The 55,890-nt window shown below is 63.2% G+C and carries 52 protein-coding genes and 1 pseudogene (1 of these 53 only partly in view); 29 read left to right on the top strand and 24 right to left on the bottom strand.

The genetic code is table 11. From position 1 onward, the window contains the following. From IF10I1_RS06245 to IF10I1_RS06230, 4 genes are all read right to left on the bottom strand, one after another. A protein-coding gene (locus IF10I1_RS06245; protein ID WP_186391122.1) for an FAD-binding oxidoreductase crosses the window boundary here: on the bottom strand, positions 1-395 show its start. It extends 706 nt beyond the left edge of the window; the window shows 395 of its 1,101 coding nt (coding positions 1-395); it begins with the start codon at positions 393-395; its stop codon lies beyond the left edge, outside the window. 63 nt (positions 396-458) lie between these two features. Continuing rightward, positions 459-875, bottom strand: a complete 417-nt coding sequence (locus tag IF10I1_RS06240) for a ketosteroid isomerase-related protein (protein ID WP_050474932.1) — start codon at positions 873-875, stop codon at positions 459-461. A 131-nt stretch (positions 876-1,006) separates the two neighbouring features. Beyond that, complete coding sequence (locus tag IF10I1_RS06235) at positions 1,007-1,396, bottom strand: DoxX family protein (RefSeq protein WP_050474894.1); 390 nt, start codon at positions 1,394-1,396, stop codon at positions 1,007-1,009. Between the two features lie 123 nt (positions 1,397-1,519). Continuing rightward, entirely contained in the window at positions 1,520-2,422 is a 903-nt protein-coding gene (locus tag IF10I1_RS06230; protein WP_186391123.1) for a LysR family transcriptional regulator ArgP, read from the bottom strand. A gap of 83 nt (positions 2,423-2,505) precedes the next feature. Here IF10I1_RS06230 and IF10I1_RS06225 point away from each other — a divergent pair, with 83 nt between their 5' ends. Further along, positions 2,506-3,120, top strand: a complete 615-nt coding sequence (locus tag IF10I1_RS06225) for a LysE/ArgO family amino acid transporter (RefSeq protein WP_371328542.1) — start codon at positions 2,506-2,508, stop codon at positions 3,118-3,120. Between the two features lie 29 nt (positions 3,121-3,149). On the opposite strand, the gene IF10I1_RS06220 is transcribed toward IF10I1_RS06225, so the two are convergent. Both IF10I1_RS06220 and IF10I1_RS06215 read right to left on the bottom strand, forming a co-directional pair. After that, on the bottom strand, positions 3,150-4,418 hold the full coding sequence (locus IF10I1_RS06220; protein WP_186391125.1) for a DUF930 domain-containing protein: 1,269 nt from the start codon (positions 4,416-4,418) through the stop codon (positions 3,150-3,152). A gap of 231 nt (positions 4,419-4,649) precedes the next feature. Then, positions 4,650-6,332, bottom strand: coding sequence for a hypothetical protein (locus IF10I1_RS06215; RefSeq protein WP_186415110.1), 1,683 nt, complete (start codon positions 6,330-6,332; stop codon positions 4,650-4,652). 576 nt (positions 6,333-6,908) lie between these two features. Between IF10I1_RS06215 and IF10I1_RS06210 the strand changes: the two genes are divergently transcribed. Next, positions 6,909-7,148: a DUF2798 domain-containing protein gene (locus IF10I1_RS06210; RefSeq protein WP_186415111.1), complete on the top strand. Its 240-nt coding sequence runs from the start codon at positions 6,909-6,911 to the stop codon at positions 7,146-7,148. A 62-nt stretch (positions 7,149-7,210) separates the two neighbouring features. Here IF10I1_RS06210 and rpoD read toward each other — a convergent pair whose 3' ends face one another. From rpoD to IF10I1_RS06195, 3 genes are all read right to left on the bottom strand, one after another. Then, positions 7,211-9,220 carry an RNA polymerase sigma factor RpoD gene (gene rpoD / locus IF10I1_RS06205; protein ID WP_058900719.1) on the bottom strand — a complete coding sequence of 670 codons (2,010 nt, stop codon included), beginning with the start codon at positions 9,218-9,220 and terminating at the stop codon, positions 7,211-7,213. Between the two features lie 468 nt (positions 9,221-9,688). Continuing rightward, positions 9,689-11,716: a DNA primase gene (gene dnaG / locus IF10I1_RS06200; RefSeq protein ID WP_186424403.1), complete on the bottom strand. Its 2,028-nt coding sequence runs from the start codon at positions 11,714-11,716 to the stop codon at positions 9,689-9,691. A gap of 197 nt (positions 11,717-11,913) precedes the next feature. Then, positions 11,914-12,381 (bottom strand): GatB/YqeY domain-containing protein, encoded by a 468-nt coding sequence (locus IF10I1_RS06195; RefSeq protein WP_050474889.1) that lies wholly within the window; start codon positions 12,379-12,381, stop codon positions 11,914-11,916. Positions 12,382-12,634: 253 nt separating this feature from the next. Here IF10I1_RS06195 and carA point away from each other — a divergent pair, with 253 nt between their 5' ends. Beyond that, positions 12,635-13,828 (top strand): glutamine-hydrolyzing carbamoyl-phosphate synthase small subunit, encoded by a 1,194-nt coding sequence (gene carA / locus IF10I1_RS06190; RefSeq protein WP_094463204.1) that lies wholly within the window; start codon positions 12,635-12,637, stop codon positions 13,826-13,828. A 178-nt stretch (positions 13,829-14,006) separates the two neighbouring features. Here the strand turns inward: carA and IF10I1_RS06185 are convergent, their stop codons facing one another. Further along, entirely contained in the window at positions 14,007-14,450 is a 444-nt protein-coding gene (locus IF10I1_RS06185) for a MerR family transcriptional regulator (protein ID WP_050474887.1), read from the bottom strand. Positions 14,451-15,269: 819 nt separating this feature from the next. Then, entirely contained in the window at positions 15,270-16,316 is a 1,047-nt protein-coding gene (locus IF10I1_RS06180) for an AraC family transcriptional regulator (RefSeq protein ID WP_082206129.1), read from the bottom strand. Between the two features lie 416 nt (positions 16,317-16,732). On the opposite strand from IF10I1_RS06180, the gene IF10I1_RS06175 reads away from it, so the two are divergent. From IF10I1_RS06175 to IF10I1_RS06160, 4 genes are all read left to right on the top strand, one after another. Further along, positions 16,733-17,023 (top strand): helix-turn-helix transcriptional regulator, encoded by a 291-nt coding sequence (locus IF10I1_RS06175; RefSeq protein WP_186415112.1) that lies wholly within the window; start codon positions 16,733-16,735, stop codon positions 17,021-17,023. A gap of 128 nt (positions 17,024-17,151) precedes the next feature. Then, the gene (carB, locus tag IF10I1_RS06170; RefSeq protein ID WP_186415113.1) at positions 17,152-20,514 is read left to right on the top strand and encodes a carbamoyl-phosphate synthase large subunit; all 3,363 of its coding nucleotides are present in this window, start codon (positions 17,152-17,154) and stop codon (positions 20,512-20,514) included. A gap of 222 nt (positions 20,515-20,736) precedes the next feature. After that, positions 20,737-21,210, top strand: a complete 474-nt coding sequence (gene greA, locus IF10I1_RS06165; RefSeq protein WP_050474884.1) for a transcription elongation factor GreA — start codon at positions 20,737-20,739, stop codon at positions 21,208-21,210. A 921-nt stretch (positions 21,211-22,131) separates the two neighbouring features. Beyond that, positions 22,132-22,926, top strand: coding sequence for an SDR family oxidoreductase (locus IF10I1_RS06160; protein ID WP_186391128.1), 795 nt, complete (start codon positions 22,132-22,134; stop codon positions 22,924-22,926). Between the two features lie 35 nt (positions 22,927-22,961). On the opposite strand, the gene IF10I1_RS06155 is transcribed toward IF10I1_RS06160, so the two are convergent. After that, positions 22,962-23,432, bottom strand: coding sequence for an Lrp/AsnC family transcriptional regulator (locus IF10I1_RS06155; RefSeq protein WP_019964018.1), 471 nt, complete (start codon positions 23,430-23,432; stop codon positions 22,962-22,964). A 191-nt stretch (positions 23,433-23,623) separates the two neighbouring features. Between IF10I1_RS06155 and IF10I1_RS06150 the strand changes: the two genes are divergently transcribed. From IF10I1_RS06150 to IF10I1_RS06140, 3 genes are all read left to right on the top strand, one after another. Further along, a complete protein-coding gene (locus tag IF10I1_RS06150; RefSeq protein ID WP_186391129.1) occupies positions 23,624-24,616 on the top strand; it encodes a mitochondrial fission ELM1 family protein in 993 nt (330 codons plus the stop codon). 17 nt (positions 24,617-24,633) lie between these two features. Then, a complete protein-coding gene (gene trxB, locus IF10I1_RS06145) occupies positions 24,634-25,596 on the top strand; it encodes a thioredoxin-disulfide reductase (RefSeq protein WP_186391130.1) in 963 nt (320 codons plus the stop codon). Between the two features lie 62 nt (positions 25,597-25,658). After that, positions 25,659-26,555 (top strand): LysR family transcriptional regulator, encoded by an 897-nt coding sequence (locus tag IF10I1_RS06140; RefSeq protein ID WP_186391344.1) that lies wholly within the window; start codon positions 25,659-25,661, stop codon positions 26,553-26,555. An 854-nt stretch (positions 26,556-27,409) separates the two neighbouring features. Here IF10I1_RS06140 and msrP read toward each other — a convergent pair. Together msrP and IF10I1_RS06130 are read right to left on the bottom strand one after the other, a co-directional pair. Beyond that, positions 27,410-28,381, bottom strand: a complete 972-nt coding sequence (gene msrP, locus IF10I1_RS06135; RefSeq protein WP_186391131.1) for a protein-methionine-sulfoxide reductase catalytic subunit MsrP — start codon at positions 28,379-28,381, stop codon at positions 27,410-27,412. Between the two features lie 237 nt (positions 28,382-28,618). Then, complete coding sequence (locus IF10I1_RS06130) at positions 28,619-30,679, bottom strand: elongation factor G (RefSeq protein WP_186391132.1); 2,061 nt, start codon at positions 30,677-30,679, stop codon at positions 28,619-28,621. 333 nt (positions 30,680-31,012) lie between these two features. Between IF10I1_RS06130 and IF10I1_RS06125 the strand changes: the two genes are divergently transcribed. Then, positions 31,013-31,354, top strand: coding sequence for a hypothetical protein (locus IF10I1_RS06125; protein WP_186391133.1), 342 nt, complete (start codon positions 31,013-31,015; stop codon positions 31,352-31,354). A 178-nt stretch (positions 31,355-31,532) separates the two neighbouring features. Here IF10I1_RS06125 and IF10I1_RS06120 read toward each other — a convergent pair whose 3' ends face one another. Continuing rightward, entirely contained in the window at positions 31,533-32,732 is a 1,200-nt protein-coding gene (locus tag IF10I1_RS06120; protein ID WP_186424402.1) for a pyridoxal phosphate-dependent aminotransferase, read from the bottom strand. A 329-nt stretch (positions 32,733-33,061) separates the two neighbouring features. Between IF10I1_RS06120 and IF10I1_RS06115 the strand changes: the two genes are divergently transcribed. Continuing rightward, positions 33,062-34,537, top strand: a complete 1,476-nt coding sequence (locus IF10I1_RS06115; RefSeq protein WP_186391135.1) for a methyl-accepting chemotaxis protein — start codon at positions 33,062-33,064, stop codon at positions 34,535-34,537. A gap of 25 nt (positions 34,538-34,562) precedes the next feature. Here IF10I1_RS06115 and IF10I1_RS06110 read toward each other — a convergent pair whose 3' ends face one another. Further along, positions 34,563-35,702: a PAS domain-containing protein gene (locus IF10I1_RS06110; RefSeq protein WP_208977239.1), complete on the bottom strand. Its 1,140-nt coding sequence runs from the start codon at positions 35,700-35,702 to the stop codon at positions 34,563-34,565. A 244-nt stretch (positions 35,703-35,946) separates the two neighbouring features. On the opposite strand from IF10I1_RS06110, the gene IF10I1_RS06105 reads away from it, so the two are divergent. The 6 genes from IF10I1_RS06105 (at position 35,947) to IF10I1_RS06085 (ending at position 38,828) form a co-directional block, all read left to right on the top strand. After that, positions 35,947-36,213, top strand: coding sequence for a hypothetical protein (locus IF10I1_RS06105; RefSeq protein WP_186391136.1), 267 nt, complete (start codon positions 35,947-35,949; stop codon positions 36,211-36,213). Between the two features lie 4 nt (positions 36,214-36,217). Continuing rightward, positions 36,218-36,514: a hypothetical protein gene (locus IF10I1_RS06100; RefSeq protein ID WP_186391137.1), complete on the top strand. Its 297-nt coding sequence runs from the start codon at positions 36,218-36,220 to the stop codon at positions 36,512-36,514. A gap of 208 nt (positions 36,515-36,722) precedes the next feature. Further along, complete coding sequence (locus IF10I1_RS06095; RefSeq protein WP_186391138.1) at positions 36,723-36,998, top strand: hypothetical protein; 276 nt, start codon at positions 36,723-36,725, stop codon at positions 36,996-36,998. 64 nt (positions 36,999-37,062) lie between these two features. Next, entirely contained in the window at positions 37,063-37,473 is a 411-nt protein-coding gene (locus IF10I1_RS06090) for a DUF3775 domain-containing protein (RefSeq protein WP_186391139.1), read from the top strand. A 140-nt stretch (positions 37,474-37,613) separates the two neighbouring features. Beyond that, entirely contained in the window at positions 37,614-37,742 is a 129-nt protein-coding gene (locus IF10I1_RS23075; protein WP_256387629.1) for a hypothetical protein, read from the top strand. 87 nt (positions 37,743-37,829) lie between these two features. After that, positions 37,830-38,828, top strand: a complete 999-nt coding sequence (locus tag IF10I1_RS06085; protein ID WP_186391140.1) for a DUF1624 domain-containing protein — start codon at positions 37,830-37,832, stop codon at positions 38,826-38,828. Between the two features lie 27 nt (positions 38,829-38,855). Here the strand turns inward: IF10I1_RS06085 and IF10I1_RS06080 are convergent, their stop codons facing one another. Next, complete coding sequence (locus IF10I1_RS06080; RefSeq protein ID WP_186391141.1) at positions 38,856-39,770, bottom strand: choline/ethanolamine kinase family protein; 915 nt, start codon at positions 39,768-39,770, stop codon at positions 38,856-38,858. A gap of 139 nt (positions 39,771-39,909) precedes the next feature. Here IF10I1_RS06080 and IF10I1_RS06075 point away from each other — a divergent pair, with 139 nt between their 5' ends. Then, positions 39,910-40,203, top strand: a complete 294-nt coding sequence (locus IF10I1_RS06075; RefSeq protein ID WP_186391346.1) for a SelT/SelW/SelH family protein — start codon at positions 39,910-39,912, stop codon at positions 40,201-40,203. On the opposite strand, the gene IF10I1_RS06070 is transcribed toward IF10I1_RS06075, so the two are convergent. Beyond that, positions 40,200-40,646, bottom strand: coding sequence for a MarR family transcriptional regulator (locus IF10I1_RS06070; RefSeq protein ID WP_186391142.1), 447 nt, complete (start codon positions 40,644-40,646; stop codon positions 40,200-40,202). The two genes, IF10I1_RS06075 and IF10I1_RS06070, sit on opposite strands and share 4 nt — an antisense overlap. 128 nt (positions 40,647-40,774) lie before the next feature. Here IF10I1_RS06070 and IF10I1_RS06065 point away from each other — a divergent pair, with 128 nt between their 5' ends. Then, the gene (locus tag IF10I1_RS06065) at positions 40,775-41,260 is read left to right on the top strand and encodes a DUF1579 domain-containing protein (protein ID WP_186391143.1); all 486 of its coding nucleotides are present in this window, start codon (positions 40,775-40,777) and stop codon (positions 41,258-41,260) included. A gap of 38 nt (positions 41,261-41,298) precedes the next feature. After that, a complete protein-coding gene (locus IF10I1_RS06060; RefSeq protein ID WP_186391144.1) occupies positions 41,299-42,075 on the top strand; it encodes a VOC family protein in 777 nt (258 codons plus the stop codon). A gap of 57 nt (positions 42,076-42,132) precedes the next feature. Here IF10I1_RS06060 and IF10I1_RS06055 read toward each other — a convergent pair whose 3' ends face one another. From IF10I1_RS06055 to IF10I1_RS06035, 5 genes are all read right to left on the bottom strand, one after another. Next, positions 42,133-42,516 carry a carboxymuconolactone decarboxylase family protein gene (locus IF10I1_RS06055; protein ID WP_186391145.1) on the bottom strand — a complete coding sequence of 128 codons (384 nt, stop codon included), beginning with the start codon at positions 42,514-42,516 and terminating at the stop codon, positions 42,133-42,135. Then, complete coding sequence (locus tag IF10I1_RS06050; protein WP_186391146.1) at positions 42,516-42,947, bottom strand: MerR family transcriptional regulator; 432 nt, start codon at positions 42,945-42,947, stop codon at positions 42,516-42,518. The genes IF10I1_RS06055 and IF10I1_RS06050 overlap by 1 nt, the downstream gene beginning before the upstream one ends. Before the next feature lie 183 nt (positions 42,948-43,130). After that, positions 43,131-43,547 (bottom strand): very short patch repair endonuclease, encoded by a 417-nt coding sequence (locus tag IF10I1_RS06045; protein ID WP_186391147.1) that lies wholly within the window; start codon positions 43,545-43,547, stop codon positions 43,131-43,133. Positions 43,548-43,622: 75 nt separating this feature from the next. Continuing rightward, complete coding sequence (locus IF10I1_RS06040; protein ID WP_186391148.1) at positions 43,623-44,510, bottom strand: NaeI family type II restriction endonuclease; 888 nt, start codon at positions 44,508-44,510, stop codon at positions 43,623-43,625. Next, complete coding sequence (locus tag IF10I1_RS06035) at positions 44,507-45,484, bottom strand: DNA cytosine methyltransferase (RefSeq protein WP_186391149.1); 978 nt, start codon at positions 45,482-45,484, stop codon at positions 44,507-44,509. Before IF10I1_RS06035 ends, IF10I1_RS06040 begins: the two co-directional genes overlap by 4 nt. 210 nt (positions 45,485-45,694) lie before the next feature. Between IF10I1_RS06035 and uvrB the strand changes: the two genes are divergently transcribed. The 7 genes from uvrB (at position 45,695) to IF10I1_RS06000 (ending at position 54,142) form a co-directional block, all read left to right on the top strand. After that, positions 45,695-48,616, top strand: a complete 2,922-nt coding sequence (gene uvrB / locus IF10I1_RS06030) for an excinuclease ABC subunit UvrB (RefSeq protein ID WP_186391150.1) — start codon at positions 45,695-45,697, stop codon at positions 48,614-48,616. Then, positions 48,613-48,954, top strand: coding sequence for a hypothetical protein (locus IF10I1_RS06025; protein ID WP_186391151.1), 342 nt, complete (start codon positions 48,613-48,615; stop codon positions 48,952-48,954). Before uvrB ends, IF10I1_RS06025 begins: the two co-directional genes overlap by 4 nt. A gap of 652 nt (positions 48,955-49,606) precedes the next feature. After that, entirely contained in the window at positions 49,607-50,242 is a 636-nt protein-coding gene (locus IF10I1_RS06020) for an ABC transporter substrate-binding protein (RefSeq protein ID WP_208977687.1), read from the top strand. A 210-nt stretch (positions 50,243-50,452) separates the two neighbouring features. Continuing rightward, positions 50,453-51,094, top strand: a complete 642-nt coding sequence (locus IF10I1_RS06015; protein WP_186391153.1) for a chalcone isomerase family protein — start codon at positions 50,453-50,455, stop codon at positions 51,092-51,094. Next, complete coding sequence (locus IF10I1_RS06010) at positions 51,094-52,416, top strand: MFS transporter (RefSeq protein ID WP_186391154.1); 1,323 nt, start codon at positions 51,094-51,096, stop codon at positions 52,414-52,416. The genes IF10I1_RS06015 and IF10I1_RS06010 overlap by 1 nt, the downstream gene beginning before the upstream one ends. A gap of 35 nt (positions 52,417-52,451) precedes the next feature. Next, positions 52,452-52,805: a DUF6665 family protein gene (locus tag IF10I1_RS06005; RefSeq protein WP_186391155.1), complete on the top strand. Its 354-nt coding sequence runs from the start codon at positions 52,452-52,454 to the stop codon at positions 52,803-52,805. Between the two features lie 338 nt (positions 52,806-53,143). Then, positions 53,144-54,142, top strand: coding sequence for a DUF1402 family protein (locus IF10I1_RS06000; RefSeq protein WP_244284552.1), 999 nt, complete (start codon positions 53,144-53,146; stop codon positions 54,140-54,142). Between the two features lie 206 nt (positions 54,143-54,348). Here the strand turns inward: IF10I1_RS06000 and IF10I1_RS05995 are convergent, their stop codons facing one another. Further along, complete coding sequence (locus IF10I1_RS05995) at positions 54,349-55,023, bottom strand: MBL fold metallo-hydrolase (RefSeq protein ID WP_305790720.1); 675 nt, start codon at positions 55,021-55,023, stop codon at positions 54,349-54,351. Between the two features lie 454 nt (positions 55,024-55,477). On the opposite strand from IF10I1_RS05995, the pseudogene IF10I1_RS05990 reads away from it, so the two are divergent. Beyond that, positions 55,478-55,890: pseudogene (locus IF10I1_RS05990) on the top strand (cold-shock protein); the annotation flags it as partial.

Genomic DNA, 55,890 nt, shown 5'->3' with positions numbered 1-55,890 from the left:
CGCAGCCCCTCGGGCGACAGGAAGGGATAGCGGGCGCAAGCCTCGGCAGGGCTCATCTGGTCGAGGCTGTAACCGGCCTCCACCATGCCGCGCCAGTAGTCTTCGCCCTCATCGCCCTCTTCCTGCGAGATGACCATGAAGCCGGTGTCCACGAGATGACGGGCGCCGAAGTCGTCCCACATCTCGTCCCAGGCGGCATAGGCATCGCTGATGCGGCGCTGATAGCCGCCCTGCCCGCCATAGGCGCGGCGGATGATGCGGTGCTGGTCACCGGAGGCAGACAGCGGATTGGGGATGGGCCCCTGCTCGATCAGCGTCACCTCCACTCCGCGCTTGATCAGCGCCCAGGCGGTGGAAAGACCGGTGACACCGGCGCCAACGATGATGACATGCATGGTCCCGCTCTCCTGCGGGCCCCTGCCCGCACGTCTGTGTGTGGGATGAGGCTCCGGCGCGGATCAGGCGCCGACCTGGGCGATCCAGTCTTCCAGATTGTAATAGGTGGTGATGCGGGCGATCTTGCCGCCCTTCACATCGAAGAAGGTGCCGGCCGGCAGGCGGTAGGTCTGTCCGGCAGCTTCCGGCAGGCCCTCATCGGTGCTGAGATAGGTGCCGTTGACGATGAACTCGGCCGCGGCACGCGTGCCGTCCTCACTGGCGAAGATGACGATGTCCGTCAACTCTTCCCGGTAGCAGCGGGTCATGTGGGCGTTGAACTCGGCGAAGAGCTTCTTGCCCGTGCGGCGGGAGCCCTGATTGACGTCATGGGCCACATCCTCGCTCACCATATCCAGCATGGCGTCCGTCTCCCCCCGGTTGAAGGCGGCATAATAGGCGTTGATCAGGGCTTCGGTCTGGAGGCGGGCAGAGGTCATGGCAAAACTCACGAGGACAGGATTCGACTGACGCATCTGAGCGCATCGGCCGGAGTTGCGCAAGATGGGGGCAAACGCAAACGCCGCAGCGCGGGGCTGCGGCGTTGCCGAATGCCGTTTGCGTGAGAGGCTCAGCGCGCGCCGCGCATGGCGTCGATGCTCCAGCGCCCGCCACCGGCCGCAGCCAGATAGAGGAAGACGAAGCAGTAAAGCGCGGCGAGTTCACCGCCATTGACGATCGGATAAAAGCCCTTGGGATGATGCACGAGGAAATAGGCCACCGCCATGGTGCCGGAGGCAAGGAAGGCAACCGGGCGGGTGAAGAGGCCGAGCACCAGCAAGGCGCCGCCCACCAGTTCGATCACGCCGGCCATGCCCGGCAGGGTGGTGACGGAGACGCCGCTCATCTGCGTTGCCGGAATGCTGAGAAACTTGGTGGTGCCGTGCTGCAGAAACAGCAGGCCGGACATGATGCGCAAGGCGCTCAGAAGGTCAGGCGAAAAGCTGGTGAGAAAACGCATGGGTGCCTCGCATGTATCTGACGAATGGCTACCGGCCATTCTTCTGGAATCACGCATAACCGTTTCATATTCGGCATGCAATTTCATTCCTGAATAGCACTCTGTTCATGTTTTGGAGAGGCTTCATTTGACAGGGGCAAGAAGCTGATCTGCCGCTGCGGCACGCACGGCTTGCGTCAGCCGCTGCAAGCCCGGCGCGGCGGAGCGGCTGATGTGCCAGTAGAGCGGCACGGTGAGCGGCGTGCCGGGCACCAGTTCCTCAAGGCGCCCGTCCATGAGATGCGCCCTGACCAGCGGCTCCGGATTCATGCCCCAGCCAATGCCAGCCGCCGCCGCATCGACAAAGGCATGGGTGGAGGCGATGTAGTGGGCGGGCAGCACCACATCCTGATCGAAGCTCTGGCGCACCCATGCGGCCTGCAGCCCGTCCTTCAGATTGTAGATCATGGCAGGGGCGCGGGCGAGGCTCTCAATGTCCACACCTCCGGCAAACCAGCGCCGCATGAAGGCCGGGCTTGCGGTTGCCCGGTAGGCCAGCGCGCCCAGCGGCACCACATCGCAGCCCTGCACCGGTGCCGGATCGGCGCTGACGGCTGCCCGCACCTCGCCCCGGCGCAGCCAGCCGGCGCTGTGGTCCTGATCATCGATCTGCAGATCGAACAGCAGATCCCCGGCGCCCTGCATGGCCGCCACGAACCAGGTGGCGAGGCTGTCGGCGTTGATGGCCACCCGCACGCCCGGCATGGAGCCACCGCCCGCATCCGGCAGGCTGCTGCCGATGTCCTGCCACAGGTCCTGCTCCAGCAGCGCCACGTCCTCCGCATGGCGGGCAAGGCGCTGACCGGCGGGCGTCGGCAGGCAGGGCTGGCCGCGCACCACCAGCACCGTGCCCAGCCGCTCTTCCAGTGCACGGATGCGCTGCGACACGGCGGAAGGCGTCAGATTGAGCTGACGCGCCGCCTTTTCAAAACTGCCGAGCCGCAGCACGGCGGCCAGCGCCTGCAGATGGCTTGCCTCAAGACGCATTAGAAGTCCTTCATCAGGATCAGAAACTTTAAATTTTCTAATCCCGCGCAAACCGCTAGTCAAACAGCAGCACACGCCCTCGCATCCCGGAGCCTCCCTTGTTCACTGCTGCCCTTGCCGGTTTCTTTCTCTGCCTCGGCCTCATCGTCGCCATTGGCGCGCAGAATGCCTTCATCCTGCGGCAGGGGCTGAGGGGGGAGCATGTGTTCTGGGTGTGCCTCACCTGCGCCATCTGCGACGCCTTTCTGATCACGCTGGGCGTCACCAGCCTCAAGGCCATCTCCGCCGTGCTGCCGGGCATCGAGCCGGTGCTGCGTTATGGCGGGGCGGCGTTTCTGCTGGCCTATGGGCTGCGGTCCATGCGCTCGGCCTGGCGCGGCGGCAATGCACTGGATGCAGGCACCGGGCAAGGCGCCTCGTTGAAGGCGACGCTTGCCACGCTGCTCGCCATCACCTTCCTCAACCCGCATGTCTATCTGGACACGGTGATCCTGATCGGCTCCATCGCCACCAACTACCCCGGCCATGAAATGGCCTTTGCGGCAGGGGCAAGCCTTGGCTCCGTCGTGTTCTTCTTTACGCTGGGCTATGGCGCAAGGCTGCTGCGGCCGCTCTTTGCCAAGCCCGCCTCCTGGCAGGTGCTGGACGGGCTGATCGCCATGGTGATGACCGGGCTGGCGGTGAAGCTGGTGGTGTAACCCGCGCGCCCCGCCTCAGTTCCCCCGCCTCAATTCACCGGCAGGCGGCGCTTGGCCCAGTCGGCGCGCGGAACAGGCCCGCCCACTTCAAAGGCGAAGCTGACAACCCGCGTGATGCCGGCGTCGAGCTCGCAGCGCAGGGCGAGATTGTACCACTGGCCGCGCTCGCGGAAGGCCGTCTGCGGGGTCTGCAGCACAGTGCCGGCGGCCAGCCGGAACGAGGGCAGCAGTTCGGGAACGCGCGGCGGATTGGAAAACAGCAGCTGGGCGCGCAATTCGGTCATGCACAGCACATCCGCCCGCTCCTCCCGCGGCATGCCGCGCATGGCCGTCTGGGCCCGGACACCGCCATTGCTGCGCGTCGAAAAAAGCTGCCGCGCCATGTTGAGCGGCACACCGCCCGCAACCGCCTGCCCGGCGCCCCTGCCTGCCCCAACGGGCGGCTTGGGCTGGGGCGCGGCAAGCGCCACGATCGGGCCAACGGTGCCGAAATCCTCCGGCGCCGCTTCTGCCTCACCCGGTGCAGGGGAAGCCAGTTCCCCATCGGCAGCCACCGGCGCCTCCACGGCAGGGCCTGGCTCCAGCCCCGCTTCATCGGCAGCGGCTTCCGCCAGCGCGGCCAGCTCCGCCAGTGCATCAGCCTCCGCTGCCTGAGTCTCTGCTTCCGGCGCCGCCTCTGCCTCTTCCGTGGCCTCTCCGGTCCTCTGGCTTTCAGCCTCCGGCCCGGACTCTGGCCCAGACTCTGGCACTTCCTGCGGCTCAGCCTCACCCTGCCGCTCCGGCTCGGTTTCGGGTGCCTCAGCCGCAGAGCCATCCAGCGACACTTCGGGGCCGGTATCTTCCTCGCCAAACTCCGTCACCGGCTGCAAGACCGGATAGGGCTGCTGCGGCACCACAGGCAAAGGCGCCTCGGCCACCTGCGGCTGTTCAGGTTCCGGTTCAGGCTCGGGCTCAGCCGCTTCCGGTTCAGGGGCGGGCTCAGATTCCGGTGCGGCCTCTGGTTCGGGCGCTGCCTCAGGTTCAGGTTCTGGCGTTGCTTCCGGCTCGGGCTGCACCTCCTCCTGCGGCGGCGGCACCAGCGCCAGCTCCACCACCTCGGGCTCAGGCGTCATGTCCGGAAACGGCTCGCTGACATTGGTGAAAAGCACCAGCGCCAGCAGCCCGTGCAGGGCAAGCGACAGCATCAGCGCCAGCGCCGGACCATCCCGGTCCTCACGCCCGCCCGCCCTGCGCTCCGTGCCCCTGCCGGCCCTGACCTTGTCTGCCGCGAGCTTGTCTGCCCTGACCTCTTGCTCCATGCCCCCTTCCTACCCGCTCCCGCAGGCAAAAGGGAGGCATGGCGTGATGGGATGGATCATCTTTTTGGGAAGAAGAAGTGGGTGTCTGCATCAGGATAAGGATACGAACAAAGCCAACCCCTCGCGCCGTCCCGGCCTCCGTGCCGGGACCTGTGATGGACGCAGGGCTTTCAACATCGCGCAGGCCAGTTCTCGCGCAACAAAGCAGCAGTCCGGAACTATAAGGCGTTGCTAATCCTGATCGTTCTCCGACCTCTGACCGTCAGACTTCAGCCGGTCCACGACGTCCTTTGCATCCTTCAAGCTTTTGAACTGACCAGCCAAAAGGATAATCAGAACGCCAAGCGGACCTGTGAAATAAAACGCCAGAAAAGCTGCAGGCGCACTACCCGCCAACCTTTTAACGCCCTCAACGGAGCCAGAGATGGCGCCGTCATAGTGCAGTTTTCCAACGCGCAACGCTTCCCGGCCAGCGGGAGACAATACCTTGCGATAGACGGCACTGAGAAAGTTCCGCTTGATCAGGAGCGATCTCGCCAGCAGATCCCGCTTGACCTCTAAGTCAGCAGCATCGGCAATGTCTGCATCCAGCGCGGCAACAGCCTCTGCGGCAGCTTCGGTCATCACATGAGGATATTGCGCACTCAGTTCACGCGCCGAAGCGGAAATGACCGACAGTTCAGGCTGGACCTTGTCCTCCCGGCCCGCAATATCGATTGCCGCAATGTTACGTTCCACCTCCGCAATCGCAGGAAAGCAGCCCTGCAGATCGTTGAGGGTTCCCACAACGTCAAGCAGTTCGGAAACCGCATCGGGGAAAAGCTCCGCCTCCGCCCCAGCAGCACCATATGCTACCGCATCAGCTTCCAGAGAGCGGCTGCGCGAGCGCAGCAAGGCCGGATTAAGATCGCCGAGTTGCTCCGGCAAAGCATCCAGAAGACGCGTCACAGACCGTACCACTCGGCCCGGCGCGTTGGCACGCTTCAGCCGGTCTGCAAGTTCCTGCGCCTTCTCCCGCGCTTCGGATAATGTGGTTCCGGCAAAGCCCGGATCACGCGCCAGCTCCGAAAAAGGAAGCGCATCGATTGCGCCTTTTTCATTCTCGGAAAACCGGAAATCGGCGGCAACCTGAGTGAGATTTTCCTGAACCGCATCTATCTCGCCGTCGCTGACAGAAGACGTAATGTTTCCACCCAACCGCTCCGCAAGATCGCGCATGACCGTGCTGGGATGGCGTTCCCAGAAACCATCCCCCTCTTTGGCGAGGGCCAGAAGCACATCTTCGGCTTGGCTGCCAAGGTGACTAAATGGCATGAGTCCGTCGCGAAGGGACTCATAGAATTCATAAACTAAATTCCATTCAGGGCCGAATATCCTAATCACCTGACGAAAATTCGTCTCCCAGTCGGCATACCAGCGAGGTTCAGCCCCCTTCCTCCATAGCGGAGTAGTTAGGCTGTCTATGCCTGAAGTTTTTCTAATGCGAGAAACATCATCACGAACAACCTGGCGCATGCCAGCAATACCAGCGAAGGAGGCTACGACAACAGCAGCATGAGCAATCGTATTAGTGGAAGCAGAGGTCGAAAAGGCAAACGTTATGACGCCTGCTGAATAGATACGAGGATCGCTTGAATCAGGATCTGTATAAACATTCTCAGACGCTAAACGAAAATCCCTCTGACGAGCACGATAAACGTGAGCGCAATGAGAGAAGAGCGCAGATTTAAAAACAAATAGTAAACCTCTTCTCGATTTCGTAATTTTCTGCTGCGACCTCACGGCCAATGGCATGACACGTAAAGCAGATCTAAAGGTCAACACTTGCGATTCGGCAACTGGCCGTGTCGTTAGATAGGCCTCCAGCGTTTCGCGATCTTTGATCGCCTCAATTTCCGGTACGCTGCCAACCATTCCGTTCTGCCCCGCATTTGCTCCGCCGTGCCACCGCCTGCCAGTGGCAACACGCAGGATCATTGCTGATCAGGTTGCACACCCCCGTGGACGAGCGCAAGCGGCAAGGGCTTGCAAGGGTTGTGGATTTCACGCCCTGCAGCAGTTCCTCCCCTCCGCCTCTCCATAGTCATCCCGGCCTTGAGCCGGGACCGGTGAGCCACGGCCTGCCGGTTCAAAGGCCCAAGCGCAAACAACATGTGCCACGGCTTGTTTTTCTCAAAAGCAAACAACACCCACCCCGGCTCACCGGTCCCGGCTCGCGCTGCGCTTGGCCGGGATGACGATGGTGAGGTGTGGTGCCGGGGGAGAGGTGCGGGAGAGGTGCAGAGAGCAGATGGAGCGGCGCCGGGCGGCGGGGGCTTGCGTGGTGCGGCCTGGGGTCCTATCAAGGGGTGCCGTCATTGCGGCCGTAAGCGTTTACGTGAGGCAACGCATCCAGACCTGAAGCCGTCCGCAAGGGCGTTCCCGCACAAGGTTAGTGATGCAATTGTGTATCTGCCCTCACGGCGGCTTTTCCCTGCAAAGGAAATTCGAATGCAGCTCAGGCGCTTTCCCGCCCGCTATGCGGGCATCCTCATGCCGTTTATCCTGTCGATCCTCATGACCATGGTCGTATCGGCCGTGGCCACGGCGAAGAACCTCGGCCTTGGACCTGAGTTCCTGGCGAACTGGCCTTCCGCATGGGCCATGTCCTGGGTCATCGCCTTCCCGGTTCTGCTCATTGCCCTGCCGCTCACACGCCGCCTCGTCCGCCTTCTGGTCGAACCGGCATAAACAGCAAAAGGCCGGAGCGTTACCGCTCCGGCCTTTTGTGATTGCGTTGAACCGCCGCGTCCTCAGCTGTCGAGGAAGGAGCGGAGCTTGCGGCTGCGGCTCGGGTGCTTGAGCTTGCGCAGGGCCTTGGCTTCGATCTGGCGGATACGCTCGCGCGTCACCGAGAACTGCTGGCCGACTTCTTCCAGAGTGTGGTCGGTGTTCATGCCGATGCCGAAGCGCATGCGCAGCACGCGCTCTTCACGCGGGGTGAGCGAGGCGAGCACGCGGGTCGTGGTTTCGCGCAGGTTCGACTGGATAGCCGCATCGATGGGCAGAACCGCGTTCTTGTCCTCGATGAAGTCGCCGAGGTGGGAATCCTCCTCGTCGCCGATCGGGGTTTCCAGCGAGATCGGCTCCTTGGCGATCTTCAGGACCTTGCGGACCTTTTCCAGCGGCATCTGCAGCTTTTCGGCCAGCTCCTCCGGGGTCGGCTCGCGGCCGATCTCGTGCAGCATCTGGCGCGAGGTGCGCACGATCTTGTTGATCGTCTCGATCATGTGCACCGGAATACGGATGGTGCGGGCCTGGTCGGCGATCGAACGGGTGATCGCCTGCCGGATCCACCATGTCGCATAGGTGGAGAACTTGTAGCCGCGCCGGTACTCGAACTTGTCCACCGCCTTCATCAGGCCGATGTTGCCTTCCTGGATGAGGTCGAGGAACTGCAAGCCGCGGTTGGTGTATTTCTTGGCGATGGAGATCACGAGGCGCAGGTTGGCCTCCACCATCTCCTTCTTGGCGATGCGTGCCTCACGCTCGCCCTTCTGCACCATGGACACGATCTTGCGGAACTCGGTGATTTCGAGGCCCGTTTCCGTTGCCAGCGTCTGGATATCCTGACGCAGCTCGCGGATCATGTCCTTTTCCTTGGCGACGAAGTTCTTCCAGCCGCGCGTGGCAAGGTTGGCCACCTTGCGCAGCCAGTTCGGGTCCAGCTCCGCGCCCTGATACTGCTTGAGGAAGTCCGTGCGGTCGACGCCATGGCTGTCGGCAAGGCGCAGCAGGCGGCCCTCGTAGCCCATCAGGCGCTTGTTGATGTCATAGAGCTGCTCGACCAGCGCATCGATGCGGTTCTGGTTGAGCGACAGGCTCTTCACATCGGCGACCAGCTCTTCCTGGATCTTCTTGTAGCGGCGCTCCTGGCTCGGCGACAGGGTCTTGTTGGAGAGCTTGTTCTCCACCAGCTGATCCTGCAGGCGGCGCAGCTTCTTGTAGCTGTCGGCGATGCTGTCGAAGGTTTCCAGAACCTTCGGCTTCAGCTCGGCCTCCATGGCGGACAGGGAGACGTTGGACTCGAATTCGTCCTCTTCCTCCTCGCCTTCCTCGGGCAGGCCCTCGGGCGCGCCATCCTCACGCGGGGCGCTGCCGGCAGCCGGGCTGCGCGGCTCGCCGTCCACATCCTCTTCCTCTTCGCCCTCGCCCGCCACCGGGCCGCCACGGGCATCCGGGCCGGCATAGGTCGCTTCAAGGTCGATGATGTCGCGCAGCAGAACCTTGCCTTCGTTCAGCTCGTCGCGCCAGATGATGATGGCCTGGAAGGTCAGCGGGCTTTCGCAAAGCCCGGCGATCATGGCCTCGCGGCCAGCCTCGATGCGCTTGGCGATGGCGATTTCGCCCTCGCGGGAGAGAAGCTCGACCGAGCCCATCTCGCGCAGATACATGCGCACGGGGTCGTCGGTGCGGTCGGTCGGCTCGCGGCCGGAACTTGCCTTGGCAAGCGCCGTCGGGCTGGCAACGGCGATCTCGCCGCCCTCTTCCGCATCGTCGGTCTGGGCTTCTTCCACCTCGTCGCTGTCGATCACATTGATGCCCATGTCCGAAAGCATGGCCATCGTGTCTTCGATCTGCTCGGAAGACACGTGCTCGGAGGGCATCACCTCATTCAGCTCGTCATAGGTCACATAACCGCGCTTCTTGGCGGCCTTGATCATTCGCTTGACGGCAGCATCAGAAAGATCGAGCAGCGGGCCATCCTGACCTTCTGCTGCCGCTTCCTGGGTTTCTTCCGTCTGCGTCGCTTTCGCTACCATATTCTGCTCCAGAACCGCCGCATGTCTGCGGCGCCGTGCCCGGCTGTTCGCCCACATCCGAACCATCAGACTGCCTTCCGGCGCGCGGGGAACGCGCAGCTCTCGAAGACCTTGCGATGATTCGGCTTTTAAATCGGTGTCCCTTAAGTCCTACTTAACCGTACCGGAAAGCCCTGCAGCCGCAGGGTGGAAACCGGACAAGTAACGCCACACCGCCCCGGCAAAGCCAGACCGGCAGACAATTCCTCAGGATATGCAGCGCGACTGAATGTTCCGCTCGTGGCTCTTGCCATCATGAACGCTGTGGGCTGCCTGAATTCCCCTATTTAGCTCGACGCCACCGATTCGCAAGTGTGATTCGCGAATCGTCAATGTGATTCGCGAAATAGCCACAGTCAGAACGCAGTCTGGGCCGTGAATGCGGTCCTTTGCCGGGTTAACAGCCCATCCCGAGGACTTGCCTCGCGGCTAATGTGGGGACGAGGCCGCCTGATTGCCATGGCCAGGCACCATGGCCGGGCCTGCATGGCGCAGTTTTTTCGCCCGTTCAGCCAGTTCCCCCTCTTCACGGGCGCATTCCTCTCGCCGGCGGGAAAGGTCCTGCGTCAGACCGCGGATGCGGTTCCAGGCCAGTTCGTCAAAGGCGTGCTCGGCCGCCGCCAGTTCCTGCTTCAGTTCCTGCTCCAGCGCCATCAGCTCGATCTGGTCGAGGAAATGCAGGAAAGCCGCTTCGATGAAGTCCTCCGGCGGCGTCGCCTTCAGCAAGGGGAAGCGCTGGTAGAGGCCGGAGAAGTCACCGTGCTTCTGCGCGCCCGCCTCGTCCGCCGTCATCACCTCATGCAGGATCTTGTAGAAGCTGTCATCGACGCCTTCGGCCAGCTGCGCCGCCGTCAGGCTGTTGAAGTCCCGCGCCACGCGGCAGAGCGCATTGCGGAAGCCCGCATGCAGCGGATCGGCAAAGGGAAGGCTGGCGACGCGCTCGATGTGCTTGTCCAGCAGATCGGGGAATTTCACGCACATGCCGCAGACCAGCCGCTCGGTGCCGAACAGCGGCCCCTGCGGCGCGGTGATGGCCTCACCGCCCGGCCCGCGCGTCAGAAGCTGCAAGGCAACTGCCGCATCCCCCGGCCGCCCGCGCCCGCGTTCTCCGCCCTGCCCCCAACTCTGTCTCTGGCCCTGCCCCTGCGCAGCGCTGCGCTGGCGGCGCGAATGCTCGTAGAAGAGGTTGGACAGACGCAGACGGAAATCCAGCTGATAGCGCTTGCGCACCCGCTCGTCGGCAATGGTGCCGATCAGGTCCTCGAAGCGCTTTTCCAGCGCGGCCTTGCGCTCGGGCGTGTCCAGATTGGCGGCGCTGATCTCCCGGTCCCATACGGCCTCGAACAAGGGCTGCGCCTTGGCGGCCTCCTCATGAAACCCGGCGATCCCGCGCGCCTTGATCAGGTCGTCCGGGTCCTGCCCGTCCGGCAGGAAGCAGAACTGGAAGGAATGGCCGCTGCGCAGCACCGGCAGGATGCGGTCAATCGCCCGGTGCGCCGCAGAAATACCCGCCGCATCGCCGTCGAAACACACAACAGGCTCCGCCGCCAGCTTCCACAGCCGCAGCACCTGATCTTCGGTGAAAGCCGTGCCAAGCGTCGCCACCACATGGCGCAGTCCCGCCTGCCACAAGGCGATGGCATCGAGATAGCCTTCCACGACAAAGGCCTGCCCGCTCTTGAACGCAGGCTCGCGTGCCCGGTGGGCGTTGAACAGCATGACGCCCTTGTGGAAGAGCGGCGTTTCCGGCGAGTTGAGGTATTTCGGCTGGCCATCGGGGTCGAGCGTGCGCCCGCCGAAGGCGACGACCCGGCCGCGCTCGTCGTGGATCGGGATCATCAGCCGCCCGCGGAACCGGTCATATGAGGGGCGGCCATCATCCGGCTTGATCACCAGACCGGCCTCCACCATCACCGGCTCCTCGACGCCCTTCTCCGCCAGAAAGCGTTTCAGGCTGTCACGGGTGTCGGGCGCAAAGCCGAAGCGGAACTCGTTCAGCGTCTCGGCACTCAGCTGGCGGCGCTGCACATAGGCGCGGGCCGTCTGGCCGCGCGGGCCGCCGAACTCCATCTGGAAGAATTTCGCCGCCATCTCGCAGACCTCGGCAAGGCCGGCCTTCTTGCGCTCCTGCCGGGCAATCTTCGGATCCGCCACGGGAAGGGCAACGCCGGCCTGCTCCGCCAGCCGCTCCACCGCTTCGGGAAAGCTCAGGCCCTCAGTGTCCGTCAGGAAACGGAAATGATCGCCGGATGCACCGCAGCCGAAGCACTTGTAGCGCCCGCGCCGGTCATCCACGTGAAAGCTCGGGGATTTTTCCTGATGGAAGGGGCAGCAGGCCCAAAAGTCCCCCCGCCCCGGCTGCGTCTTGCGCCGGTCCCAGCTCACGCGCCGGCCCACGATGTCCGAAAGGCTCAGCCGTGCCTTGATCTCGTCCAGTAGCCGGTTGTCGAAACGCATGAAACCTGTCCGGAAGCCGGGAATGGCCCGCAGGGCCGGAGGCATCCGGCCATGGCGGCAAGTGGATTACATTAGCCTTGAGTGCCCCTTTGAGGGAAGCAGTGACTTAAGGCGCGGGGGCGCCGCCTGCAAGGGCCTCCCCGCAGACCGGGCCGGGCGGGCCGTCTTTACCAGAGCGGAACCCGGCCCTGCGCCCCTCAGCTGTCCCCGGGCCGGGTGCGCAGCAGATCCTTCACAAGGCAGGAGGCCTGCACGAAGTCCATCTGGCCCGGATAGCGCTCCTTGAGGGAGTTCATGCAGCGGCCGATGTCACGCAGGCCCTGCGCCTCGATATCGGCGATGGTCTCGGCACAGATGCGGCGCATTTCATCCTCGCCCATCTGCCGGGGCAGAAACTCGCGGATGATCTGGCTTTCTTCCTCTTCCTGAACCGCCAGTTCCACCTGTCCGGCCTCTTCATAGGCCTGACGGGATTCCTCGCGCTGCGCCAGCATGCGCTTCAGGAACTGATGCACCTCTTCGTCGGTGATTCCATCGCGGCCGCAGTCACGCGCCGCCGCTTCCCGGTCCTTGATGGCAGTCAGGATGAGGCGCAGGGTGGCAGCGCGGCGTTTGTCGCCGGCCTCAAGCGCATCCTTCAAGGACGCACTGATGTCATCGCGCATGTCTTGCCCCTAATAACCACGAATATGACCGCTGAAAGACGCCCTCTTACCCGGCCATTTGCCCACATGCAATGTACCAAGCGAACAAGCCCTTGATTCAAGGCCTTTTTATTCCCGAACACCAATATTGACCTGCCGGGACGCTTCCCCTACATTCCCGCGCTTGAAGCACGGGGCTAGCGCCTGGCTCGGGTTCGGCATATCCGGGCGTTCGGTGCCCATGATGTCATCAACAACACCGAGATTGCAAGACATGACGACCGCGACTGCAGACGCGTGGGCCATACCGCCTGCCACCGCACTTCTGGTGCTGTCCGATGGCACCGTGATCGAGGGCCAGGGCCTTGGGGCCGAAGGTGAGGCCGTTGCAGAAGTCTGCTTCAACACCGCCATCACCGGCTACCAGGAAATCCTGACCGACCCCTCCTACGCCGGCCAGATCGTGACCTTCACTTTCCCGCATGTGGGCAACGTGGGCGCGAACGAGGACGACATCGAGACGCTGAACATGGCGTCCGCCTCCGGCGTGCGCGGCACGGTGCTGAAAGCCGACGTCACCTCCCCCTCCAACTATCGCGCCGCGCGCCGCTTTGACGAGTGGCTGAAGGCACGCGGCATCATCGGCATCAGCGGCATCGACACCCGCGCCCTGACCGCCCGCATCCGCGACCTCGGCGTGCCGAACGCGGTCATCGCTTATCATCCGGATGGCAAGTTCGACATCGATGCGCTGAAAGCCAAGGCCGCCGCCTGGCCGGGCCTCGAAGGCATGGACCTTGCCAGGGACGTGACCAGCGGCCAGAGCCAGAGCTGGACGCAGACCCCCTGGGTCTGGGATGAAGGCTACGGCGAGCAGCAGGACAAGGAATTCAACGTCGTCGCCATCGACTACGGCGTGAAGCGCAACATCCTGCGCCTGCTGGCCGATGCGGGTTGCAAGGTGACCGTCGTCCCGGCCGAAACTCCGGCAGACGAAATCCTTGCCATGAGCCCGGACGGGGTGTTCCTGTCCAACGGCCCCGGCGATCCGGCGGCCACCGGCACCTATTCCGTCGCCACCATTCAGGCGCTGGTCAACAAGGGACTGCCGGTCTTCGGCATCTGCCTTGGCCACCAGATGCTGGCGCTGGCGCTCGGCGGCAAGACCATGAAGATGCATCAGGGCCATCATGGCGCGAACCATCCGGTCTTCGACCACACCACGGGCAAGGTGGAAATCACCTCCATGAACCATGGCTTTGCCGTGGACAAGGAAAGCCTGCCGGAAAACGTTGAAGAGACGCATGTCTCGCTGTTCGACGGCACCAACTGCGGCATCCGCCTCAAGGGCAAGCCCGTGTTCTCGGTGCAGTATCACCCGGAAGCCTCACCCGGCCCGCGTGACAGCCATTACCTGTTCCAGCGCTTTACCGAGGTGATGCGCGAGGCAAGGCAGGCAAGCGCCTGACAGGCCCACGCAGCAGATCAAAACGCCCCGGCAAGCAGCGCTTCCGGGGCGTTTTTTTGGGATCCTGAGCCCTGCCAGCGGCCGCAGCCCTTTCCCAAAAAGAAACAGAGCCCGGCCTGCCGCCCGGGCTCTGTTATCTTTCAATTCCGGTATCTTGCAATTCCGGAAGATCTGCAGCTCAGGACACGGCGATCAGCCGGTCGAGGGACTGCATCACATGATCCACTTCCGCCACCTGCTCCTGCAGCAGCGCGTGCTGCTCACGCAGCATGTCCTGCTGGCTGGCGCAGATGCCGCGCAGTTCTTCCAGCTGGCTGCGGCGGGGTGTGCTGCTTTCAACAAGCTTCAGCACGCGGCGAATCTCGGTCAGGGTCAGGCCGATCTTCTTGGCCTGCAGAATGACCCGCATCCGGCCGACGTCACGGGCGGAATAGAAGCGGCGCGCGCCTTTACGCACCGGATTGATGAGGCCCTTTTCCTCGTAGAAACGCAGGGTCCGGAGCGTCACGCCGAAATTCTCCGACATCTCGGAGATCGCGAGGAGTTTCGGCTCGCTGCCATCATCCACGACCGGACCTGCGATGTCCGGAATGACGACCATATTGGGTGCTAAGCTGTTCATCGTTTTCTAGCCTGGTGGTTGAACAGGGCGTGACAAATGAATGCGCCAGCGCAGATCCCAGCCTCCTCCCACCTTGGAAACCCGGATCTTTGGGGACACCTTCCGCATTTCGCGTCATGAAGAGAACTCCTTTGTAAGAGAGGCTCCAAACACAACGCTCATTTACGTCACGGGCACTAATATGCCACCCATTTCACGTATACTCCTTCTCATAAGGCGCCAATTTTCGATCACTCAGCACTTAAGTTGCCCTAAATGCACAGAAATTCTTCCAGAAAACAAAAAAGACTTTAGAGAAACAACTGAATATCAATCGAAAAACAAAAGAAAAACGATAAATAAATTCATTTGAAAAACACCATTTACATATTATCGATATATAAGAATACAAACAAACCACAAAAACAGCACAAGCAACGACGCCCGGCAAAGCCCACAGTCAGGCCGAACGCCCCTGCAATAAATATCTAATTCTTAAGACTGTGAAATCGATATCAATTGCACGAAGAAATCTGCACTTAACAACATTGTGCAGCGCAAACACGCAAAGCTTGCGAGGTTGAAAAATCCGGAAAGTTGATTCTCCACGTCACGCAGAAATTGGAGAGTTCCGCCACATGGTCAGCCGGGGCCTTACTTTCCTGAACTTGAATATTCAACAAGGGGACAAACTGCGCGTGTAGCTGCCTCTGAGGCACACACGTCTGCGCCGGGTCTCCTCCCCTGCGTGGTTTGGCGAGCGGCAACGCATTTTTTTCAATCCTGACAGGCAGCGCTGCAACTCACCCGGCACCTGCAGGCACGGCAGCATTGAGCCTGTCAGCGGCGGGCCTCAGTCCTGCGCCATTCGCTCGGTGTCATCCCGAACCAGCGCTTGGCTGCGCGGGTGAAGTTCCCCACCGCCGAGAACCCGAGGCGGAACGAAACCTCGGAGATTGGCAGTCCCGTTGTGCGCAGCAGATCGGCCGCGATGCCGCGGCGGACATCATCATGCAACTCGTGGAAGGTCACCCCCTGCTCACTCAGCCGGCGCTGCAGCACCCGGCCACTGACACCGACGGCACGGGCAACACTCTCGAGAGACAGATCCTTTTCCCCCACACGCCGGGCGATTTCCTCACTGACCAGCGCGGTGATCCCCGACAGCCGCCCGCGATCCGCGAGCCGCCGCATTGCCAGTTCCACCAGGGCCTCGAAAAGAACCGGATACGCTCCCGGCAGCGGCTTGTCCGCCAGCTCAGCCGGCAGGCTGATCGCTGAATGGTTCTGATCAAACAGCACATTTGGCCCAAAACACTGCCGGTGCAGCCGCGTATCCTCAGGCTTGCCCCGTTCCAGCCGCACTGCGACATTCTTGAAACAATCGGGCCCCGCAGCCAGAGACAGGAACATGCAGGCCAGGACGGCAATACAGTCATTGAGCTGATCCCGCAGCACCACCCGCGGAACATGGCGCCAGATCACCTCAAGCCGTCCGGAAACCTGCCGGACCTCGCAGGCCTCCAGATCAACAATTGAGGCATGCGCTTCCCCAAGCACCTCGAAGAGGCGGCGCAATGTCGGGGCATAGGGCAAGGCGAGCACGAGCGCATGGGTGGGAACCACCGGTTCCATGACGGACGAGCGCAGCCCGATCAACGGATCATCCAGCAACTTCCCCGCCTGTTGCAGCAGGCAGGCCACGTCATTCATCGGAAGATAACGGTCGTAACGCCCATTTGCGGGCGGCAGCATCACACCGGCCTTGCGCGCCACCTCTTCAATCGCAAGGCCATTGCGTTCCAGGTACCGCGCAAGCGGCTCAATGATCTGCCCGGCAACTTCTGCCACTCCGGATGAAGAGCCCAACTTTCCCTCGCGCAGCATGTCTATACATTCCAGAAGTGTAACACGGGACAGAATCCTGAAATCTCAACAAGAATCTGTTCCAGAAGGGCCTCTGTATAATCACCAATGCCCCCCGGCGAGAACCTCGAAAACAAGATATCACGCCGGGTTCCATATTAACGTTATCAATTCGAAAGGAAATTAATCACGATTTTCCTAAATTGTATTTTACCTGCCGGTAACCATCCCGATACAGGCAGGATGCAATCAAAAACGTATGAAGGCGGCAGAAAGATCGCAGAAAGTGCATAGCCGCCAGAAAAGCAGCCCCCGCCAGCCCACCCCGCGGCAGGAGCCGCAGAAATTTGCCGGGCAGACGCGGCTGAGCACTTCCAGAGGCGCAACAAGTGCGCTATCCGCCAGTCAGATAATCAGCATCAATCAGGATAACAGCGATGAGCGGCAAGAAGACGGCAGGCATGACACCGGAGCAGTTCCGCGGCTGGCGGCGCGCACTCGGCCTCAAACAGAAGGACGCCGCCGAGCGGCTGGGCCTGAAGAAGCGGATGATCCAGTATTATGAAAAGGGGAACCGCGACGGACGGCCTGTCGAAATCCCCAAATACGTCCGCCTCGCCTGCTATGCCCTGCAGGCGGGAATCGGCGATTTTGATGGCCAGAACACCCGCTCCGCGCCGCCGCTTCCCGTACCGGAAGAAGACGGAAACGCAAAAGCGCTCGATTGACGGCGATCCGGGGTTTCATCCTTCGCCTTTATTGCCTATAAGGCGCGCTCAGCCACCAGTGTCATTCCTCAAGGACGAGCCCAGGCGCACGCGCGACAGAGCGCGGCGGCGGGCCGATGCGAGCCACGATGCCCAAACGCACAGACATTTCCTCCATCCTGATCATTGGCGCAGGCCCGATTGTCATCGGTCAGGCCTGTGAATTCGATTATTCGGGCACGCAAGCCTGCAAGGCCTTGCGCGAGGAAGGGTATCGAATCATCCTCGTGAACTCCAATCCGGCGACGATCATGACCGACCCGGATCTGGCGGACGCGACCTACATCGAGCCCATCACTCCGGAAGTCGTTGCCCGCATCATCGAGAAGGAGCGCCCCGACGCGCTGCTCCCGACCATGGGCGGCCAGACCGCGCTCAACTGCGCGCTGGACCTTGAGCGCGACGGCGTGCTGGAGAAATTCGGCGTGGAAATGATCGGCGCCCGTGCCGATGTGATCGAGAAGGCCGAAGACCGCGAGAAGTTCCGCGCTGCGATGGATGTGATCGGGCTTGAGAACCCGCGCGCCTCGATTGCCTCCTCGCCTGCCATCCGCGATGCCAACGGCAAGATCACCGGCTACGACCGCAACGCCGGCTTCATGGAAGCCATGAAGGCGCTGGACGAGATCGGCCTGCCCGCCATCATCCGCCCGGCCTTCACCCTTGGCGGCACCGGCGGCGGCGTGGCCTATAACCGTGAGGAATTCGAAACGATCGCCCGCTCGGGCATCGACGCCTCCCCGGTCGGCCAGATCCTCATCGACGAGAGCCTGCTGGGCTGGAAGGAGTATGAGATGGAAGTGGTCCGCGACAAGGCGGACAACTGCATCATCATCTGCTCCATCGAGAACATCGACCCGATGGGTGTGCACACGGGTGACTCGATCACCGTCGCGCCGGCGCTGACGCTGACCGACAAGGAATACCAGATCATGCGCGACGCCTCGATTGCGGTGCTGCGCGAGATCGGCGTGGAAACCGGCGGCTCCAACGTGCAGTTCGCCGTGAACCCGCAGAACGGCCGCCTCGTCGTCATCGAGATGAACCCGCGCGTGTCGCGCTCTTCGGCTCTGGCCTCCAAGGCCACCGGCTTCCCGATCGCCAAGATCGCGGCCAAGCTCGCCGTCGGCTACACGCTGGATGAGCTGGAGAACGACATCACCGGCGGCGCCACCCCGGCCTCGTTCGAGCCGTCCATCGATTACATCGTCACCAAGATCCCGCGCTTTGCCTTCGAAAAGTTCCCAGGCTCCGATCCGGTGCTGACCACGGCCATGAAGTCCGTGGGCGAAGTCATGGCCATCGGCCGCACCTTCCCGGAAAGCCTGCAGAAGGCCCTGCGCGGCCTCGAGACCGGCCTGACCGGCCTCGACGAAGTGGAAATCCCCGGCCTTGGCCAGGGCGACGACAAGAACGCCATCCGCGCCGCCATCTCGACGCCGACGCCGACGCGCCTGCTCAACGTCGCCCAGGCGATCCGCCTCGGCACGCCGCTGGACCAGATCTACAGCATCTGCGGCATCGACCCCTGGTTCCTGGAGCAGCTCTCCGGCATCATTGCCATGGAAGAGAAGGTCCGCGCCAACGGCCTGCCGGACAATGCCGTGATGCTGCGCAAGCTGAAGGGCATGGGCTTCTCCGACGCCCGCCTCGCCTCGCTGACCGGCAAGGACGAAGCCGATATTGCCAAGCTGCGTGCAGATCTTGACGTCCATCCGGTGTTCAAGCGCATCGACACTTGCGCGGCCGAATTCGCTTCGCCGACCGCCTACATGTATTCCACCTACGAGACGCCCTTTGCCGGCGAGCTGGCCAGCGAAGCCCGCCCTTCGGACAAGAAGAAGGTCGTCATCCTCGGCGGCGGCCCGAACCGGATCGGCCAGGGCATCGAGTTCGACTACTGCTGCTGCCACGCGGCCTTTGCGCTGCAGGAAGCGGGTTATGAGACCATCATGGTCAACTGCAACCCGGAGACCGTGTCCACCGACTATGACACCTCCGACCGGCTCTATTTCGAGCCGCTGACCGCAGAAGACGTGCTGGAAATCATCCGCACCGAGCAGGAAAACGGCACGCTGCACGGCGTCATCGTCCAGTTCGGCGGCCAGACCCCGCTGAAGCTGGCGCAGGCGCTCGTCAAGGCCGATGTGCCGATCCTCGGCACCTCGCCGGACATGATCGACCTTGCCGAAGACCGCGACCGCTTCCAGCGCCTCCTGACCAAGATCGGCCTGAAGCAGCCGCAGAACGGCATCGCCTATTCCGTCGAGCAGGGCCGCCTCATCGCCAGCCAGCTCGGCCTGCCGCTGGTGGTGCGCCCGTCCTACGTGCTGGGCGGCCGTGCGATGCAGATCATCCGCGACGAAGAGTCGCTGAACTCCTACCTGCTCGGCACCCTGCCGGAGCTGGTGCCCGGTGAAATCCGCGCCAAGTATCCGAACGACAAGACCGGCCAGATCAACACCCTGCTCGGCACCAACCCGCTGCTGTTCGACCGCTATCTCGATGGCGCCATCGAGGTGGATGTGGATGCCCTGTCGGATGGCAAGGACGTGTTCGTCTGCGGCATCATGGAGCATATCGAGGAAGCCGGCATTCACTCCGGTGACAGCGCCTGCTCCCTGCCGCCCTACACGCTCTCGGCCGAAATGATCGCCGAGCTGAAACGCCAGACCATTGCCATGGCCAAGGCGCTCGAAGTCGGCGGCCTGATGAACGTTCAGTACGCCATCCGCGACGGCCAGATCTATGTGCTCGAAGTCAACCCGCGCGCCTCGCGCACGGTGCCCTTCGTAGCCAAGACCATCGGCGTGCCGGTGGCCAAGATCGCCAGCCGCATCATGGCCGGTGAAAGCCTTGCCTCGTTCAACCTCAGCGAAAAGCCGCTGAAGCACGTGGCCGTCAAGGAAGCCGTGTTCCCCTTCGCCCGCTTCCCGGGTGTGGACACCATCCTTGGCCCGGAAATGCGCTCCACCGGCGAAGTCATGGGCCTTGATGCCAACTTCGGCACCGCCTTCGCCAAGTCGCAGATCGGCGGCGGCACCGGCGTGCCGGTGGGCGGCACGGTGTTCGTCTCCGTGCGCGACCAGGACAAGGAAGGCGTGCTGGACGCGGTGAAGCGCCTTGCCGCCAACGGCTTCCGCATCATCGCCACCAGCGGCACCCAGCGTTATCTTGAGGAGCATGGCGTCACCTGCGCCAAGATCAACAAGGTTTCCGAAGGCCGCCCGCATATCGTCGACGTGATCAAGAACGGCGAAGTCCAGCTGGTGATCAACACCACGGACGGCATGCAGGCCATGTCGGACAGCCGCTCCATGCGCCGCGCAGCCCTCTTGCAGAAGGTGCCCTATTACACGACGCTGGCCGGCGCCGTGGCCGCTTCCAAGGGCATCGAGGCCTACAAGAGCGGGGGGCTTGAAGTCAGGCCCTTGCAGTCCTACTTCGCCTAGAGCATAGTCTCGTGCGGGCCATCGTGGCCCGCACGATCAGAATGCGATCTTAGCATTAAATCTGAAGCGGTTTTCTCTTGGCCGGATCATGAACCCGGGCGGAGGACGCTCCAGAACTGTATCATCCGCACTCCGGCCAGACGATGAAACGTCCGGCTGGATTGTGTTTTTTTGACGTTTCGTCCGCGCAAGCGGACCACTTAACCAGAAGGTCTACGGCCAATGGAAAAGATCCCGATGACCGCCGCCGGCTACGCAATGCTGCAGGTGGAATTGAAGGAGCGGACGTCGGTCGAGCGGCCCCGGATCGTCGAGGCCATTTCCGAAGCGCGCGCCCACGGCGACCTGTCGGAAAACGCCGAGTACCACGCCGCCAAGGAAGCGCAGAGCCACAACGAGGGCCGCATCGCCGAGCTTGAGGACAAGCTCAGCCGCGCTGAAATCATCGACGTCTCGAAGCTCTCCGGCACCACCGTCAAGTTCGGTGCCACGGTCACCCTCATCGACGAGGACACCGAGGAAGAGAAGAAGTACATGATCGTCGGCGACGTGGAAGCAGACGTGAAGCAGGGCAGGATCTCCATCTCCTCCCCCATCGCCCGCGCCCTCATCGGCAAGACGATCGGCGACAGCGTCGAAGTCGCCGCCCCCGGCGGCGCCCGCTCCTACGAGATCGAGAACGTCCAGTTCCTCTGATCCGTCTCTGACCGGCTCTTCGGATCAGCGCACCTGATCAGGAGGGCTGATCCAGAGGCCCGATCAAGAAGATTGATCAGGATAATGGACCCCCGGGCCCTCCCGCCCGCCAAACCCCAGAATGCCCGCGCCCGCCGCGGGCATTTTTGTTTGGAGGCAAAGAAGGCTTTCTTCTCCTTCGTCATGGTCGGGCTTGTCCCGGCCATCTGCTAGCCATTCACTTGTGCAGATCCTCGGCACAAGGCCGAGGATGACGGGAGAGATTGCAAACGCGTCGGCAGACTGAAGCTCCGTGCCTGCTGCAGGCGCTTTTTGAGGGGGCCTGCAAAATCTGCAAAACATCCTCGCAATGCCGAAGCGTCATCGCTCAGCTGCGCAGAGCCCTGATTTTACATCCCATCCGACGACTAGCCAGTCTGGACGCGCTGGCGTGCGGCTTTCAGGATATCCTCCATGGAATGGTCATGTAGTCCACTTTCGGAAAAGCAAAAGGAGAGACGCTGACAACCGAACCCAAACAGGCTTCAATGCAATCAGAACACCGGGCTGCCTGCATCCGGTTCAACACGCGGCTCTGTCAGGTAATGAGCGTCTCAGGATAATCACCACCACGCCAACGCCACAAACAAACCCCACTGAAAGCCCCCGGCAGGCCCGCCCTTGACGCCCCCACTGCTGCCGGGTAACCCTTTACCTCAGATTGAGGAGTGACGGACATGGACAACCACAACCGGTAATCCGGACATTCGCCGAACCGTGGCCACTGGCTTGGCTTTCGACCAGAGCCTGGATGCTGACGCATCACGCTTTGAAGCTGCCCATGCGCAGCACGGGCTTTCGCCGCTCTTGATGAGAGAAGCTCATCGAGAGCTGGAATGACCAGCGGCCACGCACCCTCACTTTGGAATCCAGGGATTTATCATGCCCAGACTTTCTGGAAAACGCGCCCTCGTGACGGGGGCGGCGCGTGGGATTGGCGCGGCCATTGCCAAGGCCTTTGCCGGTGAAGGCGCGAGCGTCATTCTGACCGATATCAACGACGAAGACGGTAAAGCCACAGCCGGGGCCATTGGCGGCACATACTGTCATCTGGATGTGGCCTCTGAAGCGGACTGGAGCCGGACGGAGCGCCTGTTCCCCGAACTCGACATTCTCGTCAACAATGCCGGCGTTACGGGCTTTGAGGACATGGCCAATGGCGCGCCGCCAGCGCATGACCCCGAGAATGCGCAGCTTGCCGATTGGAGAGCCGTGCATGCCGTCAACCTCGACGGCACGTTTCTGGGGTGCCGCTATGCCATCCGCGCCATGCGGGCGAGAGGCGCCGGGTCGATCATCAACATCTCGTCCCGCTCAGGATTGGTCGGCATTCCGATGGCCGCCGCCTATGCCTCTTCAAAGGCGGCGATACGCAATCACACAAAGAGCGTGGCGCTCTATTGTGCCGGCCAAGGCCTGAAGATCCGCTGCAACTCGATCCACCCTGCCGCCGTCATGACGCCCATGTGGGAGCCAATGCTGGGCAACGGGCCGGACAGAGCCAAACGGGAGGCGGCCATGGTCGCCGATACGCCGCTGCGCCGCTTCGGCAGACCGGAGGAGGTTGCGGCGCTTGCCGTGTTCCTTGCCTCTGACGAGGCCCCCTACATGACGGGCACAGAGCTGACGGTCGACGGCGGCATCCTGGCAGGATCAGCCGCAACGCCCGGAAGCTAGAGCCGCAGTCCCAAACAGCAATAGGCAGCGCCCCCTCACCTTTCGATCGGCACCGTGGGTTCGTCCTTGGTGCGGCGGATGGTGAGGGCGGTGCGGACGCTGTCCACGTTGGGGGCGGCGGTCAGTTCGCGGATGATGAAGGTCTGGAAGGTCTGAAGGTCCGGGGCGACGCATTTCAGCAGGAAATCCACTTCGCCCGACAGCATGAAGCACTCGCGCACGATGGGCCAGCTGTTGACCCGCTCCTCGAAGCCGTTGAGGTCCGCTTCCGTCTGGCTGTGCAGGCCGACCATGGCAAAGGCCGTCACCTCGTAGCCGAGCTGCTTTTCGTCCAGCAGCGTGCGGTAGCCGCGGATGAGCCCGGCCTCTTCCAGCGCGCGCACCCGGCGCAGGCACGGGGGCGCAGAGATGCCGACACGGCGGGCGAGTTCCACATTGGTCATCCGGCCATCCTGTTGCAGCTCGTCCAGAATGTGCCAGTCGATCGCGTCAAGCCGTGCTTTCAAGGAAATCTCCAGTCAGTGCGGGCGGCGCCCGGCGGGCAAGGCAAAAAGGCCGCCTGCCCCAAAGTTCCGTTTCACAGGCACGCCCCCGGCCTTGTTCCAGCCGTCTGTCCGTGCTTGTGTGGCCGCAAGACCCAATGCCCTGCGGCTTATGATTTTTTGCTCATTTCCGCAAGACTATAACAAAAGCACCCATGCTCAAGAAAGATCCAGAAACCGCAAAAGCTGAGGATGACCGGAGCATCTGGATTCTGTCCGACGGCAAGGCGGGCGACGAAATCCAGTGCATGGGCGTCGCCGAAGCCCTTGGCCTGCCCTATCAGATCCGCCGCGTTGCCCCGCGCAAGCCCTTCGTCTGGGCCATGCCCTGGGGGCCGATTGACCCGCGTGAGGCCGAGACGCGGCCCGGCAGCCCGCTGGCGCCGCCCTACCCGGAGATAGCCATTGCCTCCGGCCGGCGCACCGTGCCCTATCTGCGCCGCCTGAAGAAGCTGAGCGGCGGGCGCACCTTCACCGTCTTCCTCAAGGATCCGCGCACGGGCACGAGTGCCGCCGACCTCATCTGGGTGGGCGAGCATGACCGGCTGCGCGGCGCCAATGTTCTGGTGACACCAACCGCACCGCACCGCCATTCTGCGGAAAAGCTGGCGGCGGCAAGGGCGCAGCCGGACCCGCGCCTTGGGGATCTGCCCTCCCCGCGCATAGCCGTGCTTGTGGGCGGCAACAGCCGCCATCACAGCTTCACGGCCGAAGACATCAACTGCTTTGCAGACGGGCTGGCAGATGCGGCACGGCAGGGCGGCAGCCTGATGATCACCGCCTCACGCCGCACACCCCCTGCCCTCAGTCACCGGCTGGAGCAACTGGCGGAAACAGGAAACCATTTCCTTTGGGACGGCAGCGGCGAAAACCCGTTGCTGGCCATGCTGGCGCTGGCCGATACCATCGTGGTCACGGGCGACAGCACCAACATGGTAGGCGAGGCGCTGGCGGCTGGACGGCCGGTGCATGTGTTCATGCCCTCGGGCGGGCACCACCGGCTGGACCGTTTTTTGACTGGATTGCGCCAGATTGGGGCCATTCACCCCTTTCCGGGGCCTCTCAAAACCACTACCTGTGAGCCGCTGGACAGCACCCCGCAGATCGCTGCGGCCATCAGGGACCGGCTGGCCTCGCGCAAGGCATGAGATTTAAGGAACTGGACATGGCGACGGAACACGTGAAGCTGCTCATCATTGGCTCGGGCCCGGCTGGCTACACCGCCGGCATCTATGCCGCGCGCGCCATGCTGGAACCGGTTCTCGTCGCGGGCATCCAGCCGGGCGGCCAGCTGACCATCACCACCGATGTGGAGAACTATCCCGGCTTTGCCGAGCCGATCCAGGGCCCCTGGCTGATGGAGCAGATGCAGCTTCAGGCCGAGCATGTCGGGACGCGCATCGTGCATGACATCATCACCGAGGTGGACCTGTCGAAGCGCCCGTTCCGCGCCGTTGCCGATGGCGGCACCGAGTTTCTGGCCGATGCGGTGATCATCGCCACCGGCGCGCAGGCGCGCTGGCTGGGTCTGCCGTCGGAAGTGGATTTCATGGGTGCGGGCGTTTCGGCCTGCGCCACCTGCGACGGCTTCTTCTACCGCGGCAAGGAAGTGATCGTGGTCGGCGGCGGCAATACGGCCGTCGAGGAAGCGCTTTACCTTGCTAATCTGGCCTCCAAGGTGACGGTCGTGCACCGCCGCGACAGCTTCCGCTCCGAGCGCATCCTGCAGGAGCGGCTGTTCGCCAATCCGAAGATCAATGTGGTGTGGGATTGCGTTGTGGACGAAATCCTCGGCGGCGGCATGCCCAAGGCCGTCACGGGCGCACGCCTCAAGAACGTCAAGACCGGCGAAACGCACGAACTCAAGGCCGACGGCGTCTTCATCGCCATTGGTCATGCGCCGTCGGTCGATCTGTTCCGCGGCCAGCTGACGCTGAAGCCGAATGACTACATCTTCACCGAGGCCGACAGCACCCGCACCTCCGTGCCGGGCGTCTTTGCCGCCGGTGACGTGACCGACGACATCTACCGCCAGGCCGTCACCGCCGCCGGCATGGGCTGCATGGCCGCCCTTGAAGCGGAGAAGTTTCTGGCTGAACATGCCCTTGAGGCAGCAACGGCAAGCTGAGGCGGCCAGCAACAGGCTGACCCGGCAAAGAGGGGCGGCGGAAGAGGAGAGACGGGCGCATGATGGACTGGGACAAGCTGCGCATTTTCCATGCCGCCGCACAGGCAGGCAGCTTCACGCATGCGGGCGACAGCCTGAACATGAGCCAGTCCGCCGTCAGCCGTCAGGTCAGCGCGCTGGAGCAGGATCTCGGCATCCCGCTGTTCCACCGCCATGCGCGCGGCCTGTTGCTCACCGAACAGGGCGAACTCCTCTACCGCACGGCCCGGGAAGTGCTGATGAAGCTGGAGGCCGTGCAGACACGCCTCACCGACAGCCGCGAAAAGCCCTCCGGCGTGCTGCGCATCACCACCACGGTGGGCCTTGGCTCCACCTGGCTGACGGCGCGCATCAACGAGTTCATTGACCTTTATCCGGATATGGAACTGCGGCTGATCTTCGATGACGAGGAGCTGGACCTTGGCATGCGCGAAGCGGATGTGGCCATCCGCCTGCGCCAGCCGACACAGCCGGACCTGATCCAGCGCAAGCTCTTCACCGTGCACTTCCACATCTACGCTTCACCGCATTACCTGAAGCGCTACGGCACCCCGAAGACGATCGAGGATCTGGACAATCACCGCATCGTCACCTTCGGCGAGCACGCCCCCGCCTATTTGCGCGACATGAACTGGCTGGAGACCGCCCACCGCCCGCTGGGTGAGCCGCGCCGCATCGTACTGCGCGTCAACAATGTGGTGGCGATCAAGCGCGCGGTGGATCAGGGTATCGGCGTCGCCATTCTGCCGGACTACATCGTCGAGAACGACACGAGCGTGACGCAGATCCTGACGCATCTGGAAGACCAGATTCCAAGCTTCGATACCTATTTCGTCTATCCGTCAGAGCTGAAAAACACGGCGCGCATCACCGCCTTCCGCGACTTCCTGCTGGCCAAGGCAGAGCGCTGGTCCTACTGACCGGCGTTCCGCCGCTGGACAGAATGCCGCAGCGCAGAAAACGCCTCCACGATCATATCCCTTTGATTTCTTAGCGCTTCCGGGAAGAATAGCGTCCAGCTGCAGCCTGTACGCTCCTGCGAACTCATCCATCAAAATACCAGCCAGAACGAATTCGCCTGAAAAACAGGCAATTCTTGAAACTGCACGAAATCTGACCACAAGGTCAAAATCTGCACAAAGCACACATCAAGCCTCTGAATCAAAAAAGGAAATATGATTCCCCCGGGCCAAATGTGACAGGATTGTGCAGGACTGACATATTAGTCATTCCTTAAACGCATGGCTGACCTGCGCAGGTGCCACTTGTTTAATCAGCTTGTGCACTGCATATAAGCATCACTGTTGGTTCTGCGGCGTCGCACTCTCCTCCCAGCGACGCCAATTCAGCCAGCTGTTCCCCTCTGGAAGGTGATTTTCCACGCTGTGGAAAATCAAAAATAACTGCCGGGTCTTTTGACCCGGCTTTTTTTTGCCTTGTGGCCTGGAAGTGGAACGCGCTTAGGCTGATGCCGCTCGGACGTAGCAACAGGAAACTCCACCTTTGAAATGCAAAAGCGCTTGAGATGGCTGCTTTCAGCGAGCCCGTTCCCTATCCATCGTCATCCCGGACGCAGCGAAGCGGAGATCCGGGACCGGTGAGCCAAGGTCCCGCGGCTATGGCTCCTAAACACAACCAACTTATACCCCGGCTCACCGGTCCCGGATCGCGCGAAGCGCGTCCGGGATGACGGCGGAGAGGCCTCAGCCAGAACGCAAAAGGCCCCGGAGATACCCCGGAGCCTTCCAGCCTACATCCCTGAAGCCACACAGCCTCACATGAACAGCTTCTCGCCTTCCATGCCCTTGTAGAGGCCGGCGACCTGTTCGGCGTAGCCGTTGTAGAGCAGGGTCGGAACGGTTTCGCCGGTGCCCAGCACGTCTTCCTGCGCCTGGCTCCAGCGCGGGTGAGCAACTTCCGGATTCACATTTGCCCAGAAGCCGTATTCGGTCGGCCCCAGCGCTTCCCACATGGTCTTCGGCCGCTCGTCCGTGAAGGTGATGCGGACGATGCTCTTGATCGACTTGAAGCCGTATTTCCACGGCAGGGCAAGGCGCAGCGGCGCGCCGTTCTGCTTGGGCAGCGGCTTGCCATAGACACCGGTCACCATGAAGGCCAGTTCGTTGGTGGCCTCGGCCATGGTCACGCCTTCCACATAGGGCCACGGATACCAGACCATGTTCTGGCCCGGCGCAATGCTCGCGTCCTGGAAGGTCTCGAAGCGCAGGTATTTGGCGCCTGCCTGGGGGCTCGCCAGCTTCACCAGTTCCGACAGGGCGAAACCGGACCAGGGCACGGCCATGGACCAGGCCTCGACGCAGCGGAAGCGGTAGAGCCGCTCTTCCAGCGGCATGGCCTTCAGAAGATCATCGATGCCGATCTGCTGCGGCTTGTCCACCATGCCGTCGATGGTCACCGTCCACGGGCGGATGGGTAGGGCCTGCGCCGCACGGGCGATGCTCTTGCTGGTGCCGAATTCATAGAAGTTGTTGAAGCTGGTGACATGCTTTTCCTGGCTGAGGGCACGGTCCAGCGTATAGGCCTCGTTGCGCGTCACCGGATAGAGGCTGGCGCTCGGGTCTGCGGCACCATCCTGCGCCCTTGCGCCGGATGGCAGCCCCGCCCCCAGTGCCAGCGCGCCCGCCCCCGCCATGCCCGCCAGAACCGCGCGGCGGTTCCAGAACAGGTGCTCCGGTGTTGCCATATGCTCGGGCAGGGCCCAGCCCGGCTTGCGGATGATATGCATCTTGTCCTCCTGATCAGCGCCCACAGCAAACGCCTGAAATTCTGAAGATGCAAATAACGCTCTGGTGACGTCTGGCGAGCCCCTGCGCACGCAGGATTGAGCATCTGACGGGCGTCAGGCATGTATCAGGCAGGAACTCGGGCAAGAACTCGGGCAGGAAGATGAGGCCGGCGCCCGTCCGCACCGGCCTCGCCCCTCCTGTTGGCAGCAGCCCGAAGGGCTGCATGGAGAGCTCCTTTATGCAGCCTTCTGCCGCTCGCGGGCAAGTATCTGATCTGCAAGCTTGCCGGTCACCTCTGCCAGATGGTCAAAGCGGCGGTGGAAGCTGCCCGCCCCTGCCGTCGCAGATCTCAGTTCCACGATCAGGCCGTCCAGCTCCGCCTGCGGCATCAGGCAGCGCACCTCGTCCCACCCGGCCCAGCCGGGCCTTGCATCAAAGCCGAGGATCTGGCCGCGCCGGGCCGGGATGATGGCGTTGATGCGCGCCGTCGCTTCGGACGGGCACACCACGATCACCTCGTCCATCGGCTCCAGCAGCACCGGGCTGCACTCCGGCAGCCCCTCGCGCATCGCCGTGATCGCCGCCATGCGGAAGGCCTGATCGGAACTGTCGACCGAGTGATAGGACCCGTCCGTCAGCACGACCGAAATATCCACCAGCGGGAAGCCCAGCGCCCCATGGCCCAGCGCCTCGCGCACCCCTTCTTCCACGGACGGGATATATTGGCGCGGCACCACCCCGCCGGTGATCTTCTCGGCAAAGACAAAACCCTCTCCGCGTCCCAGCGGCCGGATTTCCAGCACCACATCGCCGAACTGGCCATGCCCGCCCGACTGTTTCTTGTGCCGCCCGCGCACGCTGGTGCCCTTGCGGATGGTCTCGCGGTAAGCGATCTGCGGCGCGCGCGCCTCCACCGTCAGGCCATACTTGCCCTTCAGCCGGGCCAGCGCGACACGCAGATGCATCTCGCCCTGCCCTTCCAGAAGGGTCTCGCCGGTCGCCTCGCTCAGCCGCGCATGCAGGGCGGGGTCTTCCTCTGTCAGTTTATGCAGAGCAGTGGAGAGCTTCACGTCGTCCTTGTGGTCGGCCGTGGAGATGGCAAGCCCCATCACCGGCTCCGGCCGGCGGAAGGGCATCCACTGCCGGATAGGTTCCTTCAGCCCCAGCAGCATGCCGGTCTGCGCTCCGTCGAGCTTCGCCAGCGCCACGGTTTCCCCCTCTCCTGCCGCGCCCCGGCGGCTCGCCTGCTGGCCGAACAGCGAAAGCAGACCGGATGGCTTCTCCGCTCCGCCCTCCGGCAGGTGCAGCCCCTGCCCCTCGGCCACCGTGCCGCCCAGAACCCGCGTCACCGACAGCTTGCCGCCATGCAGCGTGTGCAGCGTCTTCATCACCACGCCCGCCTCGGTGGAGGGGCTCAGGCCCAGCCGCGCCCGCGTCGCCACCACATCCGGCCCCTCGTGCCGCAGGGCCTTCATCAGCCGCTGGATGCCGTTACCGTGTTCTGCCGAGCCGATGAATACGGGGCAGATCAACCCCTGCCGCATTTCCTCGGCAAGATCCGTGAACACCCGCTCGCGGCCTGGCGCCATGTCCTCCAGCAGGGTTTCCATCAGCACATCGTCATGGTCGGCCAGCCGTTCCAGCATGGAGAAGCGCGCTTCCACCTCGCGGGCGAGTTCATCACCCGGCATGTCGATCACGAGACTTTCCGCATGCTCGCGGTAGACAAAGGCCCGCTCCAGGGCAAGATCGATGAAACCCACGGCGATGCCGTTCTTCCAGATGGGGATCTGCCGCAAGACCAGCGGCACGCTGGAGGCCGGCTGCAGCATCTGCAGCACGTCGCGCACCCGCTGGGTAGCCTTGTCGATCTTGTTGAGGAACAGAAGCCGGGGCACACCGCGCTCTTCCAGCATCTTGAGGATCAGTTGCAGCGCGGGAACCTTCTTCTCGTCCGCTTCCGCCACCACGATCGCCAGATCCGCGCCGCACAGGGCGCCTTCCGTGTCGGTGAGAAACTCGACGGAGCCGGGGCAATCGAGGAAGGTATAGTGGTCCCCCAGATACTCCGTCCCGGCGATGTTCATCTCGATACTCATGCCGTGAGCGCGCGCCTCCGGCGAGGCATCGCCCGTCATGTTGCCGCCTGCCTGGCTGCCTTGTCTGGAAATTGCCCCCGTGCGCGCCAATATGGCTTCCATCAGGGTTGTCTTGCCGCTTCCGAAGGGCCCGACAATCGCGATGCAGCGGGGGCCGGATCGTCTGCCGCTGCTGGTGCTTTCCTGAATGCCGCTCATGCTGCCGTCTCCCGTTGGCTTGTGTTGCCAGCGCGAGGATCGCGGCAGGAGATGACGCCGCGTCTGCGCGCCGTCCACCCGCTGCAGGGACATGAGCCGTCTTGTCCGGACGCTCCGGAGCCGGGCCAGGCCCTGCGGCGTTTGAGCATTGCAGCTCCGCGCGCGTTTGACGCCGCCACGGAGCCGGTCAAGGCATCGTCGCGCCGCGCGGGCGCCATTTGCAAGCAAAAGATGTGCGGCACTGCAGCATCAAACGGCCTTGCCCCTGCCGCATCTGCGGGCCACAACAAGGCCAGAGACAACAGGACAAGGCAGCGAAAGGCCGAAGTCAGCATGCAGATCCAGACGCTCAAAGGCCTTGTGGCAACCGCCCTGCTTCTGGCGGCAGCCCTTCTGCCGTTTGACTCATGGTCCGAGGTACAGGCCCAGACCTCCGCCCTGCGCCGCTCCAGCGACAACGGCACTGCCGCCGCCCCGTCCATGCGCGGCCAGGCCGGGCGCATGCTTCTGGACAAAAGCCAGCAGCAGCAGACGCAAGGCCTCGACAAGCGCCAGCAGATCGAAGCCGAACACCGCCGCGAGCGGGCCAGGGAACTTGCCCAACCCTGCACCCAGCCCGGCTGCCCCACCCATCCTGAGTACCGGGATGTTTACGGGAAGCCAAAGAAGCGCTGAAACAATAGAGCTCCGACAATTTACAAAGGTAGAGTTTTGCGGGCGCCGCTGCAGCCCCTCCATCGTCATCCCGGCCAAGCGCAGCGCGAGCCGGGATGACCACGGAGAGGACTTTAACAGCAAAAAACCCGCCGGTTTTCACCGGCGGGCTCTTCAATCACTTACCGTCAGAAACGGCTCAGCGCAGGTTAGCGCAAAAGCGCTGGATGCGCTGGCAGGCGTCTTCCAGAGCTTCGGTTGCGGTGGCGTAGGAGATGCGGAAGTTCGGGCCAAGGCCGAAGGCCGAGCCCTGCACCACGGCAACGCCTTCAGCTTCCAGCAGCTCGGTCACGAAGTCCTCGTCGGTCTCGATGACCTTGCCGGACGGCGCGGTCTTGCCGATGCAGCCTTCGCAGGCTGGGAACACGTAGAACGCGCCTTCCGGCACCGGGCAAACGAGACCCTTGGCCTGGTTCAGCATGGACACCACGAGATCGCGGCGGGCCTTGAAGATCTCGTTGTTCTTCGGGATGAAGTCCTGCGTTCCGTTCAGCGCTTCCACGGCCGCATACTGGGCGATGGAGCTGGGGTTGGACGTGGACTGGGACTGCACCGTCGCCATCGCCTTGATCAGCTGCACGGGACCGGCCGCATAGCCGATGCGCCAGCCGGTCATGGCATAGGCCTTGGAGACACCGTTCACCGTCAGCGTGCGGTCATAGAGCGACGGCTCGACCTGCGCCGGGGTGGTGAATTCGAAGTTGTCGTAGACGAGGTGCTCATACATGTCGTCGCTCATCACCCACACATGCGGATGACGGACGAGCACATCGGTGAGCGCCTTCAGCTCGGCGCGCGTGTAGGCGGCGCCCGAGGGGTTCGACGGCGAGTTGAAGATGAACCACTTGGTCTTCGGCGTGATCGCCGCTTCCAGCGCTTCGGCCGTGATCTTGAAGGTCTTCTTGTCGGCCTCCACGATCACCGGCGTGCCGCCGGCCAGCTCCACCATGTCCGGGTAGCTCACCCAGTACGGCGTCGGGATCAGCACTTCGTCGCCGGGGTTCACGGTGGCGATGAGGGCATTGTAAAGCACCTGCTTGCCGCCGGTGCCGACCGTCACCTGTGCCGGGGTGTAGGTCAGGCCGTTCTCGCGCTTGAACTTGGCGCAGATCGCCTCCTTCAGCTCGGGAATGCCGTCCACGGCGGTGTATTTGGTCTTGCCCTCATTGATGGCCTTGATCGCCGCAGCCTTGATGTTTTCCGGGGTATCGAAGTCCGGTTCGCCAGCGCCAAGACCGATAACGTCCCGGCCGGCGGCTTTCAGCTCACGCGCCTTGTTGGTGACCGCAATCGTTGCGGACGGTTTCACACGCGAAAGAGCATCGGCAATAAAGCCCATGAGGGTCCTCCATAGGAGACATGGTGATTTCGAGCGCGCGGACCCTAAGCCGACAACAGAACAGCCGCAAGGCCCAAGCGCCGCAGATCTGCGGCTTGCGTCAACTTTTTTTCGCAGATCTGGACAGAAGCATGTACCCGGCAGAAACGACAAGGCCCCACCGGCACAACCGCGAACACCCTAGAAACAAATACCAAGTACCCTCAAAAAATCATCAGTATCAGAACCTTAATTTTTCCATTTCGGAAAAGGCGCCGCAGAGTGAGCTTAAGTCTCAGGTAATGAGTACGTGAAAAAACGTATGCATACACCAAGCGGAGTGCCCACAGATGGCCAGCCTGTTCTCCATCGGCAGCATGCAGCGCAGCATCAACCGGGATGCCCTTCAGGCATTGGACGATCTTCCGGTTGCCGTCATGACCTGTGATCTTTCGAGCTTCTGCATCGATTACGCCAACAAGGCTTCGATCGGCCTGGTGGACAAGCTCAAGCACATCCTGAATCTGGATCCCTCCAAGATCGTCGGCACCTGCATCGACGTGTTCCACAAGCATCCGGAGCATCAGCGCCGGATCATCGGGGATCCCAAGAAACTGCCGCACAAGGCCCGCATCAAACTCGGCGATGAGGTCATCGACCTGCATATTTCGGCGATCTATGACGCAGCAGGCCGCTATACCAAGGCCTCGCTGGTCTGGAGCATCGTCACCGAGCAGTACAAGGCAGACAGGGAAACAAAGCGCCTGCTGCAGATGATCGACAAGATGCCGATCAACGTGATGACCTGTGATCCGAAGACCTTCGAGATCAACTATGTCAACCAGACCAGCCTCAAGACGCTGGAGGCTGTCGAAAGATACCTGCCGATCAAGGTGAAGGATCTGCTTGGCAGCTCCATCGACGTGTTCCACAGGCACCCTGGCCACCAGCGCAAGATTCTCTCCGATCCCTCCAACCTGCCCTGGCGCGCCAACATCAAGGTCGGGCCGGAAACGCTCCGCCTTGACGTTTCGGCCATTCAGGACACGGACGGAAGCTATCTTGGCCCGATGCTGAGCTGGTCCATCATCACCGACCAGACCCATGTGACCGACCAGATCAGCGGCGTTGTCACGACCATGAACGAGATCGGCAGCGAGCTGGACAGCACAGCCGCCAGCATGCTGCATACGGCCGAAGCCGCCGGCAGCCAGGCCACATCCGTCTCCTCCGCGGCCGAGGAAATGGCAGCCTCGTTCTCCGAGATCGCGCACCGCATGACGACGGCGGCGCAGAAGTCACGCGCCGCGACCGAACAGGCCGATTCCACCGCCGGTCAGATCGAGGCGCTGAAGAATGCGTCGGAATCCATCGGCACCATCATGGGCACCATTCAGTCCATCGCCGACCAGACAAAGCTTCTGGCGCTCAATGCCACCATTGAGGCCGCACGTGCCGGTGAGCTTGGCCGGGGCTTTGCGGTCGTTGCGGCGGAAGTGAAGGGGCTGTCGGAGCAGACCAGCCGCGAGACGGAACAGATCCGTGCGCAGATCGAGGCCATGCAGAGCCAGACCACCGGCGCCATGACGGCCATCCGCTCGATCATCGACATGATCCGCGAGCTGGATTCGCTGTCTTCCGCTGTCGCAGCGGCCATGACCCAGCAGCAGGCCGCCTCTCAGGAGGTGACCCGCGCCATTTCCAGCGTGTCGGATGCCAGCAACAAGACCCGCATGTCGGCCCAGACCGTCATGGGCATGGTGGACAAGGTGAAGGGCGTGCAGAAGGCCAACAGCGAGATCGAGGCTTTCCTCAAGTCACGCTGACGCAGAGAAAGCCGGGCCTCTCCCCTCAGGCCCGGGTTTCCAGCACCAGATGCGGCGGGTCCTCGTCGTTGTCGATGAAGAGCGCACGGATTCGCTTGTTTCTGGACGAGCCGTCAAGGCTGTTCACCACCACGGCGATGGGAATGTTGTTGGCCTTCTTTGCGGCTTCGAGCAGCAGCCCGTAGCTCTTGGGATGCAGCAGGGTCTCGGTGATCGGATGCTCGTCCATCGACTGCTGGGTCAGCTGAAAGACCTTGCGCGCCGCCTTGTTGGCGGCCAGCATCTTGCGTGTCTTTGTGTCCACGACGATGACCGGCGACGTCATCACATCGAAGATCCGGGTAAAATCCGCCTCGCTGTGGCCATCCGGCTCTGCCGTGAAGACAACACCGCCCGCTGTCTCTGAAAGACGGAAGAACAGGGCCGAATAGTGCATCACCATTGTGTCGCCATTCGGCATCTTGAAGCGCCCCTTGCCGGAGGCGCTGGACGAGCGGGCGAGAACCGTCTGGATCAGAGCCGCGAGCGTCTTGCCGACACGCTTCGGGATGTGCGCAATGTTGCGGCCGATGCAGAGCGCCGGGTCGTCAATGCCGAAGGCGTGAAAGAAACCGGGACTGGCATAGCGGACATAGCCGAAATTATCCGCCGTCATGACGATCTTGCCTGAGTTCTCCACGAAGTGCTTCAGGATCGGCGCAAGGCCGCGCACCACATGCCCGCCCTCTCCGCCAGCTGCCACCGTCGACGGGTGGCAGATGACAAACTGGCGCCCATCACCGGCGTCGTAACGCCAGCCGGTCAGGCTGATGCCGGCAATGCCACTCTCCGCATCCGTGCCCACATCGATGGGGCCGCACTTGCCCTTCCGGATGACGGTGTTGAACAGGTTGAGAAGGTTTTTCTGCGTCTGCGGTGCGAGCGCAGAAAGCGCCTCCGACAGAGCGGCCTGTTTCAGACCGGCACCCTTGCCCTCGATCTGGGCGGTCGCCGTCTCAAGCCACATCAGCCGCTTGGCGGAGGGATCAGCGATCAGAAACCAAAGACCGGAGAGACTGAGATGCGGTCCGGCGTGAGCATCCGGCACCGCGGAAGCCGCAGTCTGCAAAAGCTTCTGGTCCGGCTCGGGCATCACTGCCGCAGCCGCCTCGCTTGATCCGCTCATGCCTCTTGCCCGTCCCCGGCGGCGGGCCCATCCCCGCTCCGAAACATCCAGTACGTTCCGGTATCGCCTGCAAGGGCAAAAATCCAGTGAAGATGATCGTTACAAACCGAAACTTTCCCGCCACGAAATGGCCATGAAAAATGCTGCAACCCGCCCGTTTCCGGGCCGCAGGCCGTCGCATTTTCAGGCCAGTTTCTGCCCGTCTGGGCGCTGATGAAAGGGCCTTGGGATGAGAAACAGGACAATGCCCCGCACGCAGATCTCCCGCAGGCAGGCCTGCCCCGTGCAGCTTGCCGGGCTGTTTGCCGGTCTTGGTCTTGCGGCAGTTGCCATCTGTGCGGTGACCGGCAGTGCAACAGGGCTGAGCCTGATGGCCGTTCTGGCCGCAGCCTTCGCCGGCATGACGTCGGTGACGCTCTGTCTTGGTGCAACCTTGTTGCAGGACATGGATGCCCGGCCGGACAGTGCGCCGCATCACTCATCCAGACGCCCACATGATGACTGGAGCTGACAGCATGACCGGAGATACGACGCAGCCGGATGGCAGCAGCGGAACGACCACGCGCATGGACACACCGCCCATGGCAACGATCCTGACACCGCGCAAGACGCGGCCGGAGGATGAGGCAAGCCTGCGGCCTCTGGGAATGGCCATCGCCTTTGGCGTCATACTGGCCGTGGCAGTGGCATTCCTTGGCCCGTCGCCATCCGCGCGCGAACATAATGGAGACAACACCGCACAAGGTGCCCTCCAGCATCCTGTCCAGGCCGGCAAGACCACGCCATCTGCCCTGCCGCTGCGCACGGGATGATGCATCCGGCGCAACCTCTCGAGACCAGCGCGTGAAGTGCTGGTTTGCCAAAGCCCCGCGAGACCTGTTCTCCGGGGCTTTGGCACACCTGACACACGGAGATTTGCGGCAGCGCCATATCCTGCCAAGGGAACCATTGCGCCCGTCAGCCATTGGGCTGGCACATGATCCTGCAGCCGGGAGCGGCTGCCCGCAAACGGACCTGCCCATGCTTGCTGCCCGCTGGAAAGTGCTGATCCTCTCCATCGTCCTTTATCAGGGACTTCTGACCTGGTGCATGTTCGAGCTCGTCAATGTCTCGGCCTATTTTTCCAGTCCAGAATGCGGCGAGTGGTGCGGCCGCCGTCCTTTCGGTTTCATCCTGAGAAATCAGGGAGCTTATGAAGCCGCCATGGCGTTTGCCGCTCTCAGCCTTCTTCTCATCGCCATCAATGCGGCCGTCTGGATCAGCTCCATCCGGGGCCGCCGGAAACCCAAGTCCTGACCCGTTGCTTCCCAGCCCATCCAGTGACTTAATGATGCCTGCGAAAGACACATGGAGTTCTGCCATGGCCGTTGAACTGACCCTGTCGCCCGAAACCATCCGCATGCTGGTGCAGAAGGCCCGTGCCGCGTCGGCCGCCCTCAACGACGCCTTCGAGGAGGACCGCGGCAATGGCATCGATTTCGACGAGGACCATCTCTCCGACCTCCACATGCACGATGGCCTTGCGGAAGAGGAATCCATCGACCTCAGCGAGGAGGAACTGCGGGAGCTGCTGTCGGACCTGAACGTGGATGAGTCGGCCGAACTGGTCGCCATTGCCTGGGTCGGCCGCGGTGACTTTGATGCCAGCGACTTCGAACAGGCCGTCGAGGAGGCTCGGGCCAGAGGCATGAAGGGCACCGCCAGCTATCTGATCGGCCTGCCCCTGCTCGCGGACTATCTGGAGAATGGCCTGGAAACACTGGGCTTTTAGGATCTTGCCCACAGCCGCAGAAAAAACATGCAGGACAACGGAACCGGAAGGTCAAATAGGGCTTTAACCAGACGTTAACCATATGCGACGTTCCTAGGGACGTCACATATGGACCACACCCAACCGGGAGGAGCCCTGAGATGAGCATTCAGGATCGTTATGATACCGATGGTCTCGTCAGCAGTCCGCGTTCACCCTGGCCCTATGTAGCGGGCTTTATCGCAGTTTCAGCCTTTGCCAGCGTTCTGGCATCCGCCTTCCTTGGCTAGGCATACCGTCAGGCTCCTGTCCGGCTCGCTCCGGCAGCCTGCCAGAAGCGCCGGGCACGGCAGGTGGAGTTTCAACGGATCTCCGCAATGACCGCCAGTCCGGCAATCAGTTTCCCAAGTACCGGTTCTTCCACGCTGCGTCTTCACGGGCTGGACCTTGCCCGTGGCCTCGCGCTGCTGGCCATGGTGTCCTATCACCTGTCCTGGGATCTGTCCTGGTTCGGGATCGTGGACTGGCCCGTCAACGAGGATGGCGGCTGGCAGACCTATGCCCGGCTGATTGCAGGCACCTTCCTGTTTCTCGCCGGTGTCAGCCTGAGCCTGGCTCATGCCAGCGGCATCCGCTGGCGCGCCTTCTGGCGGCGGGAGGCCGTGATCCTGGTGGCTGCAGCCGCAGTCAGCGCCGGCACATGGTATGCACTCGACGCCAACATGGTGCGCTTCGGCATTCTCCACTGCATTGCCGCAGCCAGCCTGCTGGCCCTGCCCTTTGTCCGCCTGCCCGCCCTTGCGTCCGTTGCCGCCGCGCTGCTGGTCTTCTCCCTGCCCTTCTGGGCTGCTGGCCCTGCCTTCGACGGGCCGCTGTGGCTCTGGACAGGACTTGGCGACCCCGGCTTTTCCAGCGTGGACTGGGTACCGGTCGTGCCCTGGGCAGGCGCAACCCTGCTGGGCGTTGCTGCCGGGCACATGCTGCGCCATCCTGACGTAAAATTCTGGGCCTCCCGCTGGCAGCCGCGCTCCGCTTTCGGCCATCTGCTTTGCCGGGGCGGACGCCACTCGCTGGCGGTCTATCTGATCCATCAGCCCGTGCTGTTCGGCAGCCTCTGGCTGGTGGCAGCCAGCGGCGTCATCGAGGACAGAACCTCCCGTGACTTTCAGGAAAACTGCACCCTGACCTGCACGGCGGGCGGTGTGGAACAGTCCGCCTGCGCGCGCATCTGTTCCTGCACACTGACCGCCATGAAGTCTGACGGCCTGTGGGACAAGCTGCTGGGCAATCCGGAAGATACCGGCCTTCTGAGCCAGATGAACACGAGCCATGCTGCTTGCGTGCAGCAGGAATTCGAGGCCAATCCGCCGCAGTGACCGCAGCGCTCAGGCTCAGGTTCAGGTTCAGGCGCTGTGCCGCGCCCGCACCAGCCGCTGCGCTGCAAAAGCCCTGAAATCCGCCGCATCATTGCCGCGCGCGGCCTGCCCCAGCGCCCAGAGCGCGGAAATGCCGTCACAGACCGGCTTCATCGCGGCCACCCGGCGGCGCATCAGGTCTGGGTCTTCGCCGTGGGCAAGGCCTGCGGCATGGGCGGCCAGAAGCGCCGTCTCGGCAACCACATCCAGTCCGCATTCCAGCACCGCATAGGCCAGATCCCAGGCCGGATCGGACCAGCCCGCATATTCCCAGTCGATCAGCCACAGGCGCTGGCCATCACTGAGGATATTCCCCGGCACCAGATCGCAATGGCATGGGGCGGGCGGCACCTGCAGCACTGCTGCAAGATCACCGGCTGCGTCCCGCAGAAAGGCAAGATCTTCCGGCGGCGCGCTGTCTGCCTCTGCCGCAAGGATCATCTCCTGAAGCCGCTGCGAGGGCACGAAGACCGGCGGCCGTGCCAGCCCGCCGAAAGCGGCAGCCGCCCCATGCAACCGCGCCAGCAGCGCCCCCAGAAGCTCTGCCCCGGCAGCATCCGCCGCCGCAAGCGGATGGGCATCCGGCACCGCCTCGATCAGCATCACGCCTTGCTCCGGCACCGCCAGGACCACCCGCGGCCCCAGTCCCAGCCGTTCGGCAACGCGCGAGAACTCAGCCTCGGTCTGGCGGTCGACAAGCCCCCGGTTCTCCGCCCGCTCCACCCGCAGGACAAAGCTGCCCGCCTCCCCCGTCAGCCGGTAGACGTGATTGCTGAGGCCGGAGACCGCCGTCACCTGCAGCCTGTCTCCCGCCTCCCGGCGCAACGCCCCGGCCAGCGGCGGACAGGCCGCAAGAGCAGCCGCAAGAGGCGCAGGCAAAGGCAGGGGCGACAGATCAGGCATGAACGGGAACCACGAAATCGGGGCGGGCAGCAAAGTGCATCCCTTCTGCTCCATCCTGTCCCCGGCAGCAAGCGCCAGCCGCAAGCGCAGTTTCCACGCCCCTCTTCCCGGAGCGGCGGACTCACCGCATACTCAGGCCATGACCGAAAAGCCCGCCATCACCATCACCTACTGCCGCCAGTGCAACTGGATGCTCCGCTCCGCCTGGCTGGCGCAGGAACTGCTCTCCACCTTCTCCGAGGAAATCGGCTCCGTCACCCTCATCCCCGGCACCGGTGGCGTGTTCCTCATCACCTGCGACGGCACGCAGATCTGGGAGCGCAAGGAAGACGGCGGCTTCCCCGAGGCCAAGGTGCTGAAACAGCGCCTGCGCAATCTCGTCTGGCCTGATCGGGATCTCGGCCATTCGGACGGGCATAAAAGCGGCGGCTAACCGCTGATTTCCGCCAGCCCATCGCGCAGAACCTGCGGATCGGCCGTCATCCCCGCTTCAAGGGCCCCATGCAGCTCATCCCAGATGGGCACCGCAGCGGCAAGCGTCAGCGCCCCGGCTTGCGTCAGATGCAGCCGCTTGCCGCGCCTGTCCTTCGGATCCGGCAGAACCTCCACCCAGCCCTTGCGCGCCAGCGGCTTCAGCGCCGCCGTCAGCGTTGTCCGGTCCATGCCCAGAAGCCCGGCCACCTGCCCCAGCGCCGGAGCCTCCGGCCGGTTCAACGCCATCATCAGGGAGAATTGCTGGTTCGTCAGCCCGGTGGGCTTCAGCGCCAGATCAAAGCGGCGCGCCAGTGCACGGGCGGCACGCTGGGCGAAAAGGCACAGGCAGGTGTCCTTCACCTGCAGGGTCTTGGCATAGGGAACGGGCAGGGTGTTTGACATGGTCTATTTATGTTGATATCAACTCATATCGTCAATCGGCAGTTTTCGGGGATAGAGCGCCCTGATCCGGCGCGCAAGCGCGCTCGTGCCGGACGGCACCAATCAGCAACCGGGAGAGGAGGCCCGTCATGCAACCTTCAACCGCAACAGAGCATCACAAGATCCTGCGCAGGCTCGCGGGCGAATGGCGGATGGTCTCGTCCACCGGTCACCCGGATTATGATCCGGAGGATCCGGCGAAGCGCTGGACCGAAACCGGCCGCATGCTCGGAGATTTCTGGGCGATCATCGAAACGCGCGGCCCCATGCCGGACGGCGAACCGGCGGAAATGCTGATGACCATCGGCTACGACCCTGCCCTTGGCCGCTACACCGGCACCTGGACCGGCTCCATGATGGATTATCTCTGGATCTACCGCGGCTGGGTGGAAGACGAGGGACAGACGCTGGTTCTGGAAGCCGATGGCCCGGATTTCGACACGCCGGGCAAAAGCGCCGTCTACCGCGACGTGATCCGCTTTCTGCCGGACGGCACCCGCAGCTTCACCGGCAGCGTGCAGCAGCCGGACGGCACCTTCCGCGAATTCATGACCCACATTCTGGCTCCAGCCTGACGGGTCGCCCCCCTTTAATTTGCAATGAGGAGACTTCCATGATCGGGAAATTCATCTGGTACGAGCTGATGACCACGGATCCGAAAGCAGCCGCTGCGTTCTATTCGGACGTGGTGGGGTGGCAGGTCTCGGATTCGGGCATGCCGGGCTTCGACTACACGCTTCTGACCGTTCCCGGCCAGCCGATGCCCAGCGCAGGCCTGATGGCCCTGCCGGACGAACTGGCAGGCTCAGGCGTGCCGCCCCATTGGATCGGCTATGTGGGTGTTGCCGATGTGGATGCCAAGGCCGCCGAATTTGCCGCCAGCGGCGGCAGGATTGTCCGCCCGGCAGAGGATATCCCGCAGGTCGGCCGCTTTGCCGTCGTGGCTGATCCGCACGGCGCCGTCCTCAGCCTGTTCAAGCCGGACATGCCGGATGGGCCTCTGCCGCCGGAACCAGCCATGGGCCTTCCCGGCACCTTCGGCTGGAGCGAGCTTTATGCCGGAGACGGCGCGGAAGCCTTCACCTTCTACAGCAAGATGTTCGGCTGGGAGAAGGACATGGCCGTCGATATGGGGCCAATGGGCACCTACCAGTGCTTCGCCCTGAACGGCCAGGGCATCGGCGGCATCATGACCAAAATGCCGGACATGCCGCAGCCCTTCTGGAGCTACTACATCAACGTCGAAGCCCTTGACGCCGCCGTCGCCCGCGTCGCCAAGGCCGGCGGCAAGGTCATCCACGGCCCGCAGGAAGTCCCCGGCGGCGCCTGGATCATCAACGCCCTCGACCCGCAAGGCGCCATGTTCTCGCTGGTGTCGATGAAGCGGTGACAAAGAAAACCTTCAGCCCGGACCTGTCCGAAGGCCCGGGCTGAGGGCACAGGAAATTCACTCCGGCTGGCCCGCTTCGGCAAATACCTCGCGCGCGGCATTGAGGCCGTTGATTGCGGCTGGAAGCCCGCCATAGACAGCCATCTGCCAGACAGCCTCTACAATCTCCCCGCGGCTCGCCCCTGCCGCAAGCGCATGGGCAATATTCACCTTCAGCTGCGGGCCGGTCTGGCCGCCCAGCGCCGTGAGTGCGGCGACAGTGCAGAGCTGCCGGGTTTTCAGATCCAGCCCGGTGCGGGCATAGTGGCGGCCATAGGCCCATTCCACCAGACTTTCGCTAAAGCCCGGCACCAGATCGTCATACCGCTCTGCGAGCACCTGCTCGAGACCGGGATTCAGCAGGCGGACGACATCACGTCCCTGTTCAAGCGCAGCAGTCATCATGCTCTCCGTTTGGCTTTGCGAACGGCCGGAGCTCCAGCCTGTGAGGCCGGAACAGCAGCCAGGTCCTCGGCTTCCCCGGCTTCGATCTTGCGGTAAAGCGCCACCTTGCCGTCGAGCAGTTCCAGCGTTTGCTGCAGTTCCCAGATGCTGGCCGAAACCTTCTGGCGGTGCCGCTCAATCATCTCCCGCCGCTCACGGGCCGTGGCGGCTCCCCGTGCCCGCAGCTCCGCATAGGCCAGCCGGTCGCGGATGCCCATGCCGGTGGCCTTCAGCCTTTCGAGGAACTCAAGCCAGCGCAGGGCCGGCTCGTCATAGACCCGGTGGCCGCCGGCATCCCGCAAAGGGGGCGGGATCAGGCCGATCTTTTCGTAATAGCGCAAGGTATCGACACTCAGGCCCGTCCGGGCCGCGAGATCACCGATCTTCATGAAACCTCTTTCCCGGGCATGCCCTGCTTCTCCGCAAGCCGCCCGCATGGCTGTTCGATCCATGACATTTGCCCAGTTGCGCTGGACAGTTACCAACGCTAGGTGCTGGAGCGCACTCCAGGTCAAGCCGGTTTTTTCCGCTTTCTCACCGCGTCCGGGATCGCCCGGCCTTCCGCAGCGGCATCAACGGGACAGAAAATCCCTGAGCCTCTCCCGCAGTTCATCCGGCCTGCGGACTTCGCATTCCCAGATGATCAGAACCTGCCAGCCCATGGCCTCCAGCTGCTGCACATGGTCCCGGTCCCGTTCGGTGTTGCGGGTCAGCTTGGGCAGCCAGTAGTCGCGGCGGGACTGGGGGATGCGGGCATCCTTGCAGTCCGGGTCAGGATGCAGATGCCAGAAGCAGCCGTGCACGAAAATCACCTTCCGGCGTGGGCCGAACACCAGATCCGGCTTGCCCGGCAGATCCTTGCGGTGCAGGCGGTAGCGGAAGCCCAGCCCGTGCACCATTGACCGGACAATCATCTCCGGCTTCGTGTTCTTCGAGCGGATCGCCGCCATGTTGCGCGACCGCCGTTCGGGTGAAAGCTTGTCTGCCATTGATACCAGGGCTCATGCGCCGCACGGGCTTGACCAGCTCACGATGAGCCAGGCTCATCGTGAGCTGGTGTGACTTCAGTCTTTTGCCGCCAGATACCCGCCTGCAAGCACCATGTCCCACTCCGTCTCATCACAGCGGCGCGCGATGAACTCTTCCCTGTCACAGGCGGGAAGCCCGAGTGCCGCGATGAGAGCACTGTGATACAGCCCTGAAAACAGCGCCGTCCGCTCCGCCATCAGAATATCACGCGCGCCGCCATTGCCGCGAACACGTTTCATGTAGTCTTTCTGGTCAAAGAGCAGCGCCTGCAGCACCGTGCGGTGGATCACCTTGCCGGTGTTCTCCCGGAAGAACTGCACCACACGCTTCGTCCCGCCGTTGACGGCCCGCAATTCGCGGAAGCGCACCATGTCCAGCCCTTCAAAGCGGCTGTCCGGCAGCTGGCCATCGCGGATCATCCAGTGAATATGCTCGAAACTGGACCGCCGGACACTGCGCTTTCCATCCCGGTTCGGCTGGTTCAGATAGTCCTCGCGGGCAATCATGATGCCGATGGAACAGCGCCGCTCTTCGGTTGCCACCATCACCAGCAGGCAGGGTTCGGCATTGCGGAAGGTCTCGGGCGGAATCATCCAGGTTTTCCGGACGGTGTTCTTCACGTCCACGTCTTCACCCAGCAGGCGGAAATCGCGCAGGCCTTTCGGAACACCGAGAAAGTCGCGCAGGAAATGCTCCACCTTCAGGCCGATGAAGGTCTTTTCCACGTTGTCGAGGTCCGACACCCGCGTGCGTGCCGTGCGCACGGGATCGATGACATATTCCACGGCTTCGCGGATCAGCTCGGGAAAGGTCCGGATGAACTGCGCCTCGCCGCCAGCAAGCCGGAACACCTCATCCGCGATCAGTTTCAGCTTCTGCTGATCCTGCTGCCGCAGATCCGCCGGGGAGCCATCGCCGATCATTCCGCCGCTTCACGCCCTGCCAGCGCTTCCAGCGCGGGCATGCCCAGAGCCACGGCTATGCAGCGGGCAACAGCAGCAGCCACAGGCGGCGGGAAGGCATTGCCGACCTGCCGGTAGGCGGCCGTCTTGCGGCCCGAAAATTCCCAGCTGTCCGGGAAGCCCTGAATCCGGGCAACCATGCGCACGGTCAGCCGGGGCATGCCCTCGTGGTCCGGCGCAGGACACTCATCGGCAATCGTCCGCCCCTCGACCCCAAGCTCCGCCCAGGCACGCCGGGCACGTGTCGGACCAAGATCCGGCCCGCCGTGCTTCTTGGAACCGCCAACCACCGTCGGAGCGATGCGGCAGGCCTGTTCCTTCCAGGCAGCAGCACCTGCCCAGCCCCGCGCTGCCATCAGATCATGCAGCGTTTCGCCCACGGTTGCCGCCGGCACCTTTGTTTCGGGCCATGTGAAATTGTCCGCGAACTCGCGCTGCAGCGCCACCATCACCACACGGGGCCGGAGCTGCGGCACGCCGAAATCGGAGGCCTGCAGCAGCTTCCAGAACACCTTGAAGCCAATCTTGCGCAGACGCAGCTCGATGAACTCGCGGTAGGACAGGAACGAAGGGTCCAGCATGCCGCGCACATTCTCGAACATGATGGCACGCGGCTTCACACGCTCGGCAATCTCGACGCCCCGGGTGAAGAGATTGCGCTCGTCCTTCTCGCCCAGCTGCTTGCCGGCCACGGAAAACGGCGGACAAGGCAAGCCGCCCGCCAGAAGATCCACGCCCCGGAACTGCTCGAATGCGAAATCCTGAAACAGGTCATGCTCATGAACCGTCCACTCCGGGCGGTTCAAACGCAGCGTCTGGCAGGCGTGGGGATCATTCTCGAACAGGGCAGCATGATCGAAACCCGCCATCTCCAGGCCAAGCGCCTGCCCGCCGCCGCCGGCGCAGAGTTCCAGAGATGTCAGCTGATTCCTCATGCGGTATCCTCAAAGACGGCGGGGCGCCGTTCTGGCGGGAGCATATATTGCCCTTCGGATATCACGAAAAGAACAAAATATGAACAGTTTTCTTATCCCCAGTTCGGCGGCAGCATTCCGGCCAGCATCATGCCGCCACAAAGCAACTTGCCAGAACAAAGCCGCAACACCCCCTTTCCCCGGCAGCGGTTTCGGCCCATATTGCACGGCATGAGCAAGAAGCCTGTCTCCCCCTTCACTCCGGAACCCTCAAGCCAGCCGGAAGGCTTTGGCGAAGCGCCTCAGGCGGCGTTTGAGGGCGCGCCTCTGCCATCCGTCAACCTGTCGGGATCGATTGCCGACTGGGCGGAAGAGATCGCGGGAGCGGCGGAGAAGCTTCCCGCCGAGCCACCCGCACCGGCGGCAGATGCGGCGCCACGCAAGGCTGCACGCGGCAAGGGCAAGGCGGAAACCGGCAGCCGCTCGTCGCGCGGCACCTCCATCGGCAAGGCCGAGAGCGCGAGAGAGCGGGCGGCAGGCGGGCTGAACCCGGTGGCCGGGCTCGATATCTCGCTGGAAGAGGCCGAGAAGCTCGAGCAGCATCTCAAGGAAAACAAAAAGAAGAAGGGCCGCAACGCCCTGCCGGAACTGTCCGGCAATCAGGGCGCCACGGCCACCGTACAGGCTCTGTCCGCGCTGATCGAAAGCGGCAACCCGCTGCACAAGAACGGCGAACTGTGGGTGCCGCACCGGCCCGACCGGCCGGAGAAATCCGAAGGCGGCGTGCCGATCGTGCTGAAATCCGCCTACGAGCCGCGTGGCGACCAGCCCACGGCCATTGCGGAGCTGGTGTCCGGCCTTGAAAGCGGCGAGCAGACGCAGGTTCTGCTGGGCGTCACCGGCTCGGGCAAGACCTACACCATGGCGCAGGTCATCGCCCGCACCCAGCGCCCGGCGCTGATCCTGGCGCCGAACAAGACGCTGGCGGCGCAGCTTTACGGCGAGTTCAAGAGCTTCTTCCCGGACAATGCCGTCGAATATTTCGTCTCCTACTACGACTATTACCAGCCCGAGGCCTATGTGCCGCGGACGGACACCTACATCGAGAAGGAATCCTCGATCAACGAGCAGATCGACCGGATGCGCCACGCGGCCACCCGCGCCCTGATCGAGCGCGATGACGTGATCATCGTCGCCTCCGTCTCCTGCATCTACGGTATCGGCTCGGTCGAGACCTATACGGCCATGACCTTCGCGCTGGAGGTGGGCGAGCGGATCGACCAGCGCCAGCTGCTGGCCGATCTGGTGGCGCTGCAATACAAGCGCAACGACGCGGCCTTCCAGCGCGGCGCCTTCCGGGTGCGCGGCGACACGGTGGAACTGTTCCCGGCCCACCTTGAGGACCGGGCCTGGCGCATTACGCTGTTTGGCGACGAGGTGGAATCGATCACCGAATTCGACCCGCTCACCGGCAAGAAGTCCGGCGAGATGAAGAGCGTCAAGATCTACGCCAACTCGCACTATGTGACGCCCAAGCCGACGCTGCAGCAGGCAACCCGCTCCATCAAGACCGAGCTGAAGCAGCGGCTGGAAGAGCTGCACGCCCACGGCCGCCTGCTGGAAGCCCAGCGGCTGGAACAGCGCACCATGTATGATCTGGAAATGCTGGAGGCCACCGGCTCCTGCGCCGGCATCGAGAACTACTCGCGCTATCTGACGGGCCGCAAGCCGGGCGAGCCGCCCCCGACCCTGTTCGAATACCTGCCGGACAACGCGCTGGTGTTCCTCGACGAAAGCCATGTCACCGTGCCGCAGATCGGCGCCATGTACCGGGGCGACTTCCGGCGTAAGGCGACGCTGGCGGAATACGGCTTCCGCCTGCCCTCCTGCATGGACAACCGGCCGCTGCGCTTCGAGGAATGGAACGCCATGCGGCCCCAGTCCATCGCCGTGTCGGCCACGCCCGGCAAGTGGGAACTGGACGAATCCGGCGGCGTCTTCGCCGAACAGGTGATCCGCCCCACAGGCCTGATCGACCCACCCGTTCTGGTGCGCCCCGCCTCGTCGCAGGTGGACGACCTGCTGGGCGAGGTGCGCGAGACATCCGCCAAGGGCTACCGCACGCTGGTCACCACCCTGACCAAGCGCATGGCCGAGGATCTGACGGAATATCTGCACGAAAACGGCGTGCGGGTGCGCTACATGCACTCGGACATCGACACGCTGGAGCGGATCGAGATCATCCGTGACCTGCGCCTTGGCGCCTTCGACGTGCTGGTGGGCATCAACCTGCTGCGCGAAGGCCTCGACATTCCCGAATGCGCGCTGGTCGCCATTCTGGACGCGGACAAGGAAGGCTTCCTGCGCTCGGAAACCTCGCTGGTGCAGACCATCGGCCGTGCGGCGCGTAACGTGGATGGCAAGGTCATCCTCTATGCGGACAACATCACCGGCTCCATGGAGCGGGCGATGGCGGAAACCACCCGCCGCCGCGAGAAGCAGATCGCCTACAACACCGAGCATGGCATCACCCCGGAAAGCGTGAAGCGCTCCATCGGCGACATTCTGGAAAGCGTCTACGAGCAGGACCACGTCACCGTGGATGCGGGCTTTGCGGAAGAGGGCAATCTGGTCGGGCACAATTTCAAGGCCCATCTGGAAAGCCTCGAAAAACAGATGCGCGAAGCCGCCGCCGATCTCGACTTCGAAACCGCCGCCCGGCTGCGCGACGAAATCCGCCGCCTGCAGGCAACCGAGCTTGCCCTCAGCAGCGATCCCTTGGCCCGCCAGTCCGACGTGGAAGAGCAAGGCGGCAGCTATCGGGGCGAACGCCTCTATGGCGCAGGCGGCACCAAGGAAGGCGCCAGCGGCAAGAAGAAGGAAACGGCAGCCGACCGCGCCCGGGCGGCCAAGTCCTCAAGCATGCCAGCGCCCAGTTCAAAGGTGCGCAAGAACTCGCTGGACGAAATGACCGTCGGCCGCACGGAAGTGCCCGCCCATGCAGGCCCGCTGCCGAAGAAGCCCGTCATCCAGGCAGAGGACGCCCCGCATCTCACCCCGCGCGGCAAGACCGGCATCGGCTCCTACGAAGACCCGGCAGACGAAAAACGCCGCAAGGGCCGCTCCCGCAAGACAGGAAGGCCGGGACAGTGAAATCATTCGTCTTCCTCCTCGCTGCGGCCCTGGCCCTGCCCTCTCTCATCCCTGCCCCGGTTCTGGCGGCAGGGGCGGAGCTGCCGGCCTGTGCGGTGACGGGGGCACGGTCGGTGTTCATCAATGGGCGCCCGGCGCTGCGGCTGGCAGATGTGGCGGGATGCCCGGCGGGCATGTTCGAGACCGTGCCGGGGCTTTTCATTGAAGGGCAGCCCGCCGTGCGGCTGTCGGCGCCAAAGGAAGGCTGTATCGCCACCGGCTCATCCAACGTGATTGCGGGCGGCGGCATGGCACCAAGAGCGGGTGATGTGGCCTGCCCGCCTGCTCCCCAGCGCTAATACCAGCTCTCGATGAGCTCGACTCATCGGAAGTTGGTCAAGCCCGCGCGGCGCTTGAGCAACTTCAAAGCGTGATGCGTCGGCATCGAAAGCCTTGGCATAAGCGCACAGGCCGATGAAAAAGGAGCCGCCGAACGTGCTCCCTCTCTTTGTTTTCACGCAACTGCGGAGGCAAACCGGTTCCCGCTTTTGCTGGACTTGCTCCAGTTGACTTCGCGTTAGTTTTATTTAACCTTTAACGTCACAGCGCGGTGGCGCAGACATATCATGCCAGATCCGGCGAGATCCGGTTGCCCCTGAATTACCAGAAACCGGCCATTTCCATGCGGCACGTGAGCATTTTCAAGACTTGACCGGCCGGTAGCAAGCAACCCGGCTTCACCATCATGCCTTGTGAGTGCTCCATCACTGCGCCAGCTGGTCCAGGCACTCAGGAAACGGGTTCAGCGAACTTGGTATAAGCACATCATCCGGTTACCTGGCCTTAAGCGGAACGGGACAAACTGCGCGAGCGATCTGGCGCCTGTGGGAGGGGGGCATGGTGAGGTGTCTGACCGGCAGAGCACGGAAGTGTTTAAGATACTCCGCCATCCTCGCGGCACTGATTGTGCCGCTGGCTTCGGGCCAAGCCGGTGCAGAGGCGAAACCGGCCTTGCGGCTGACCACACTGGAATGGCCGCCTCATGTTTTCGCAGATGGTTCCGGTCCCGTGGCAGATGCGGTCAGGCAGGCCTTCAGCCGGACCGGGCAGGCTGTGATCATAGAGGTTCACCCGTGGCACCGGGCGGTTTCGCTTGTGGCTGAAAACCCGGCCTATGCGGGCGTCTTTCCCGCGTACTATTCCCTCAAGGCGGATGCAGAAGCGGACGGTCACCGCTGTCTTTTCTCGCAGCCTTTTGACAAAAGCCCACTGGGCTTGGCCGAGCACCGCAGCGGGCCCGTGACATGGGACAGGATCGGCGATCTCGCAGATCTGCGGATCGGCACGGTCCGCGGCTACAAAAATGAGGACATGTTTGATCTTCTGGTCGCAACGGGCAGAATCCACGCAGTTGAAGCCACCAGCGACGAGCAGAACCTGCGTAATCTCGTCGAGGGGAAAATTGCCGCCGCGGTGATCGATCTCAAGGTCTACGAGCACCTGACCGCCAACACGCAGGATCTGAAGGACGCAGCCGGAAACTTGCAGTTCAACAGCCGGCTCCTGGGAACCCCGGACTTCCATATCTGCTTTCAGAACTCCCCCGAGGGCCGCCGCGCGCGCGAGATCTTCGAGAAGGGCCTCTGATCCCGGCTCCCAAAGAACTTGGCTCACCGGGAGTTGGTCAAGCCCATGCGGCGTCTATGTCTTTTCGAGCCGTCATGCCTCAACCCCGGCAGAGCCGGCATCACGCTCCCGTGAAACTCCACCTGCCCTCTTGTTCAAACAAGGAACAATCCGGCCCGCGCTGCATTGCGTAAAGGCCTGAAACGGAATGGCAGACAGGAGGATGAATTCATGACCATCACCCCGCCGCAAGATCAGCAGCGCGCCATCCGCGCCGCGCGTGCGCGCAGCATGTCCCACGCCATCGCAGGCGGCTTCACCGGCTCCCAATCGCGCCGTATCGTCATGGCCTTCGTCATGGGGCTGCTGCTGGCGCTGGCCGTCACGGCCATGCCCCGTACGGCAGCAGCCGACGCCGGTCCGGCCGCCCGGCTTGTCCCGTCCGCCGAACTCGTCGGCCAGGGCCGCATGACCTATTTCGGCTTCCGCGTCTTTGACGCAGAACTCTACGCCCCCCAGGGCCGCTATTCGCCGTCGAAACCTTTCGCCCTGAAGCTGACGTATCTGCGCAATTTCAAGGGCGCGGACATTGCCAAACGCTCCGTCGATGAAATGCGCCGTCAGGGCCTGCGGGACGAGGCCAAGCTGAAGCAATGGGGCGACCAGATGCGCGCCATTTTCCCGGATGTGGCACAGGGCGCTTCCATCACCGGCGTTCGCGATGCCTCCGGCAAGGCCGTTTTCTACAAGGACGGCCGCCGGATCGGCACGATCAATGATGCCGAGTTCTCCCGCCGCTTCTTTGCCATCTGGCTGGGCGACAACACGGCAAACCCGAGCCTGCAGGCCAGCCTGACCGGATCTGCCCGCTGATGAGCGCCCCTTTGCCCGCGGCATCTTCCCCAGACCAGCACAAGGGCAAAGGGGCTCTCTTCGCCTATGGCTTCATGGCGCTGCCGCTCGCCTTTGCCGGGCTGCCAGTCTATCTGCACGCCCCGGATTTCTATGCGGCCGCACTGGGCGTTCCGCTCGCCAGCCTCGGCACCGTGCTTCTGTTGTTGCGGCTGGTGGATGCCGTCCAGGATCCACTGATCGGCAGCCTCAGCGACCGCTTTTCCCATCTGCGCTGGCTGGTGCTGATGCTGGGCAGCCTGCTGCTGGGCGGGGGCTTCTTCATGGTGTTCACACCGCCCGCCGGGGAGGGAGCACTCGGCTGGTTCGCCCTGTCCATCCTGCTCTGCACCACCGGTTATTCCATTGTCGCCATCAACCTGCAGGCCCTCGGCGGGTTGTGGATCGCCGCCGAGCATGAGCGCACCCGTATCGCCGGATGGCGCGAGGCGCTGGGGCTGATCGGCCTGCTGCTGGCCTCCATTGCCCCAACGGTGCTGGATCAGGGCGCAGGCAAGGAAGCGGCATTCTCCCGGCTTGCCTGGCTCTATCTGCCGCTCCTGGCGCTTGCGCTGATACTGCTGCTGCGCTGGCTGCGCCATGCGCCGCTGGCCCAGGAGGCCGCAGGCACCAGCCCTGCGTTCCGCTGGCAGGATGTGACGGGCGACCGGTGGCGGCGGAGCTTCTTCGCCATCTATCTGGCCAACACCTTCGCCAGCGCCATTCCGGCGGTGCTGGTCATTTTCTTCATCCGCGACCGGCTGGGCGCAGAAGGTCTCACAGGCTTGTTCCTGCTGGCCTATTTCCTTTCCGGTGCCGCATCCATGCTGCTGTGGCAGGTGCTGTCCCGGCACATGGGCAAGCTGCAGGCCTGGGCCGCCTCCATGGGGCTGAGCGTGCTCACCTTCGTCTGGGCCATCTTCATCGGTGAAGGAGACATTGCCGCCTACACGGCCATCTGCCTGCTCTCGGGTCTTGCGCTGGGGGCGGATCTGGCTCTGCCGGCCTCGATCCTTGCCGACCACATTGCCCGCAGCCGCAGCGAAGGGGCCGCCAGCCGTCTTTATGCCGTGATGGCGCTGTTCACCAAGGGCGCCTTGGCGCTGGCAACAGGCCTCACCCTGCCGGCGCTGGGCCTTGCAGGCTATCAGCCCGGTGCACCGCTGACGGCGCAGACGGCGCTTGCGCTCAGCATTGCCTATGCCGCGGTTCCCTGCCTGCTGAAACTGGCTACAATGGCATGGCTCTGGCGCAAGTCGGCCCTGCTGGCCCACGGCGGAGCAACGGGCCACGCCCCCGCCTAGGCGCAGAGAATGACCCCACCGGGAGACAGGCCGCGATGAGCGTACGCCCGCCCAGCCAGTACAGGACGGAAGACAAGGACCCGCTCGCCGCCGCCCTTGCGCAGGAGGTGATGGCAGAGAAGGTCGGAACCCTCGCCCGCCTGACCCGCAAGCTGGATGAGGCTCTGGCCCGGCTCGAGGGCGCCGCCCGGCGTCTTGCCGAAGCCCCGGAGGACGAAAGGCTTCGATCACGTCATCAGGACCGGCTGGAGGAGGCTGCCGAAGCACTCTGGCATGTGGTGATCCAGCGCGAGCTCTGCGGCCTGCGTCAGCACCGGGAGTTTCTGGACCTGATGCAGGTACCGGCACCGGTGCGCCTGCGCATGGGACCAAGGCCGGCACGCCGCTGAAGACTGGCTCCGTCAAAGCTCCCATCTTCCGTCAAGGCCTTGCAGTGTCTCCGTTTTTCCCCAGACTGACGCAACGGCACACAAAGACGTGATATAAAACCGCAACACCTGCCAGAAACCTTGCCGCCAAAGCTCTGGATGATGCGGTATAAACGGCCGCAGACATTGATTCGGGCGCTGGCCTCGCGTATTGGTTCGCACGCCTGAGAGCACTGCATTGTGGACTGGAAACAACACATTTTCCGGTTCCACGGCTGTTCCGGTGAGTTTCCTTGTTTTGGACTTGTATCTTGCGGAGAGCCCCGTCTATTTCTCCCGGCGGGGGCCTGGAGTCAGGCATGAGCATGTTTAATGGATTGCGTCTGGCGGGACGCAGTGTGAAATTTGCCGCGCGTCAGCTTGCAGCGGCAGGACTTTCGGCTTCGGTTCTCCTTGGTGCATTTGCCGAGGCTTCTGCTGCTCCGCGCAGCGTGCCTCCCGGCAACCGCAATGCGGAGCAGCCCGCAATACCTTTCGCCTCGGCCCGCCGCACGGCAGCCATGCGCTCGACCTATGATGCGAAGTTTGAGCGCGTTCTGGGCGTGCTGCGCCGTGACACGGCTCTGATTTCCGACATCAAGCGCGTTGCCGCCCGGTATGACATCGACCCGGTCCATATGATCGGCGCTATCGTTGGCGAACACACCTATAATTATGACAGTCTCGACAGCGCCCAGAGCTATTACGTCAAGGCCCTGTCCTATGCCGGTGTCAGCCTGAATTTCGCCCATGGCGGCGTCAACGTGACGGACTTCGTTCAGAAGCCGCAGTTCAGCGCCTGCAACACCGGCGCCACCCAGAACGACAGCAACAAGCTGTGGACCTGTTACGAACGGGTCTGGGACAGCGACTTCCGCGGCAAGAGCGTGGACGGCACGCGCTATCCCCGCACGAATTTCAACGAGACCTTTTTCCAGCCGCTCTTCTCCGGCCAGAGCTTCGGCCTCGGCCAGCTCAGCCCGCTCACGGTGCTGAAAATGACAGACCGGGTCGCCCGCCAGAGCCGGATGCAGCGCCTGACCGCCGACAATGCCCGCGATGTCTATCAGGCGACGATGGATCCGAACATCTCGCTGCATTACATGGCCGCGATCATCCAGGATGCGATCGAGGCCTACCGGATCGTCGGCGATGTGGACATTTCCAACAATCCCGGGATCACGGCAACTCTTTATAACCTTGGCGACTCCTGGAACCGGGCGGCCCAGTTCCGCCGCAGCGGCAACACCTGGCCCCAGGAAAACTATTACGGCTGGCTCGTGAACGAGAAACTCGAGAAGCTGAGATCGCTTCTGTGAACATGACAAAGGGGCCGAAAGGCACCTCAGACTGCTGACAAACCTGCTGCTTCTCCATCGTCATCCTCGGCCTTGTGCCGAGGATCTATAGAAATCGATGGCCTGTAGATGGCCGGGACAAGCCCGACCATGACGAAAGAGAAGAAAACCTGCTTTGTCATCAACCTCAGGGGCCTCGCGGCCCCTTCTTTCATGTCTGGCTCATATCAGCGCAGGAACGGATTGGTCAGGCGCTCGTGACCGAAGGTGGACGGGTCGCCGTGTCCGGGCAGGAACGTGACGTCATCGCCCAGCGGTAGCAGCTTTTCCCGGATGGAGAGGATCAGCGTGGCATGATCGCCCCCCGGCAGATCGGTGCGGCCGACAGATCCGGCAAACAGCACATCCCCGGAAATGGCGAACTTCAGCTCCGCATTGAAGAACACCACGTGACCGGGCGCATGGCCGGGGCAATGCAGCACCTGGAACACCAGCCCGCCGATATCCACCGTGTCACCCTCGTCCAGCCATCGGGTCGGTTCGATCTTCCGGAACGGCGGCATGTTGAACTGCTGTGCCTGACCTTCCGAACGGTCGATCAGCATCTGATCCGCCAGATGCGGCCCCTCGATCGGAACCTTGAGCGCATCGGCAAGATCGGCAGCGCCGGCGATGTGATCGATGTGGCCATGCGTGATGAGGATGCGTTCCACCTCGACCTTGTAAGCTGCCACAGTCTCCAGAATGATCTCGACGTCGCCGCCCGGATCCACCACCACGCCCTTCATGCTGCGCGGGTTCCAGATGAGGGAGCAATTCTGGCGGAAGGGCGTCACCGGGATCACGGCAATCTGCACGGGCGGCAGGCCATCCTGCATCGCATCACCGTCGGTTGAAGTCATTTCGGGCTCCTGAAAGCTGGCATCTGCAGTTTCAGTAGCCTGCAGCCCCTCCCCCCGCAAGCCGCAGATCAGATGGAAAGCCGGACGGCAGATCCCCGGATTGGCGGAACACAGCTTGAAATGCCTGATTGGAAGGCAGAAGGCAGCAGCTTTCCCGCAAATTGGGCAGCAAGAGCGCAGGTGCCCAAATCACGTTGCGGCATTTGTGACCTTTAGACCATCATCCGGTAAGGATTCGCTTGCCGGGAGCCGTTTTTCACAGCTATGATAATTCTGCGGCGGATTGGATCGGGTTGCGGCAGCGTTGTTTCTTCCCAATACCATGTTGTTGGCAGTGGCAAGTCCGTTGGCCTTGCGGGGTCAGCAGGCTGCATGGAACGTCCGCACTTCGGTGCGGGAGAGATAGGAATGGGTCGGAGCCGTGAAGACGGCACGCAAATAGGGTGTTTCAGCAATGCACGATGGCGATTCGGACCGGCGTTCGCGCGGACGGCGCGGCGGCAAGCGTGAGTTCGGCGGTCCGCAGGACTTCGGCAGCGATTTCGGCGGCGGCGGCAGTGAATTCGGCGGTGGTGACTATAGCGCCCCCCGCCGTAGTGGCGGATTTGGTGGCGGTTACGGCGGTGGCGAGGAATACGCTTCTGCCGGCGGCGGCCGTGATGGCGGTGGCGGCTACGGCGGTGGACGCAGCGGCGGCGGTTACGGCGGTGGCCGTGAAGGCGGCGGTGGCGGCTACGGCGGCGGCCGTGAAGGCGGCGGCGGCTACGGCGGTGGACGCAGCGGCGGCGGCGGTTACGGCGGTGGCCGTGAAGGCGGCGGCGGTGGCTACGGCGGCGGACGCAGCGGCGGCGGCGGTTACGGCGGTGG

The organism is Pannonibacter sp. I15F10I1 (genome assembly GCF_900185665.1).
GTDB lineage: Bacteria > Pseudomonadota > Alphaproteobacteria > Rhizobiales > Stappiaceae > Pannonibacter > Pannonibacter indicus.
The sequence above is the reverse complement of the archived record's forward strand: the minus strand, read 5'-3'. Positions and strand labels throughout refer to the sequence as shown.

Bases quoted from the DNA above. Each gene is read 5' to 3' on its own strand.
- IF10I1_RS06240 (WP_050474932.1), bottom strand. From the start codon at position 875: ATGACCTCTGCCCGCCTCCAGACCGAAGCCCTGATCAACGCCTATTAT.
- IF10I1_RS06235 (WP_050474894.1), bottom strand. From the start codon at position 1,396: ATGCGTTTTCTCACCAGCTTTTCGCCTGACCTTCTGAGCGCCTTGCGC.
- IF10I1_RS06230 (WP_186391123.1), bottom strand. From the start codon at position 2,422: ATGCGTCTTGAGGCAAGCCATCTGCAGGCGCTGGCCGCCGTGCTGCGG.
- IF10I1_RS06220 (WP_186391125.1), bottom strand. From the start codon at position 4,418: ATGGAGCAAGAGGTCAGGGCAGACAAGCTCGCGGCAGACAAGGTCAGG.
- IF10I1_RS06215 (WP_186415110.1), bottom strand. From the start codon at position 6,332: ATGGTTGGCAGCGTACCGGAAATTGAGGCGATCAAAGATCGCGAAACG.
- IF10I1_RS06210 (WP_186415111.1), top strand. From the start codon at position 6,909: ATGCAGCTCAGGCGCTTTCCCGCCCGCTATGCGGGCATCCTCATGCCG.
- rpoD (WP_058900719.1), bottom strand. From the start codon at position 9,220: ATGGTAGCGAAAGCGACGCAGACGGAAGAAACCCAGGAAGCGGCAGCA.
- dnaG (WP_186424403.1), bottom strand. From the start codon at position 11,716: ATGCGTTTCGACAACCGGCTACTGGACGAGATCAAGGCACGGCTGAGC.
- IF10I1_RS06195 (WP_050474889.1), bottom strand. From the start codon at position 12,381: ATGCGCGATGACATCAGTGCGTCCTTGAAGGATGCGCTTGAGGCCGGC.
- carA (WP_094463204.1), top strand. From the start codon at position 12,635: ATGACGACCGCGACTGCAGACGCGTGGGCCATACCGCCTGCCACCGCA.
- IF10I1_RS06185 (WP_050474887.1), bottom strand. From the start codon at position 14,450: ATGAACAGCTTAGCACCCAATATGGTCGTCATTCCGGACATCGCAGGT.
- IF10I1_RS06180 (WP_082206129.1), bottom strand. From the start codon at position 16,316: ATGCTGCGCGAGGGAAAGTTGGGCTCTTCATCCGGAGTGGCAGAAGTT.
- IF10I1_RS06175 (WP_186415112.1), top strand. From the start codon at position 16,733: ATGAGCGGCAAGAAGACGGCAGGCATGACACCGGAGCAGTTCCGCGGC.
- carB (WP_186415113.1), top strand. From the start codon at position 17,152: ATGCCCAAACGCACAGACATTTCCTCCATCCTGATCATTGGCGCAGGC.
- greA (WP_050474884.1), top strand. From the start codon at position 20,737: ATGGAAAAGATCCCGATGACCGCCGCCGGCTACGCAATGCTGCAGGTG.
- IF10I1_RS06160 (WP_186391128.1), top strand. From the start codon at position 22,132: ATGCCCAGACTTTCTGGAAAACGCGCCCTCGTGACGGGGGCGGCGCGT.
- IF10I1_RS06150 (WP_186391129.1), top strand. From the start codon at position 23,624: ATGCTCAAGAAAGATCCAGAAACCGCAAAAGCTGAGGATGACCGGAGC.
- trxB (WP_186391130.1), top strand. From the start codon at position 24,634: ATGGCGACGGAACACGTGAAGCTGCTCATCATTGGCTCGGGCCCGGCT.
- IF10I1_RS06140 (WP_186391344.1), top strand. From the start codon at position 25,659: ATGGACTGGGACAAGCTGCGCATTTTCCATGCCGCCGCACAGGCAGGC.
- msrP (WP_186391131.1), bottom strand. From the start codon at position 28,381: ATGCATATCATCCGCAAGCCGGGCTGGGCCCTGCCCGAGCATATGGCA.
- IF10I1_RS06130 (WP_186391132.1), bottom strand. From the start codon at position 30,679: ATGAGCGGCATTCAGGAAAGCACCAGCAGCGGCAGACGATCCGGCCCC.
- IF10I1_RS06125 (WP_186391133.1), top strand. From the start codon at position 31,013: ATGCAGATCCAGACGCTCAAAGGCCTTGTGGCAACCGCCCTGCTTCTG.
- IF10I1_RS06120 (WP_186424402.1), bottom strand. From the start codon at position 32,732: ATGGGCTTTATTGCCGATGCTCTTTCGCGTGTGAAACCGTCCGCAACG.
- IF10I1_RS06115 (WP_186391135.1), top strand. From the start codon at position 33,062: ATGGCCAGCCTGTTCTCCATCGGCAGCATGCAGCGCAGCATCAACCGG.
- IF10I1_RS06110 (WP_208977239.1), bottom strand. From the start codon at position 35,702: ATGAGCGGATCAAGCGAGGCGGCTGCGGCAGTGATGCCCGAGCCGGAC.
- IF10I1_RS06105 (WP_186391136.1), top strand. From the start codon at position 35,947: ATGCCCCGCACGCAGATCTCCCGCAGGCAGGCCTGCCCCGTGCAGCTT.
- IF10I1_RS06100 (WP_186391137.1), top strand. From the start codon at position 36,218: ATGACCGGAGATACGACGCAGCCGGATGGCAGCAGCGGAACGACCACG.
- IF10I1_RS06095 (WP_186391138.1), top strand. From the start codon at position 36,723: ATGCTTGCTGCCCGCTGGAAAGTGCTGATCCTCTCCATCGTCCTTTAT.
- IF10I1_RS06090 (WP_186391139.1), top strand. From the start codon at position 37,063: ATGGCCGTTGAACTGACCCTGTCGCCCGAAACCATCCGCATGCTGGTG.
- IF10I1_RS23075 (WP_256387629.1), top strand. From the start codon at position 37,614: ATGAGCATTCAGGATCGTTATGATACCGATGGTCTCGTCAGCAGTCCG.
- IF10I1_RS06085 (WP_186391140.1), top strand. From the start codon at position 37,830: ATGACCGCCAGTCCGGCAATCAGTTTCCCAAGTACCGGTTCTTCCACG.
- IF10I1_RS06080 (WP_186391141.1), bottom strand. From the start codon at position 39,770: ATGCCTGATCTGTCGCCCCTGCCTTTGCCTGCGCCTCTTGCGGCTGCT.
- IF10I1_RS06075 (WP_186391346.1), top strand. From the start codon at position 39,910: ATGACCGAAAAGCCCGCCATCACCATCACCTACTGCCGCCAGTGCAAC.
- IF10I1_RS06070 (WP_186391142.1), bottom strand. From the start codon at position 40,646: ATGTCAAACACCCTGCCCGTTCCCTATGCCAAGACCCTGCAGGTGAAG.
- IF10I1_RS06065 (WP_186391143.1), top strand. From the start codon at position 40,775: ATGCAACCTTCAACCGCAACAGAGCATCACAAGATCCTGCGCAGGCTC.
- IF10I1_RS06060 (WP_186391144.1), top strand. From the start codon at position 41,299: ATGATCGGGAAATTCATCTGGTACGAGCTGATGACCACGGATCCGAAA.
- IF10I1_RS06055 (WP_186391145.1), bottom strand. From the start codon at position 42,516: ATGACTGCTGCGCTTGAACAGGGACGTGATGTCGTCCGCCTGCTGAAT.
- IF10I1_RS06050 (WP_186391146.1), bottom strand. From the start codon at position 42,947: ATGAAGATCGGTGATCTCGCGGCCCGGACGGGCCTGAGTGTCGATACC.
- IF10I1_RS06045 (WP_186391147.1), bottom strand. From the start codon at position 43,547: ATGGCAGACAAGCTTTCACCCGAACGGCGGTCGCGCAACATGGCGGCG.
- IF10I1_RS06040 (WP_186391148.1), bottom strand. From the start codon at position 44,510: ATGATCGGCGATGGCTCCCCGGCGGATCTGCGGCAGCAGGATCAGCAG.
- IF10I1_RS06035 (WP_186391149.1), bottom strand. From the start codon at position 45,484: ATGAGGAATCAGCTGACATCTCTGGAACTCTGCGCCGGCGGCGGCGGG.
- uvrB (WP_186391150.1), top strand. From the start codon at position 45,695: ATGAGCAAGAAGCCTGTCTCCCCCTTCACTCCGGAACCCTCAAGCCAG.
- IF10I1_RS06015 (WP_186391153.1), top strand. From the start codon at position 50,453: ATGACCATCACCCCGCCGCAAGATCAGCAGCGCGCCATCCGCGCCGCG.
- IF10I1_RS06010 (WP_186391154.1), top strand. From the start codon at position 51,094: ATGAGCGCCCCTTTGCCCGCGGCATCTTCCCCAGACCAGCACAAGGGC.
- IF10I1_RS06005 (WP_186391155.1), top strand. From the start codon at position 52,452: ATGAGCGTACGCCCGCCCAGCCAGTACAGGACGGAAGACAAGGACCCG.
- IF10I1_RS06000 (WP_244284552.1), top strand. From the start codon at position 53,144: ATGAGCATGTTTAATGGATTGCGTCTGGCGGGACGCAGTGTGAAATTT.
- IF10I1_RS05995 (WP_305790720.1), bottom strand. From the start codon at position 55,023: ATGACTTCAACCGACGGTGATGCGATGCAGGATGGCCTGCCGCCCGTG.